Annotated in this window: 44 protein-coding genes and 1 pseudogene; 17 read left to right on the forward strand and 28 right to left on the reverse strand. The window is 44.7% G+C overall.

Translation table 11 applies throughout. From position 1 onward, the window contains the following. Positions 1 to 1644, forward strand: a pseudogene (locus QUB13_RS05985) (TIGR04372 family glycosyltransferase); the annotation flags it as partial. Positions 1645 to 1697: 53 nt separating this feature from the next. On the opposite strand, the gene QUB13_RS05990 reads toward QUB13_RS05985, so the two are convergent. The 6 genes from QUB13_RS05990 to QUB13_RS06015 form a co-directional block, all read right to left on the reverse strand. Then, on the reverse strand, positions 1698 to 2729 hold the full coding sequence (locus QUB13_RS05990) for a GDP-mannose 4,6-dehydratase (protein WP_333379680.1): 1032 nt from the start codon (positions 2727 to 2729) through the stop codon (positions 1698 to 1700). 18 nt (positions 2730 to 2747) lie between these two features. Then, positions 2748 to 3659 (reverse strand): NAD-dependent epimerase/dehydratase family protein, encoded by a 912-nt coding sequence (locus QUB13_RS05995; protein ID WP_333379681.1) that lies wholly within the window; start codon positions 3657 to 3659, stop codon positions 2748 to 2750. Then, on the reverse strand, positions 3652 to 5007 hold the full coding sequence (rfbH, locus tag QUB13_RS06000) for a lipopolysaccharide biosynthesis protein RfbH (RefSeq protein ID WP_333379682.1): 1356 nt from the start codon (positions 5005 to 5007) through the stop codon (positions 3652 to 3654). The genes QUB13_RS05995 and rfbH overlap by 8 nt, the downstream gene beginning before the upstream one ends. 75 nt (positions 5008 to 5082) lie before the next feature. Then, positions 5083 to 6081, reverse strand: coding sequence for a GDP-mannose 4,6-dehydratase (locus tag QUB13_RS06005; protein ID WP_333379683.1), 999 nt, complete (start codon positions 6079 to 6081; stop codon positions 5083 to 5085). Next, a complete protein-coding gene (rfbF, locus tag QUB13_RS06010) occupies positions 6078 to 6854 on the reverse strand; it encodes a glucose-1-phosphate cytidylyltransferase (RefSeq protein ID WP_333379684.1) in 777 nt (258 codons plus the stop codon). Before rfbF ends, QUB13_RS06005 begins: the two co-directional genes overlap by 4 nt. A gap of 87 nt (positions 6855 to 6941) precedes the next feature. After that, positions 6942 to 7157 (reverse strand): hypothetical protein, encoded by a 216-nt coding sequence (locus tag QUB13_RS06015; protein ID WP_333379685.1) that lies wholly within the window; start codon positions 7155 to 7157, stop codon positions 6942 to 6944. A 148-nt stretch (positions 7158 to 7305) separates the two neighbouring features. Between QUB13_RS06015 and QUB13_RS06020 the strand changes: the two genes are divergently transcribed. Continuing rightward, a complete protein-coding gene (locus QUB13_RS06020) occupies positions 7306 to 8301 on the forward strand; it encodes a methyltransferase domain-containing protein (protein ID WP_333379686.1) in 996 nt (331 codons plus the stop codon). Positions 8302 to 8315: 14 nt separating this feature from the next. Here the strand turns inward: QUB13_RS06020 and QUB13_RS06025 are convergent, their stop codons facing one another. From QUB13_RS06025 to nadD, 6 genes are all read right to left on the reverse strand, one after another. Beyond that, positions 8316 to 15245 (reverse strand): FkbM family methyltransferase, encoded by a 6930-nt coding sequence (locus QUB13_RS06025; RefSeq protein WP_333379687.1) that lies wholly within the window; start codon positions 15243 to 15245, stop codon positions 8316 to 8318. Positions 15246 to 15247: 2 nt separating this feature from the next. After that, the gene (locus tag QUB13_RS06030) at positions 15248 to 15868 is read right to left on the reverse strand and encodes a class I SAM-dependent methyltransferase (protein ID WP_333379688.1); all 621 of its coding nucleotides are present in this window, start codon (positions 15866 to 15868) and stop codon (positions 15248 to 15250) included. A gap of 22 nt (positions 15869 to 15890) precedes the next feature. After that, positions 15891 to 16115 carry a hypothetical protein gene (locus tag QUB13_RS06035; RefSeq protein WP_333379689.1) on the reverse strand — a complete coding sequence of 75 codons (225 nt, stop codon included), beginning with the start codon at positions 16113 to 16115 and terminating at the stop codon, positions 15891 to 15893. Positions 16116 to 16554: 439 nt separating this feature from the next. Further along, positions 16555 to 17508 carry a GDP-mannose 4,6-dehydratase gene (locus QUB13_RS06040; protein ID WP_333379690.1) on the reverse strand — a complete coding sequence of 318 codons (954 nt, stop codon included), beginning with the start codon at positions 17506 to 17508 and terminating at the stop codon, positions 16555 to 16557. Positions 17509 to 18024: 516 nt separating this feature from the next. Then, positions 18025 to 19044 (reverse strand): type I glyceraldehyde-3-phosphate dehydrogenase, encoded by a 1020-nt coding sequence (locus QUB13_RS06045; RefSeq protein ID WP_333379691.1) that lies wholly within the window; start codon positions 19042 to 19044, stop codon positions 18025 to 18027. 175 nt (positions 19045 to 19219) lie between these two features. Beyond that, the gene (gene nadD / locus QUB13_RS06050; RefSeq protein ID WP_333379692.1) at positions 19220 to 19942 is read right to left on the reverse strand and encodes a nicotinate (nicotinamide) nucleotide adenylyltransferase; all 723 of its coding nucleotides are present in this window, start codon (positions 19940 to 19942) and stop codon (positions 19220 to 19222) included. A gap of 1226 nt (positions 19943 to 21168) precedes the next feature. On the opposite strand from nadD, the gene murC reads away from it, so the two are divergent. From murC to QUB13_RS06070, 4 genes are all read left to right on the forward strand, one after another. Further along, on the forward strand, positions 21169 to 22722 hold the full coding sequence (gene murC / locus QUB13_RS06055) for a UDP-N-acetylmuramate--L-alanine ligase (RefSeq protein WP_333379693.1): 1554 nt from the start codon (positions 21169 to 21171) through the stop codon (positions 22720 to 22722). Positions 22723 to 22872: 150 nt separating this feature from the next. Further along, positions 22873 to 23829, forward strand: a complete 957-nt coding sequence (gene murB, locus QUB13_RS06060) for a UDP-N-acetylmuramate dehydrogenase (RefSeq protein WP_194070034.1) — start codon at positions 22873 to 22875, stop codon at positions 23827 to 23829. A gap of 62 nt (positions 23830 to 23891) precedes the next feature. After that, entirely contained in the window at positions 23892 to 24239 is a 348-nt protein-coding gene (locus tag QUB13_RS06065; protein ID WP_194009747.1) for a YbaB/EbfC family nucleoid-associated protein, read from the forward strand. 376 nt (positions 24240 to 24615) lie between these two features. Continuing rightward, the gene (locus tag QUB13_RS06070; protein ID WP_333091627.1) at positions 24616 to 25110 is read left to right on the forward strand and encodes a low molecular weight protein-tyrosine-phosphatase; all 495 of its coding nucleotides are present in this window, start codon (positions 24616 to 24618) and stop codon (positions 25108 to 25110) included. 163 nt (positions 25111 to 25273) lie between these two features. On the opposite strand, the gene QUB13_RS06075 is transcribed toward QUB13_RS06070, so the two are convergent. Together QUB13_RS06075 and QUB13_RS06080 are read right to left on the reverse strand one after the other, a co-directional pair. Next, a complete protein-coding gene (locus QUB13_RS06075; protein ID WP_333379694.1) occupies positions 25274 to 25987 on the reverse strand; it encodes a response regulator transcription factor in 714 nt (237 codons plus the stop codon). A gap of 72 nt (positions 25988 to 26059) precedes the next feature. Continuing rightward, on the reverse strand, positions 26060 to 27652 hold the full coding sequence (locus tag QUB13_RS06080) for a glucose-6-phosphate isomerase (RefSeq protein ID WP_333379695.1): 1593 nt from the start codon (positions 27650 to 27652) through the stop codon (positions 26060 to 26062). A 721-nt stretch (positions 27653 to 28373) separates the two neighbouring features. Between QUB13_RS06080 and dusB the strand changes: the two genes are divergently transcribed. Further along, positions 28374 to 29384, forward strand: a complete 1011-nt coding sequence (gene dusB / locus QUB13_RS06085) for a tRNA dihydrouridine synthase DusB (RefSeq protein ID WP_333379696.1) — start codon at positions 28374 to 28376, stop codon at positions 29382 to 29384. Positions 29385 to 29603: 219 nt separating this feature from the next. Beyond that, positions 29604 to 30524 carry an ornithine carbamoyltransferase gene (gene argF / locus QUB13_RS06090; RefSeq protein WP_333091619.1) on the forward strand — a complete coding sequence of 307 codons (921 nt, stop codon included), beginning with the start codon at positions 29604 to 29606 and terminating at the stop codon, positions 30522 to 30524. Positions 30525 to 30700: 176 nt separating this feature from the next. On the opposite strand, the gene QUB13_RS06095 is transcribed toward argF, so the two are convergent. The 4 genes from QUB13_RS06095 to QUB13_RS06110 all read right to left on the reverse strand — a co-directional run bounded on the left by QUB13_RS06095 (position 30701) and on the right by QUB13_RS06110 (position 33717). Continuing rightward, positions 30701 to 31285, reverse strand: coding sequence for a Uma2 family endonuclease (locus QUB13_RS06095; RefSeq protein ID WP_333379697.1), 585 nt, complete (start codon positions 31283 to 31285; stop codon positions 30701 to 30703). Positions 31286 to 31466: 181 nt separating this feature from the next. After that, positions 31467 to 33053 (reverse strand): family 10 glycosylhydrolase, encoded by a 1587-nt coding sequence (locus tag QUB13_RS06100; protein WP_333379698.1) that lies wholly within the window; start codon positions 33051 to 33053, stop codon positions 31467 to 31469. Between the two features lie 150 nt (positions 33054 to 33203). Continuing rightward, positions 33204 to 33485 (reverse strand): type II toxin-antitoxin system RelE/ParE family toxin, encoded by a 282-nt coding sequence (locus QUB13_RS06105; protein WP_333091614.1) that lies wholly within the window; start codon positions 33483 to 33485, stop codon positions 33204 to 33206. Beyond that, positions 33475 to 33717, reverse strand: a complete 243-nt coding sequence (locus tag QUB13_RS06110; RefSeq protein WP_333091612.1) for a CopG family ribbon-helix-helix protein — start codon at positions 33715 to 33717, stop codon at positions 33475 to 33477. Before QUB13_RS06110 ends, QUB13_RS06105 begins: the two co-directional genes overlap by 11 nt. 151 nt (positions 33718 to 33868) lie before the next feature. Here QUB13_RS06110 and QUB13_RS06115 point away from each other — a divergent pair, with 151 nt between their 5' ends. Both QUB13_RS06115 and QUB13_RS06120 read left to right on the forward strand, forming a co-directional pair. Further along, positions 33869 to 35455, forward strand: coding sequence for an Eco57I restriction-modification methylase domain-containing protein (locus QUB13_RS06115; protein ID WP_333379699.1), 1587 nt, complete (start codon positions 33869 to 33871; stop codon positions 35453 to 35455). Positions 35456 to 35740: 285 nt separating this feature from the next. Further along, positions 35741 to 37537 carry a sodium:solute symporter family protein gene (locus tag QUB13_RS06120; protein ID WP_333379700.1) on the forward strand — a complete coding sequence of 599 codons (1797 nt, stop codon included), beginning with the start codon at positions 35741 to 35743 and terminating at the stop codon, positions 37535 to 37537. 110 nt (positions 37538 to 37647) lie between these two features. On the opposite strand, the gene QUB13_RS06125 is transcribed toward QUB13_RS06120, so the two are convergent. After that, positions 37648 to 39006 carry a calcium-binding protein gene (locus tag QUB13_RS06125; protein WP_333379701.1) on the reverse strand — a complete coding sequence of 453 codons (1359 nt, stop codon included), beginning with the start codon at positions 39004 to 39006 and terminating at the stop codon, positions 37648 to 37650. Positions 39007 to 39226: 220 nt separating this feature from the next. Next, positions 39227 to 40597, reverse strand: coding sequence for an Mbeg1-like protein (locus QUB13_RS06130; protein WP_333379702.1), 1371 nt, complete (start codon positions 40595 to 40597; stop codon positions 39227 to 39229). 344 nt (positions 40598 to 40941) lie between these two features. Between QUB13_RS06130 and QUB13_RS06140 the strand changes: the two genes are divergently transcribed. From QUB13_RS06140 to QUB13_RS06150, 3 genes are all read left to right on the forward strand, one after another. After that, entirely contained in the window at positions 40942 to 41478 is a 537-nt protein-coding gene (locus QUB13_RS06140; protein WP_333379703.1) for a GNAT family N-acetyltransferase, read from the forward strand. 194 nt (positions 41479 to 41672) lie between these two features. Beyond that, positions 41673 to 42419, forward strand: a complete 747-nt coding sequence (locus tag QUB13_RS06145; RefSeq protein WP_333379704.1) for a HEAT repeat domain-containing protein — start codon at positions 41673 to 41675, stop codon at positions 42417 to 42419. 53 nt (positions 42420 to 42472) lie between these two features. Beyond that, the gene (locus QUB13_RS06150) at positions 42473 to 43372 is read left to right on the forward strand and encodes an Rpn family recombination-promoting nuclease/putative transposase (protein ID WP_333379705.1); all 900 of its coding nucleotides are present in this window, start codon (positions 42473 to 42475) and stop codon (positions 43370 to 43372) included. Positions 43373 to 43650: 278 nt separating this feature from the next. Here the strand turns inward: QUB13_RS06150 and QUB13_RS06155 are convergent, their stop codons facing one another. The 6 genes from QUB13_RS06155 to QUB13_RS06180 form a co-directional block, all read right to left on the reverse strand. Further along, positions 43651 to 44928 carry an NAD(P)/FAD-dependent oxidoreductase gene (locus tag QUB13_RS06155; protein WP_333379840.1) on the reverse strand — a complete coding sequence of 426 codons (1278 nt, stop codon included), beginning with the start codon at positions 44926 to 44928 and terminating at the stop codon, positions 43651 to 43653. 24 nt (positions 44929 to 44952) lie between these two features. Then, a complete protein-coding gene (gene rd, locus QUB13_RS06160) occupies positions 44953 to 45114 on the reverse strand; it encodes a rubredoxin (RefSeq protein ID WP_333379706.1) in 162 nt (53 codons plus the stop codon). A 445-nt stretch (positions 45115 to 45559) separates the two neighbouring features. Beyond that, positions 45560 to 46327 (reverse strand): ChaB family protein, encoded by a 768-nt coding sequence (locus QUB13_RS06165; protein WP_333379707.1) that lies wholly within the window; start codon positions 46325 to 46327, stop codon positions 45560 to 45562. After that, positions 46324 to 46509 (reverse strand): hypothetical protein, encoded by a 186-nt coding sequence (locus QUB13_RS06170; protein ID WP_333379708.1) that lies wholly within the window; start codon positions 46507 to 46509, stop codon positions 46324 to 46326. The genes QUB13_RS06165 and QUB13_RS06170 overlap by 4 nt, the downstream gene beginning before the upstream one ends. Further along, positions 46502 to 46873 carry a DUF5615 family PIN-like protein gene (locus tag QUB13_RS06175; RefSeq protein ID WP_333116825.1) on the reverse strand — a complete coding sequence of 124 codons (372 nt, stop codon included), beginning with the start codon at positions 46871 to 46873 and terminating at the stop codon, positions 46502 to 46504. Before QUB13_RS06175 ends, QUB13_RS06170 begins: the two co-directional genes overlap by 8 nt. Continuing rightward, positions 46870 to 47163 (reverse strand): DUF433 domain-containing protein, encoded by a 294-nt coding sequence (locus QUB13_RS06180; protein ID WP_333379709.1) that lies wholly within the window; start codon positions 47161 to 47163, stop codon positions 46870 to 46872. Before QUB13_RS06180 ends, QUB13_RS06175 begins: the two co-directional genes overlap by 4 nt. An 80-nt stretch (positions 47164 to 47243) precedes the next feature. Between QUB13_RS06180 and QUB13_RS06185 the strand changes: the two genes are divergently transcribed. The 4 genes from QUB13_RS06185 to QUB13_RS06200 all read left to right on the forward strand — a co-directional run bounded on the left by QUB13_RS06185 (position 47244) and on the right by QUB13_RS06200 (position 51592). After that, positions 47244 to 47933 carry a polysaccharide deacetylase family protein gene (locus QUB13_RS06185; RefSeq protein WP_333379710.1) on the forward strand — a complete coding sequence of 230 codons (690 nt, stop codon included), beginning with the start codon at positions 47244 to 47246 and terminating at the stop codon, positions 47931 to 47933. Positions 47934 to 47937: 4 nt separating this feature from the next. After that, entirely contained in the window at positions 47938 to 48924 is a 987-nt protein-coding gene (locus QUB13_RS06190) for a hypothetical protein (protein ID WP_333379711.1), read from the forward strand. Positions 48925 to 49103: 179 nt separating this feature from the next. Then, complete coding sequence (locus QUB13_RS06195; protein ID WP_333379712.1) at positions 49104 to 50585, forward strand: S-layer homology domain-containing protein; 1482 nt, start codon at positions 49104 to 49106, stop codon at positions 50583 to 50585. A 332-nt stretch (positions 50586 to 50917) separates the two neighbouring features. Next, positions 50918 to 51592, forward strand: a complete 675-nt coding sequence (locus tag QUB13_RS06200; protein ID WP_333379713.1) for an acetoacetate decarboxylase family protein — start codon at positions 50918 to 50920, stop codon at positions 51590 to 51592. On the opposite strand, the gene QUB13_RS06205 is transcribed toward QUB13_RS06200, so the two are convergent. Further along, a complete protein-coding gene (locus tag QUB13_RS06205) occupies positions 51593 to 51766 on the reverse strand; it encodes a hypothetical protein (RefSeq protein ID WP_333379714.1) in 174 nt (57 codons plus the stop codon). Between the two features lie 99 nt (positions 51767 to 51865). After that, positions 51866 to 52345: an orange carotenoid protein N-terminal domain-containing protein gene (locus tag QUB13_RS06210; protein WP_333379715.1), complete on the reverse strand. Its 480-nt coding sequence runs from the start codon at positions 52343 to 52345 to the stop codon at positions 51866 to 51868. Positions 52346 to 52775 lie beyond the last annotated feature (430 nt).

Raw genomic sequence — 52775 nt, forward strand, 5'->3', positions numbered from 1 at the left:
AAAAAAGCATCTCAGAAACAATTGAGTCATTTCGAGATTTATCAAAGAATATGGTTAGGTCTAAATCAGCTAGGTATTTTCAACCCGGATAGTTTTGATTTACCTACTGAAATTAGTCCAGAAGTGACCTATCAATACTTTAGTGAAAATAGTAATTATAAAATTATTAACTTATGGTCTTTAATTGATGAAGACCGCGATTTTTTGGAAAAAAGTGGTTTATCCCTGGCTCACTTAGAGCTTATGGGTCAAGATAACCCAGACTTAGAAGAAATATATATTAATAGCTTTAATTCTGGTAATAATGACTTATATTTTCATAAAGGTAAAAACTTCAGGAACGAGATAGGGATACGGATGAACCGTAAAGCCGGGACGTATTTTCAGGATAGTATTATAGAAACAGGTTATATGTATCTACCTTGCCCAACAACTGGTCAAGTATTAAGAAGCAACCAGTCATTTGCTTGTCACTACCCTCACCCGGAAATACCTTTAGGTAATTACCCAATATTTATTTATCGTTTTTGTTGTTTAGAAGTATTCTATTTAGTATGTGCCGTTACTCCAACTGGAGATAAAAGCTTTCTTTATTTCCCCAGTAGAGAACTAGCTATTACCTTTGTTCCAGACTCCACTTGTCCTGTTAATCAGCAGAAAATAATTAATATATTAAAGGCAAATCTGGTCAGTCGTTGGTCTCTAGTCAAATCTTACATCTCTAGTCCGAAAGAAAAAGATGTATTGGCAGTTCTTGGCTATATGGCTAATATAGGTCACTACGTCTTAAATGATATGTCGGGACTTCAACATTTATTAGATAATCAAACTTTGTCCCAAATAGCTAGTTTTTTTATCGGAGATTTTGAATTTTTCAACATAGATGATACCTATCCAGAAATACAGAGCCAGATAATACGATCACAATCTGCTACTCTTTTTGAAACTATTTTGGAAAATAATTATTTAGCTGTATGGCCTACTAACTGGTTTATTTCGGAAGACTTATCTCGTCGTATATATGAAGGATCAGTGAAAAGATGTAGCCTCAATATTTTGCAAGCAATAGAGGACTCTAAACAACATTTTCCTTTAATCTGGATAGCAATTCGCAGTCACTATCGAGTTTGGTTATCGCAAGTTGAAGGAATAGCTAACATTATCAATAAATTATATGAAGACTATCCTAATTTAGCTGTTGTTTTTGATGGCTGGGGGAGGCATGAAATGTATGATCCTCGTGCTGAATCTGAGATTAAACGGGAAACAACAATTGTAGAGGAAATACTAGCTTTAGTCCATACAGATATCAAAGCCTATAATTTAATTGGAAACATGAGTTATGAACGGGTCGCTTGGGTTCAAGCAATAGATTTTTATATTTCTCCATTTGGTTCCGGTTTGACTTTTCCAATTTTGATTGCTAATAAGCCAGGAGTTATTCATGCGCATGGGGTATATGCACAGATGTTTCAAACAGGTGAATGGTCTCCATTTATTCGAGAAAACCTGACAGAATCTATTTTTCTACCCGCCGACTATACTGAGGATAAGCACTTTGGATTTGCGAATTATGATATTAGTTGGCAAAAAGTTTATGATGCAACTATTAAATTATTAAATTCTAAAGCTAAATTGAGCTAAGGGTTTACAAAAGTGATCGCCGTCTCAAAAAAATCATGTTATCGCCCTTAATTCTATTTCGCCAATGAACGTCTTTGTAACCAATCCAACATATTGCTTACACCCTCTTTAGAAGAAACCTTGGGTTCCCATCCCATCAGTTGTTTAGCTTTGGACACATCAGCCACAAAAATCTTCTGATCGCTGATCCGAGGTGCTAACTTCTCATAGTGTAATTTGACATCCAACAACTGTTCTAATAAATTAAACAACTCTAACAAAGACAAACTATTCTCCATACTTCCGCCAATATTAAACGCTTGTCCCCTTACATTTTCAATTTGAGCAACAGCATTTGCATAACAGCTTACAATATCACTAGCATAAAGAACATCTCGCACTTGCTTCCCATTCCCAGCTATGGTAAAATCTTGAGAATGTGGGTCTTTTTTCTGTTCTAAAGCCTTTTGACAAAACCAACCAATCCACCCTTGATCAAAGGTAGAAAACTGACGCCCTCCATAAATCGAGGAGTGACGAAATACAACTGTATTTAAGCCAAACATCCGAGCATAATCTAACATATATTGATCCGCAGCCCCCTTAGAACATCCATAAGGGGAATGAAAATCGATCGAAATCGATTCATCTAAGCCGTTGGGATATTGAGAACAAAAATAACGCTTCTCTCCTTCTTTATAGTGCAAATATTCCAAATCTCCATAGACTTTATTGGTCGAGGAATAAATAATCGTACTATTAGGAGAATATTGGCGTACCGATTCTAAAACATTAAAACTGCCAACAACATTCACTTCAAAATCAAAACGGGGATTCGCCAGGGAAGTTGCCATCGCCACCTGACCGACTAAATGAAAGATCACATCCGGCTTTGCTTCTTTAATCGTCCTCTCGACATCATTAATATTCCGAATATCAGCATGAATAAATCGAAAGTCCCCTTGACTGCGTAACCAGTCCAAATTATGACTCGCTCCAAAGCGATATAAACTATCAAAAACGACTAATTCATCGCCTTGTTTTAATACCTGTGCAGCTAAGTTACTGCCTAAAAAACCACAACCACCCGTTACTAAATATTTCATCAATAACTCCTACAATGTTCATCTATTATTTTCAGAATACCAAGGGATTGTTTGCCGCAATCCTTCTTCTAGTGGAATTTTAGAACTCCATCCCAATCCTTCTAAAGCCACTAAATTGGCTTCAGAATACATAACTTCCCCTTCTCGATAAGGAACCGCCCCAAAATTCAATTGAATAGACGAACCTGTTAACTGCTTTACGAGTTCCACAAAATTGCAGATAGATATAGCTTTTCCACTCCCTAATTCATACTCTTGATAAGCAGCGTTTAACAGATGTACTTTCTGCAAAAGCAGCCCATAAGCCGAAATTACATCATCAATGTGAATAAAATCCCGCTTTTGCTCACCCAGAGTTAAGTCTAATTCCGGCGAAGACAAACATTTTCTAATTACAAAAGCAGGGAACTTAGAATCATCATCCCCTGGGCCAAACATTTGCTCTAACTTGATATTGATAAAACGAATTTTCCCCAGTTTAGCCAAACGTTCCCCCCATTCTTGAAATTGAGCTTTTGACAGAGCGTAAAAATTTAACTGCTTGTCCAGGGGAGTATCTGTATTAAAATAAGTGGATACATTGAACTTAATGGCAGCATTAAGTAAGTGCATCGGAAAAACAGTATTGGCTTCAAATAAATCTGTAAATTCTTCATTTTTACGGCCATAAACTGTTGCTGTGTGAATCACTGCATCAATCCTGTCAAAATCTCTAAACGGTGTCTCTAAATCAGTCTTATCTAAATCATAGGAAACAATTTCAGACCAAATATCCTGAAGCCGATGAATATTAGAAAAGCTGCGTTTGAGAATAATCAGTTCATGACCATCTTCCAATAGTTTCTTGACAATATAGCTGCCCAAAAAACCCGTTGCACCTGTCAGTAGAACTCGCTTTTTGTCGGGCTGAGATTCTGAAGTTTCAACCATGTTGATAATTCCTACAAAAATCTCTAATTTTCGATATTGTATAAGTCAACATTTCCTCCGTCAATCCTGGAAATACACCCAGCCAAAAAGCACTGTGCATGACCTTATCTGTATTTACAAGTTCACCTACGACTCGATAATTTAATCCTTGATACAGGGGTTGACGTACCAAATTACCACCAAACAATAAACGAGTCCCGATGCGATTTTCCTCTAGATCCTGCACCAGGGCATTACGAGAAAAAGGTGCATTTTCCCTAACTGATAGCAGAAATCCAAACCAACTTGGCTCAGAATTTTCGGCTGCTTCCGGTAATACCAAAATATCTTGTAAATCTTGCAATTGCCGATACAGAAAATCAAAATTATGCCGACGTTTTGCCACAAACTCCGGTAACTTATCCAACTGAGCGCAACCGACGGCAGCCTGCATATCTGTCATTTTCAAGTTGTAGCCAACATGAGAATAAGTGTACTTGTGGTCATATCCAAACGGCAAATCCCCCAACTGCCAGCCAAATCGCTTCCCGCAGGTATTATCTATTCCAGGTGGACACCAACAATCGCGGCCCCAGTCGCGGAAAGACTCAACAATCTTCTTCAGACGAGTATCACTCGTTAACACTGCGCCTCCCTCACCCATAGTCATGTGATGGGCTGGGTAAAAACTCGCCGTTGATAGATGCCCAAATGTGCCGGTTTTCTTCCCTTGATAAAGGCTTCCCACCGCATCGCAATTATCCTCAATCACCCAGAGGTCATGCTTCTGTGCAAAAGTCATTACCGCCTCAATATTAAACGGATTACCCAATGTATGAGCAACCATAATGGCGCGAGTACGGGATGAAAAAGCAGCCTCTAACTGATCGGTATCGATATCGTAGGTGGGTAATTTTACATCTAAAAATACAGGCACTAACTGATTCTGAAAAATGGGATTCACAGTAGTAGGAAATCCAGCGGCAACTGTAATTACTTCATCCCCTGGTTGCAGCCGTTTATCTCCCAACTTCCGCGAAGTTAGTGCCGATAAAGCCAATAAGTTTGCAGAAGAACCAGAATTCACCAGCAGACAGTGCTTGACTCCCATCCACTCAGCAAACCGCTGTTCAAACTCAGCGGCATAGCGCCCAGTAGTCAGCCAAAAATCCAACGACGCATCGACTAGCTGCACTAACTCGCGATCGTCAAATACTTTACCTGACACTGGGACATAAGTTTGACCAGGAACAAACTGTTTGTGGGCAAACTTAAACTGATGGTATGCTTCAACGGCAGCAAAAACTTGCTCTCTAAGCCCTTGCTCTTGCTCTGAACTACTCACTGGGCGCGGTATGGATTGGGTCATGGCGATCGCAAATCAATAAGATAGTACAGGTATAAGTTCGGGAATCAATAAGTCACTATACCATTGAATCATCAATCACACGTTGATAAAACAGGGACTTTCATTCATCAAAAATTGCTCATACCACTCAATTGTTTCTTTCAACCCTTCTTCTAGAGGATATTTAGATTCCCAACCGAGCATTTTTCGCGCCTTATCTGCCGAAAGATACTGATGTTTAATTTCATTCTTAGCCCGATCCAATATGACTGGCTCTAAATGACTTTTACCCATCAATTTCAAAACATGATCTACCATGCCCCGCACAGAAATTTGCAGCTCGTTGCTGAAATTAAACGCCTCTCCCAAAACTTCTTTCCTATCCATTTGCTCAGCCAAATGCAGATAAGCTAAAACCCCATCTTTCGCATAGAAATAGTCCCGAATAAAAGTACCATCACTGCGGATGACTACTGGCTTGTCGCGTAATGCAGATCGAATTGTAGACGGAACAATGCGATTAAAATTCAAATCTCCGCCACCATAAAAGTTGCCACAGCGAGTAATGCAAACAGGCAAACCATAACTGACGTAGTAAGCACGACTGATTAAATCAGCACAGCTTTTAGAAACATCATAAGGGTGTTCTCCTTGCAGCGAAGTTGTTTCGCTGTAAGGCAGCACTACCTGATCTCCATAGGCTTTATCGCTAGATGCTATGACAATTCTACTCACACCACCGACGCGGCGACAAGCTTCTAGAATATTCCAAGTACCTTTAATGTTCGTTTCAAAAGTTGCGACTGGCTCTCTATTTGCAACTCCCACAATTGTCTGAGCTGCTAAGTGAAACACCGTGTCTACTTCATACTCATTAATCGCTCGTTCTACCGTTGGCAAATCTTCGACACAACCGCGAACGATATTAATCTGCCGATACCACTCTCCAGCATAAAGTCGGGATTGGGGCACTAAGTCACGGACTAATCCCGTTACCAAGGCTCCTCTTTCCAGCAACTCAGCCACTAACCAGTTACCCAAAAGACCTGTGCAACCTGTCACCAATACCGATCGATCGCGCCAAAATTCACTCATTCCCACACCCTCCAAGGAGCTTGTCCATTATCCCACAGTTCATTCAAATACTTATATTCACGGTAAGTATCCATCGCAAAAAAGAAACCTTCGTGGCGGTAAGCCATCAATTGTCCCTCGGCCGCTAACCGCTCTAGTGGCTCTCGCTCAAAAAAACAATCATCTCCGCTCAAAGCCTCAAATATGCTGCGGTGAAGTATCAAAAATCCTGCATTTGCCCAGCCATCTATTTGAGGTTTTTCCGTGAATTCCAGAACTTTGCCTTGGTTGTCCACATCTAAAATACCATATCGGGATATCGGACGCACTGTACTAACAGTTGCCAGCTTACCATGAGCCTTATGAAAATCCACCAGCGCCCCAATATCAATATCAGCAACTCCATCACCGTATGTCACCATAAAGGTATCATCCTTAATGTATTTTTCCACACGTTTTACCCGCCCTCCAGTCATGGTGTCGGGCCCTGTTTCCGCCAGCGTCACCTTAAAATCTTGCTCTTGGTGTTCCTCGTGATAGGTAATCTGGTTTTGGCGACCCAGACAAATAGTAAAATCATTATTCATCGCTTCATAATTGAGGAAATACTCCTTAATCATGTTGCCGCGATAGCCCAAACACACAATAAAGTCCAGAAAGCCGTAGTGGGCATAGGTCTTCATAATGTGCCAGAGAATCGGATACCCGCCCACATCAACTAAGGGCTTAGGACGAAATTCTGTTTCTTCTCGGAGACGTGTCCCCAAACCGCCGGCTAGTATAACTACTTTCATTGTTTTACTTTTTTAAAATGGTACATAATTTTTAGTTTCGAGTTGTCATGAGACAAGCGACTACCACAAATCTTTTTAACGAGTGTATTAGAATTTTGGGGGAATTTTTGCCCGATCGCCCATACCAATATCCAACCGTTGCCTTGTCAAGCATAACAGACCCCAACCCCTCTGAGAAAGTTCCCGCCAAAACCCCTGGGTATTATAGATGACCGATCGCCCCCCAGCCCCCAAGCCATCAAATATACCATAAATATTATCCCAAAAATAAATGAAGACGATCGCCCTCAAGCGATCGACCAATACGCGCGATCGGGTAAACTAGAAAGGTCGATCGCAGCCTACCCTTGTACTGAGGAGTCAAATCCCAACAGATGTATGAGAGTAGAGAACTATAATTGGCAGACAAAAAAATTAACTTAAAGTCAATCAAATAGCAAAAGGATAGTCAATGGCAGTAGTAGACCAAGACGAGAACTTGATACTGGCGATCGACCATTCGTGGTCTGATGACTGCGGACTCGGAATCCAAGGATGGATTGTGGGCAAAAAAGAAGGTGTTCTCGATGAAGTAGTAGTGGGCGCGGGCGATACCTTCGTCCCCATCTCCGCTTGGTATCCCCGTCCAGACGTAGCCGCAGCCTACCCGCAATACAATAACAACCCCAACTGTGGCTTCATTGTCTACCTACCTCGGACTGCAAAGCATCAACTTACTTTCCAGGCAAAAGCTCAAGGTGTAACCTACAGCAAAAATGTAACCTTTGCCGGGTCGCAGCCGTCAGTATACGATTTCGCAGCCTTCACCAATGACGACGACGGTATTTTCCTTGATTTTATCAACCTGGTTAATAACAATAATCTCCGGGTTCTAGAAATTGGTTCCCGAATCGTAAGTCCCGGAACCAGCAGCAAAAGATCTTTATTTTCAGGTGCAGCATCCTACACGGGGTTTGACTACTACGCAGACGCTAACACAGATGTAGTTGGGGATGCTCACAAACTCTCTCAATACTTCAGCACCCAGAAGTTTGATGCTATCTTTTCCACATCTGTATTTGAACACTTAGCAATGCCTTGGGTAGTAGCAATGGAAATTAATAAGTTGCTAGCAGTAGGTGGAATAACATTCCACAGTACCCACTTTGCCTGGCCCCTTCACGAGAGACCTTGGGACTTCTGGCGCTTCTCTGACGAGGGTCTCAAAGTTTTATTTTCTCAGGCTCTAGGATTTGAAGTGATAAGAGCTGAACTTTACGTTCCTTTACGAATGCACTTAGACACCATGATACAAGGTCAAGAAACACTAACAACTCAGCCGGCCTTTGGAGGAGTTGCCATCCTTGCGAAAAAGGTAGCTGAAATTAATTCAGACAAATTTAGATGGGATGTAACGCTAACAGATATTTTGACATCAGAAAGCCATTACCCCAAGCCAAAAGCTTAACTTTTGGGATTGTCCTACTCTTCAACAACAGCCATAATTTCCCCTAATTTGTCCTGAGCCTCAGAAAAATTGGGGTTTAAATATATGGCACGACGATAACACACAATCGCCCGCTCCTGCTTCCCTTGCTCTAGCAGGGTGTGGCCAAGGTTAAAGTATTCCTCTGCCGTTGTTTTGGGTTCCGAAATCGCGGCCGCATAACAACACTCGACAGCTTCATCTGGCTTGCCAATTTGCGAAAAAACCTTAGCCAAGTTGCGGTAAACACCAGCAAAATTCGGTTGAATCGCGATCGCCTTTTGGTAACAGGCGATCGCCACTTGCCACTGTTGCTGCTGTGCGTGAATAGTTCCCAGGTTGGCTAAAGCTTGAGCAAAATCAGGTTGAATTTCCAGAGCGCGAAGGTACCAACTCTTTGCCTCATCCAGTTTACCCTGAGCTTGCAAGACATTCCCCAAAGTCTTGTACGCCGGACCAAATTTGGGGCTAATCTTTAATGCTTGCTCGCAAACTGCGATCGCATCTTCTAACTTTCCTTGAGCTAAATACAACTCTGCCAGTTGATTTAACGGAGCCGCAGCACTCTCCATTTGTTGCAGTTGAGCCTGAACTTCGATGAGCTGAGACTTAGTTTGTGCGAGTTCTTCCTGAGTTTTTTGGTATTGAACGTGCCGGAGTTCAAGCTCTTCTTTAATTGGTTGCAGTTCTTCTTTAACTTCTTGCAGTTTAGTTGTAAATTGCTCAAATCCCCCAGCATTTTGGTGGAGTTTTGTCTGAGATTGCGCTAATCCTTCGCGAGTCTCCTCTACTTGAGGATCGAACTGTTCGCATTCTGCAGTTTTGACCAAAATTCCTGCATCTAGCTCTTCAATCTTTTTGTAAATGAATTGCCAGATTTCCGTGTTTAGCCAATAAAAACCATTAGCAAACAGCAGAGAACTCGCAGGTGCTGTTTTACTCCTGATCTCTTCTGCTTGAGTGGGTTTTGGCCCGTGAAAATGGATAATTTTTGCTTCAGGACTAAAATCCCAGTAGGATTTCCAATTTAGCTGGATATCCAACCTATCCCACTTGTCTTTGAAAAATAAGTTATAGGCTCCTTGGTCATAAGCTAGCTGTAATATTTGCTCCAAGTTTCCGTCAATAAAATCGTCAAATTCTTTCTGGATTTTTTGAAGATTTTTGACATTCATGTACAGCACACCACTATTCAAATATTCCCAGTTGTTGGGTTCGTGCTCGGGGGCTGCCGCCAAATATTCACAGGTTATACCCTGCAAGTAATCCACCACATCGCCAAAAAACATGACATCGCAGTCAGTATAAAAAACATACTCATCCGGTATTTCATAAATTTCTACAATTTTGGGAATTTCAATTCTCAAAAATGCACCGAAAGCTACGGTTGAACACCCAGGATATTGAGTGTGGAGTTTCTCATAATGAGGTGTTCTGTGGTAAATAATCTTAACACCATTCTTTTGCAGCCAATCTGTCAATTCATTCTCTTGGCCGTCATAAATGCAATATGGTTCTAGCGAAGTATTTTGTTTAGCAGTATAAACTGCTACTTTAATCATTTGCGAATAAATTTCAAAACCAGGACTAGCTTCATTAATTGCAAAAAACCATTTCATCCGGTACTTTTGTTTCTGATTGCCGAGGGGGAAATGATATACCACTTCCTGCAATCGAACCAGTCCTAACTTGACGCGAGTTTCGTCGGCTAAAACTGCTTGGATTAGCACCTCAGATTCCGGCTGCTTTCCTGCAAGAAGGTCCAGCTTAGCTTTGTAAGCGCTACGTGCTGCTAGCGGTACTCCGGGAAAAGCACTGGCTACATCCGATCGATACCCGCCAACGGGGGTTGTACAGAGAGTTTCGCCATTATAAATAAACTCAACTGCCACAGCTCGATCGCTCTTGCCCAACACCCAACCAGACATCAAAATTTTACTGTTATCTACTTTACCGATCGCAGGCGAATCTATATTAAATCCCCGCAGCCATTCCAGAGCTTCAGGATAAGCCGGTGCAACATCCAGAACAGCCACAATTTTCAGTTGCAGGGGATTTGATTCGTTTTCTAAATATTGATTAGCTGTCACTAAACCGTACCCGCTTTCATCTTCTTCCCAAGTTCCAGACCCGTGCCAGTATAGCGGTTCGCTATCCCAAGGATCGAAAGGAATTAATGTTTTCGACGGCAAGTGAGGGCGGAAGAAAAACTTGCACCGTTCATTTAGCATTGATGCTGCAACAGAAAAGGTACTGTTTGAAATAGCCAAAACATCGCACTGGCTCAATATATAAAAGTCTGGATAGAAAGGAGCCTCTGGCATTTCTACACCCAAATCTTTGACAGTTACCGGATAATAATCGGCAAAATCATCTACAACCTCTTCAAGTTCATCGCTGGCAATAAACAGTACCGGCTCTTCCAAAGTTTCCCACAACCCCTGCAACCATTTTTTGTAGCAACTATTGGGAGCAATAAACATAAATTCGGCATAAGGCCCCCAGTAATCGCCGCGCCGCAAATGCAAGCCAACAATCGTTTTTCCGCGTTGTCGGAGGCTGCTGACTGCTGCTGCTACCTTCGCTTCTACTTCTGGCATGGGTTGGAAAAGCGATCGAAATAACTCTTTGTGTGGCGCGTAATACTTAGTGGGTATCTGATAGGTTGGCCCGCCAAATTCTACATTGCCCAAAGGTGCTTCTGCATTAATTATCCCCAATCCCGAATCATGAACCACAGGCAAGCTTTTAGAAATAGGTGGCTCACTGTGTCCGAACAAATATTGTCCGATCCACGGTGACGTCTCCACGCGAATATTTTGCTGTTGTTCATGAATTTTCAGCATCGCATACAAAAATATTTGATTGCCAAACCGCGCCCTACTAAGGATAGACATAGTAACGAGCGGTTTTTTCACATAAAAACCATCGCCCCAAGATGGGTGGGGAGTGGTGGTAGCTACCCGCTCGAAACCGTGCCTGTCTAAAAACTCATCTAAATCATGAACGAGCGCGCAACCTTCATAGAGTTCTTGGTAATTAACTTCCGTATTAATCGCATCTACATATTGCAGCCAATTGGTTGCTCCTTGCAAAGCCAAAAGTTCTGCACCTTGAATATCGATGTTTAAGATATTAAAGTCAGCCGGGTTTAAGTCCAATTCTTGCAGCAGCGTATCCAGAGTTTTTGAAGGCACTGTTACTTGATGTGTTTCCACGATATCGGGATAGATATCCTGATGATGCTTCAGCGGCAAAATTGAACTGCTTTGATCGTAAGAAGTAACGTGCAAATTAATAATACCGTTGCGATCGCTAATCGCGCAATTCACAGCTTGCGCGTTCGGGTACCCAGCTAAATTAGCTTGCAAGCGTTCAAAAACAGCGGGATTAGCTTCTACAAACAGTATCTTTTGCGCTCCCATTGCTTGGTAATATCCCACTTCCGTACCTTCATGAGCACCTACATGAATAATGCCTTTAGGAGTAATTGAATGCTGGGTGCAAAGTTGCGGTACATCCAAAAGTCGAGGAGGTTCTCCCAACACATTAGCTCGGAAGCGATCGTTGACTGCTAAGAAGTTGCTCCATTCAAAAACTTCATATTCTGGCTGAAAATTAGGTCTGTATTCTAAGCCCTGTGGCAAAATCTTAAAAATAGAGTACCGATACTTTTGCAGATACTCACACACTTCTCTTAAAGTGATATTTGCCTCGCGATAAGTTGTACCGTATTCAAATTGAATGTAATCGATTTTGCCATATTTCAGTAAATCCCTTGCACCGTACAATACATCTAATTCTGCGCCTTCAACATCAATTTTTAGAAAATTTATCCGCTTGATACCCAAACGCTGACAGTAACGATCAACAGTTGTAGTGAAAACAGTACACTTTTGGGGAGGCTGAATCCAACCTTGACTCTCCATCCAACAACTACGATAAAACGTACTCAAGGTGGAATGATCGTCGTACTGATAAAAAGTCTTAATTTCTTCTCGACTGCCCGCAGCCATATTTTGGGCTAGGATTTTTACATTATTTTCTCTCCTTAAGCTGTCTACCAAATTTTTGTGGACTTGAGCCAAAGGTTCAAAAATGTGCATTTCTGCTACATCTTGGTGTCTTGTCAAAACCTCTTTTGCCCATTCACCGATATTAGCACCCACATCGAAAACGATATCCCCTGGTTTAATGTATTGGGCAACTACTTGGCTTTCTCCCGGCAACAGATGAGAACTCGTTGAACTAATATGGTCTTGAATCCAGTACGGTATAATCATCTGTTGTGGCTCTACTATTTCTGGCTGTGCTTCTACTGCGGGCTTACTCTCTATTCCCGTCCTTAAAGAAATAGGACGTTGATTAATATTTCCGTACCAATTATCTTTACCTTCACCGCACATATATTGCCAATCTGCATCAGCAATCAGATGAGAAAAGGGAGCGATGATGTCTGTCAAGATTAACGACCAGTTATTACTTTTTGAAAATCTGACCAAATAAGATTCAATGCCTTGCCGATGGCAATAATAAGTATTCGGGAGCGTCAACATTTTAGAACCAGTCGCTAACTGCCGGAAACCAAAGGTGTGAGTGTCTAGCGCCCCGGAAGATTCAGAATAACCTCCCCCTCTCACCCAGCTTTCTTTGGTAAACAGATAGTTGCCGCTCGCTCCCGGCACGTCGTGTCGCGAGAAAAAGTCCGCTAAAGTAATTTGGTCTTGATAAATCCATTTATTAATAATATTTTCCTGGCATCCTTCAAAGAAATGAATTTCTTGGAATGCAGCTACATCTGCACCGGAATTCACTAAAAACTCTTTTAATTTTGGGATACTTCCTGGAACTAAAATATTATCTGAATCCAAGCAGAAAAGCAAAGGATGCCTGGCATTTTGGACGGCAGTATTTCTCGCTGCTCCGCCCCCTTTGTTAGTTTCGTGACGGAAAATATTGATAAATGGATACTTAATTTTGAGTCGTTCCAGTATGCCTTCCGTATTATCCGTAGAGCAGTCATTAACAATAATTAACTCATCCCCCTGTTCAAAATTTCCCTTTAATATCGAATCAACGGACTCTTCGATAGTTTCTTCGCAGTTGTAAGCAGGGATAAAAAAGCTAATATTAGTGAGTGGCTTTTCTACCCACCAGACACTTTCTCCTGGGGTATGAACTTGACTGTGAAATCTTCTAAAAAACTCATCAACAGCATGCTTGACGCCCGGAAAATCTGCGCGGTCGTAGCCACATCCGCCAATAACAGCACCGCTTTTAACTTTGCCGTACCAGTTGCATAGCTGATCCCACAAACCTTTATAGGAAAGTTCGTCAATGTAGGCGACATCGAAAGCTTGTCCTGTAGGTGCTCCTGTATTTAACTTTTTGTTCTCAACGATTGTGCAAAACAGATTGTAGGCGTTTTCCTGCCAACCGGGAATTTCTTGACTGATATTCACAGGTTGCTTTTCTACCCACCAAACGCCTTCCCCTTCAGCGTGAATTTGGAAGTTTAACGGTGTGAAAAACTCATCAATAGCTTGTTTTACCCCCGGAAAAGCAGGATGCTCGTAATCGTGTCCGCCAATAATACCGCCTATTTTAACTTTAGGATACCAAATGCAAAGATCGTCCCAAACACCTTTGTATGAATGATCGGCATCGATGTAAACAAAATCGACCTCTCCAACTATTTCATTAATAGCTATTCTCGATAGTTGGCGGATGTGCTGATATCTTTCGCCGAAAACGCTAAATCTTTGCTGAATGTAATTGTACAGGGCATCAAATTCTTCTTGAGGAAGATTCATTGGGTCTTCGTAACCTTCCATGTGGAGGTAGGGGTCTACTCCATATAATTTTTCTACAGATGTATGTTGCAGAATAGATTCTGAATGACCTCCAAAAGCCACTCCTATTTCTACCCCGATTTTTAGGTTTTTATTGGCTATAGCTTTGCCAAATAATGGGTAAGCTAGTCCCCACACGGCTTCCGCCTCTTTTGCGTGTCGGTCGATTTTATCTAACAATGAAACTGAGACCATATTAGTGCTTCCCGCATAGGTTCTGAGTGATGCCAAATATTCTAAAATATATTTGCACCATTTCTGATAACATAATTTTTCTTGATAAATTTTTTCTGCTCTTTGACCCATTTCTAATAGTTCAGATGTATTTAAAGAATCTAGCAGACTATTTAAATTGGTGGCCGAGCTAGTAAATAAACTAATTTCGTGCCAATCGATAAACTCCTTAAACGGTCTTGTGTCGATATCACTAAGCATTAAGGGTGCTACCCCCAGTTGCATTGCTTCAAAAAACCGAAAAGAGCTACCGCCATATCCTCTAGGGCAGAGTGCAACATAAGACTCTAGAGTTTTCTCAACAAATAATTCTGTGCTGCCATTAGCCATACACAAATCGTTCCGATATTTGATGGTATCAAACATCTCTTGTCGGATACTATGATTTGGAAGAAGACCAATAAAGGCACTTAGGTACTTTTTCGATGGTTTAACTTGAGGAATTCTATGCAATGAGCAAAGTAAAGGAATATCTACACCCGTTTCAGTTCTGCGAGAGGAGAGAAAATTTATTGTTGCTCCTAGATTTACCAAAGGCCCATCATCATATTGACAGATGGTAAATGTTTTGTTGTCAGACAATATCGAAAGATTAACTGATTGTTGAAGTTCCGACAAATCCGTTTTTTCAAAATAATGATTGATGTAATATCTTGTCCAATAAACTGGTAAATAATGCCAGTCGGCTTCATTGGGATTGTCTGTGAGAAGGTTAGGATTACTGTGAAGATATTGAAAAAAATCTTGCTCTACACCATAGTCGCTGTTATGAGCAGGATGGAGTATCCGTGCAGATCCAGGCTGAAATCGACTGTCAATAGGTAAAATGTATATCTTCATAACTATTTCACTAGGTCGGCAAAAATATTTCCGTTTTCAGGTCTGTCATTGGGATCGGGACGGTATTCAAGAGGAACTAAAGGAGATAGACTTTGATTTCGACCATTGAATAGCACTTTTGAATAACCAACCATTAAAGCCAGCTCTTGTAGCAAACACGGAGTTAAAACATTTAAGTGCTGGTGAGTTTCCCATTCACCAATGTATACCCCTTTGATTCCTTTTGTAAAGTCTGAATAATCGCGCATTGATGAAATAAGATTGGGAGTATTGACTCGGTGTACTCCTTCTTTTTTCAAGACTCGCCAAGCTTCTGCTAAAAGAATGACCTGAGATTTCTGATCGATATGTTCAAGGAAATCTTCGTGGAAAATTACATCAACGGAATTATCAGCAAAGGGGAGACCGGTTCTTAAATCCATAGCCAAGAAATCTGAGCTATCACCCCGCATCTCTTCTGGATAATACTTGTCTGTGTAGTGCTTCAAGTGGTGGTGATAATGTTGGTAATTTAAATCCATATTTCTCCAACCTTTCAGAACTCGGGGCCCGCATCCCAAATGTAGCTTTAAGACTTGACCTGCTGTGTCTGGCTGGGTAGACTGTAGTTGTTCTAATTGCACTTTAACCTCTATCTAATTTCTCTTATTTGGCAACTTGATGTAGCAAACCGCAAAAATAGACCGATCGCCCCTTCTTACTACCTCCCTCATTCCCACATCTTTCAAGGATCTGTCCATTATTCCACAGCTCGTTCAAATACTTATATTCCCGGTAAGTATCCATCGCGACAAAGAAACCGCCGTGGCGGTAAGCCATCAATTGCCCCTCTGCAGCCAAACGAACTGTCCCCAAACCCCCAGCTAACATAACTACTTGCATTGTTTCATATAATTTATCCTATCGCTTTAGCACAGCCTAAATCCCTCCATAATTTCTTTGTGATCAAACTGAGTTCAGCACCAGAATCAACAAGCATTTTCACTGTTACTGCGTTCAGAGACTCCAGTTTTAATTCATACTTAGGTTGCCAATCGCGAGCTTTTAATCTCCTCTTTCTCACAGGATAAAAGCGGATAGGTTCTACAAACTAGCTTTCAAATATACGCTCAATTACATAATCTAAGCTTGACAAGCTGGGATCGACACCATCTTTCATTTTGTCATAATCCCGATCGCCACTAATCACACCTTCGTTAGTATAAGCTATCCACTGACCCGATATTTTTTCAACTCTCGGCGATTAGCCTTATACCACTCCTTAGCTGTCGCATATTCTGCTCCCATATTTTCACCCCATAAATTTCCCTCAAATCTGCCTCGCCTCTACCATCATCCGCACCACATCGGGCATTTTATATTTTGCCTCCCAGCCCAATTTTTCTTTCGCCTTACCCGGATTTCCCCTCCCAACTGCAATCTCCGTCGGTCTGTAGAGACTCGCATCAGTTACCAAATGTTCCTGCCAATCCAAACCCGCAGCCACAAACGCTGTCTGCACGAACTCCTCCAAAGGATAACTCGCACCAGTAGAAATTACATAATCGTCCGGTTCATCCTGCTGCAACATCAAATACATCGCCTCCACATATTCCGGGGCCCAGCCCCAGTCCCGCTGCACTGAAATATTTCCCAAATGCAGTTTTTCGGAACTACCAGCAGCAATCCGGCACACGACTGATACAATCTTTTGGGTGACGAACCTCTCCGGCCGCAGCGGGGACTCGTGATTGAACAAAATACCAGAACACGCAAACAAATTGTAAGCTTCCCGATAATTTGCTACTTCCCAAAATGCTGTTGCTTTCGCTACCGCGTAAGGACTTCTGGGGCGAAAGGGCGTATTTTCATTCGCTGGATTGCCTCCGGTATCCCCAAAACATTCGCTGGAACTGGCATTGTAAAGTTTAATTTTACCGCCTGTAAACCGAATTGCTTCTAACAGATTTAACGTGCCTGTAGCAATGCTTTCGAGAGTTTCTACGGGTTGCTCAAAAGACAGACCGACGGAACTTTGACCTGCTAGATTGTACACTTCGTCGGGCCCAATTTTTGCTAGGACTTGCAAGACACTGCGAAAATCGTTGAGAGACATCGATTCTAGTTTTACTCTGTCTCGGATTCCTAAACTTGCAAGGTTTCGGAAACTCGACATTTGGGCATCCCTAGAGGTGCCACAAACTTCATAACCTCGATCGAGCAACAGTTGAGCTAAATAAGCTCCATCTTGACCGGATATACCACAAATTAACGCTTTTTTCATATAAATTATTTATGTTGATGATTCGGCGGTTGAAACCGATCCTACACAAACAAAGTCTGCCTTCGCAGACTAAGAACTCAAAATCATTGAGACAGGGCTCATATCAAATCCGGTAGCATCGGAATTAATATTACCCGAAATTAGGAGACGGCAGTGCCCATAGGTGTCAACTTAAGCCTGAAATCCTTGATAAATATCGCTTTTACCCCAGTCCAGATCCCCCTAAATCCCCCTTAAGAAGGGGAGTAGGGGTTGACTTTGAGAAGACTCCTGTCCCCCCCTTCTTAAGGGGGAGTAGGGGGCAAGCTAAGGGGGGATCTAGATTTAATAGTCAAACAGCAGTCTCTGACTACGTTTGACGTTAAGTTGACACTCCTTGGGCAGTGCCGTCTCCCTACAATTAATCAAGGTAGGGACACGGCACTGCCGTCTCCTCTATATCATAAGGAATTTAGCCTTGAGGCAGGGGTTTCAACCCCTGCCTCAAGGCTGGACTGCCAGAAAAAAGTCATGGATCTAGCCTTCCCAGCGTTCGGCGACCAATTCAGCCAAGTCAACAACCCGCTGACTGTAGCCCCACTCATTGTCGTACCAAGACAACACCTTCACCATGTCGCCGTCCATCACCAGAGTCAAACTGGCATCCAAGATTGAAGAAGCATCATTTCCGCGATAGTCGCAAGAAACCAAAGGCAAATCGTTGTATTCCAAAATCCCCTTCATCGAGCCTTCGGCTGCTTCTTTGAAAACTTGATTTACCTGCTCGGTAAAAGTCTTTTTCTCTACCTGAGCCACAAAATCAACTACCGACACGTTGGGAGTCGGCACCCGCATGGCGATGCCATTTAACTTACCCTTCAACTCTGGAATCACCAAAGCCACAGCTTGAGCAGCTCCAGTAGAAGTCGGCACAATATTCATCGCCGCAGCCCGCGCCCGCCGCAAGTCGCGGTGGCTGGCATCCAACAAGCGCTGGTCGCCAGTATAGCTGTGGGTAGTCGTCATCATGCCTTTGATGATGCCAAAATTGTCGTTAAGCACTTTCAGTACGGGAGCTAGACAGTTAGTGGTACAGCTAGCATTGCTGATGACTGTGTAGTCATTGTGCTTGTAGTTGTGGTGGTTGACTCCCATCACATAAGTCCCTACTTCTGGCCCTTTACCCGGAGCAGTAATCAGCACTTTTTTCGCGCCGGCCGTGATATGCTTCGATGCACCAGCTTGGTCAACGAAGACACCGGTTGCTTCAATAATCAGATCAATACCCCAATCTTTCCAAGGCAGGTTGAGCGGATTACGATCGCTCACGCATTTAACTGTCTTGCCATTGAGAATAATCGAATTTTCATCCGTACTGATGTCCACACCCTTCAACGTTCCCATCATGGAATCGTATCTCAGCAAGTGGGCATTAGTTTTGGGATCGGAAGTGTCATTAATTGCTACGAGTTCGAGCTGGCTATCTTCTCGGCCCAACCAGCAGCGCGTAAAACTGCGCCCAATACGTCCAAAACCATTGATCGCGACTCTAATCACCTTATTACCTCCTAACGATTGCAGCCCTTAGCTCAGGCTTAAATTTTGGAAAAATTTAAGAATTGACTTATGAGACAAGATCATATCGCAAAGGCTGATCCTTTCTAACTTTTCGTCTGTATCAAAAAAGCCTAAACTTTTTTGAACTCGCCAGAAATCCCCAGGCCAAAGGCATTCAGATTTCGGCTGCTGGTTGCTGGTAAAGGTTGTGAGTCGCAATATAAGTCCGTACAGCTTCCGGGACTAAGTAACTGAGATCGCGATTTTCGGCACAGCAGCGGCGGATGTGGCTCGACGAAATCTCGATCGCACGCATGGAAAGCACCTCCCAGCGAATTTCCACATTCACCAGAGCCATCTTTTGAGCAACTTTACAGCAAACAGCTTTTGTCTGATCCTGCATTTTGTCATCCCCATCAATGGCTGCATCCCACAAACTATCCCCCCACTCAAAGGAGCAAATTTCCCCGCTTTTTTCTCGATCCCGATTTTTCTGACTCGGACGCGGGGCCACCAACCAGTCGCACAACCCGCCAATTTCGCTGCACCGGTGCCATTTGGGGAGAGTTTGGAGCGCGTCGCTACCAATAATCCAGTACCACCGATCGCCCGGATAGATTTTTTGCAAATATAACAAAGTGTCAATAGCAGAAGTTCCAGAGGGATTGGTATCCACTGGCAAAAGTCCAAAATCCGACCGCCCAGCCGTTGCCAGAGCCACCATTTCCCGCCTTTGGTAAAAACTTGCCAAAACACTGTGCGACTTGTGACGAGGGGTGCGATCGATCGCCCAAATGACTCGATCGATCCCAAATTGACTCACCGCCGTCTCGGCCATCAACAAATGCCCGAAATGAACCGGGTCAAAAGTCCCCCCCAAAATCGCTACTTTTTCCATATTTCCCAAAAATTAGGATTAATACAGACTTTACCGAAATTTTATTTTTGTAGGCTTTGACCAGTTATTAGTCCGATCGCGGATTAGTTCGTAGTGCCGACTTAAGTCCGCTCCCAGACACCAGCATTACTTTTGTCTGTAAACAAAGTGAGAAACCTACTATAGCTCAGTCTGGGCAACATCATGTCAGATTGAGTTTTGCCAAAAGGGTATAGCGGTTATCAAAAAAGTGAGGATAGCCCGATACCCTATGCCCTATGCCCTATGCCCTATGCCCTATGCCCTATGCCACATAGTACCTCATCTTTATAAATTATACTTAGCATACTTAATAGAAAAAATGGGTTTAAAGCCTGTTCCTTGTAAAGAGAACGGAAAAATTAATTTCCCTCGCAGAAAATCTCAAAAGCGCGATCGGTCAACAGTCAACAGTTGAACGTACCAACAGATCAAACACTAAAAAATGAGCGAAGTTGTGCCATACGTGGTAGTGTTTGTAAATCCTGATGGGTTTGACCCTCAATCTTCGTAAAAAGATTGTGGGACTTTTGCTGTCGTATCCCAGCACAGCAGGCGGATAGAAATAGAAAGAATGCAGGACTGTGCAACCGCCCAAAATTAGTCAGCCGATCCTGGCCCCAAACCCCATTCTCTCTGACCTGCAATTTTCTCTTTTGTGACTGTTCCGGAAAACTACTCGGTACTAAGTCAAATAGGATACAAGACAAACCTCTCTACAAATCCCGAAATTTAGGGAAGCGCAGAGAATTGTGTACAAAAATGTCTAGCGAACTGTATCCTGAAAAAAACAATTCTTGATGTCAGGAACCTCAGCCCTGACGGCATGAGGCTTGTAATATTCTTACGATCCGTCCTGACGGGCCGTATACTTCCCTTGGTCTAGGTTTTTTGAGTCACGATACCCTGGAGAGTGCGAAATCCCCTGAGAGTGTCATTTGCAGTTAAACAGTTTCCAGGTAACAGAAACAGTGCTGCAAGTCTAAAAAGCTCAGAAAACATATGCCGACAAGCTAACTTTACCCCGCAAGGGAGTTTTGGAGACAACCATATCTCCACAGAGGAGCAACCATACTCCTCCTTCCCGAAAGGGAATATAAAGCCGTCCTATAAAGCTTGCCCTAAGCTTGCCGAAGGGACGGGGTTTCTAACCATTTTTTTGATGATATCGCGTGTTATTGGCGTGGCGTGGTGTGTGAGGAGCGAAGATGCCGAGTTCTGTTGATTTCAGCGGTAGACCATTTCATTTCATCGGCATTGGTGGAATTGGGATGTCAGCCATTGCCTACATTCTAGCTAAACGCAAGTTGCCCGTGTACGGCTCCGATATTAAATCGAGTCACATCACCGAGCGCTTGCAAGAAATGGGAGCTCACATTTTTTGGCGTCAAGACGCCAGCAATTTTGAAGTTTTTCAAACGGCCATCAACGGTAGCAGTCCCGATCGCGGGACACCCGAAAATATAGTATCCTCGGTCGCTGGTGCGGTAGGGACTTCCGTCGCGACAGCCAAAGCTCTCAAATTGAACGGCAACGGTTTAGACGCCCCAGCAAATGGGGGATTGCCTCAAGTAGTATGTTCGACGGCAATTCACCCTGCAAATGCCGAATATCGAGCTGCTCTAGATTTGGGCTGTCCGATTTTTCATCGATCGGATGTGTTGGCCGCCTTAATTAAAGATTACCAAAGCATAGCCGTAGCTGGGACTCACGGCAAAACTACTACTAGCAGCTTAATCGGCTTCATGCTGATGGCTGCGGGTCTAGACCCGACGATCGTAGTAGGAGGCGAGGTAAATGCTTGGGAAGGCAATGCCCGTGTCGGCCAAGGCCCCTACTTAGTTGCCGAGGCTGATGAATCCGACGGTTCTCTCGTCAAGCTGGTAGCAAAAATTGGCATAGTGACCAATGTGGAACTGGATCATCCAGACCATTACGACACTCTCGACCAGGTGATAGACATATTTAAGGTGTTTGCCCAAAACTGTCAAACCTTGGTGGGCTGCATTGACGACAAAATCGTCAAAGACTGCCTCGCGCCCAATGTCAGCTACAGCTTGCGGCCGGATAGCGGTGCTGACTACACGGTTTCGGGAGTGGAGTACGGGCCCGAAAGCACCAAGGCTGGTATTTGGGAGCGAGGAGCTTTCCTGGGGGAAATGGAGTTGAAGTTGCTGGGGACACACAATCTCAGCAATGCACTAGCGGCGGTAGCAGTGGGTCGATTGTTGGGGTTGGAGTTTTCGGCGATCGCCAAAGCGATTTCCGGCTTTGAAGGCGCTCGCCGCCGTTTTGAGGTACGGGGTTTTTACAATGACATCTTGTTTGTGGACGACTACGCCCACCACCCGAGCGAAATTCTCGTCACCTTGGCGGCGGCTCGCTTGCGTATCGAAGGTAGCGAAAAAAATCAGAAATCCCGAAGAGTGGTTGCCATTTTTCAACCGCACCGTTACAGCCGAACTCTGACATTTTTGCCAGAATTTGCTCAATCTTTTGGGGATGCAGATTTGGTTGTGGCTTGCGATATTTATAGTGCTGGGGAACCGAATTTAGGAAAAATTAGCGGGCAGCAGGTTGCTGATTTGATTGCTAAAGCAGGCCCAGAGGTTGTTTTTGCGCCTTCCTTGGAGTCGGTAAGTAAGTTTTTAACCGAAAATCTGCAACCGGGGGATTTGGCTCTGTTTTTGGGTGCTGGTAATCTGAATCAGATTATTCCAGAGGTGATGGCTTTTTATCAAGAAGCTTCGCGCCCAAATTAGCCCGCGCCTGCGAGTCGATCGACATCCAAGGCGGTGCAGGTTTTACCGACACTGCTCGATGAGGGCGACTCGCTCAAAATGGCTGCCCGGCACCGATAAATGAATTTTCAACCACGTCTTCGAGCGAAGGTATTTTTAAGGATTTTCAAGATGGTGACAATCTCGAATGACTCCTCTGTTAAGGACTATCGGCGAGTGTATTCTCCTATTTCTTTGCGGGGAACTGACTGTCAGATTAACTCCCAAGTTTCGCTGGCTGGCCAGACTTCTTTTCGAGTCGGCGGCCCTGCCCAGTGGTACGTCGCTCCCCGCAGCATGGAGGCTTTGCAAGCAAGTTTTGCCTGGGCACAGGATGAAGGGGTGCCGGTGACTCTGTTGGGTGCGGGTTCTAATCTGTTGGTGAGCGATCGGGGTTTGTCGGGTTTGGTCGTCGCCACTCGCTACCTCAAGCAAGTGCATTTCAATGCAGAAGCAGGTCAAGTTACTGCCGGGGCGGGGGAGTCAATTCCCCGCCTCGCTTGGTTGGCGGCTAAACGGGGCTGGAAAGGTCTAGAATGGGCTGTCGGTATACCGGGCACCGTGGGAGGGGCTGTGGTGATGAATGCAGGCGCTCACAGGGGCTGTACTGCTGATATTCTGGTCAATGCTCGCCTGCTATCCCCCTCCGGTAAGGTGGAAATTTTGACTCCCCAAGAGTTGGAGTACCGCTACCGGACTTCGGTGCTGCAAGGGGGCGATCGCCTGGTAACAGAAGCGACTTTTCAGTTGCAGCCGGGATTTGACCGATCGCAAGTAATGGCCGTCACTAATGAAAATTTCAGCCAGCGGCGGACAACTCAACCTTACCACTTACCGAGCTGTGGCTCAGTCTTCCGTAACCCCGGCCCCAAGACGGCAGGTTGGTTCATCGAACAAGCGGGACTGAAGGGATATCAGATCGGTGGCGCACAAGTAGCTCAGCGCCATGCTAATTTTATTCTTAACTGCGGGTCAGCAACGGCAAATGATATTTTTCAAGTGATCCGCCACGTTCAACAGCAAGTCGAGCAGCGGTGGTCGCTGTTGTTGGAGCCAGAAGTTAGAATACTGGGAGAGTTCCCTTTCTAAGGCATCATTGAAGTAATACGAAAGCGGCAAACTGCCAGCCCACACACCATCACAAAGTAATTATGACAAAATCAGGACAAGGATTTGGCTTCGGCCTGGGCAAAATGAAAGAACTGACTGAAGCTTTCAAAAAAGCTCAGCAAGTTCAAGAAGGAGCTAAAAAGCTTCAAGAAGAGTTGGATGTAATGGAAATTGAGGGAACTGCCGGCGGCGGCTTGGTCAAAGTTTTTCTCAGCGGCAACCAAGAACCCCGCCGAGTCGAAATTGCACCGGATGCCCTCGGTGAAGGTGCTGATGTGGTTTCTGAACTCGTCACCGTGGCGATGCAGGATGCTTACACTAAGTCTACGGCTACGATGCGGGAGAAAATGGAAGAACTGACCGGCGGACTGAATCTCCCCGGTTTCTAAGCCCTTGGTCAGTTGGCAGTTGACTGTTGACTGTTGGCAGTTGGCAGTTGACAGTTAACTGTTGGCAGTTGGCAGTTGACAGTTGGCAGTTGGCAGTTGACAGTTGACAGTTGGCAGTTGGCTGTGAAGATTAATGTTATTAGTTATTAGTAGCCCCAAGCGAGAACTAATAACTAATGACTAATGACTAATGACTAATGACTAATGACTAATAATATCGTTTCCGGTTGCATCGGAATAATAAAATCGAGTCAACAGTTAACACTCAACAATTCAGTTTTTTGACCCGCCCGTCAACAATCAACAGTCAACAGTCAACAGTCAACAGTCAACAGTCAACAATCATGTATGAGTGCAACCGGAATTTATATAACTAATGACTAAATTACTATTTGTCTGCCTGGGAAACATCTGCCGATCGCCCTCAGCAGAAAATATCATGGATCACTTAATCGAAAAAGCAGGTTTGGGCGATCGTATCACCTGCGATTCCGCCGGAACAGGTGGCTATCACATTGGTAGCGCCCCTGACAGCCGCATGACATTGGCTGCGAGGAAGCAAGGAATTGAATTGTTAGGCGCAGCCCGTCAATTTCAAAGGAAAGATTTTGAAAATTTTGATTTGATTCTGGCGATGGATCGGGACAATTATCAGAATATTCTTGCTCTCGACAACGCGGGAAAATATCAAGATAAAGTGCGGTTGATGTGCGATTTTTGCCAGAAATACGACCTGAAAGAAGTGCCAGATCCTTACTACGGCGGCCCGGATGGATTCGATCGGGTAATTGATTTGCTGATGGACGCTTCGCAGGGTTTGTTGGAGTATGTTATCAGTCAGGAACAATTAACAATTAACAATTACAATTAACAATTACAATTAACAATTCCCAATTCCCAATTCCCAATTCCCAATTACCAATTCCCAATTCCCAATTCCCAATTCCTAATTCCCAATTACCAATTACCAATTACCAATTCCCAATTCCCAATTCCCAATTCCCAATTCCCAATTCCCAATTCCCAATTCCCAATTACCAATTACTGACTAAATGGTGTTCCATCGCAAAGCGAACGAGTTCTGTTCGGTTGCTGCTTTCAGTTTTTCTGAACAAGCTGCTGACGTGCTTTTCGATGGTGCGGGGACTGAGGTGCAGCCGAAGGCCAATTTGAATATTAGAAAGACCTTCTGTCAGCAAATCTAGCACTTGTTGCTCTCGCTGCGTTAAATTCGGAGCATTTTGGCGGGGAGAATAGCCATCGCCAGTTTCTGACTTTTGAGTTAAAAAATTGGCTTCAGGGTGGTTGGTGGCTCTGTGGCGTGCCTCTGTTGACGTAGATTCTGATTCCGAACGAGAAGATGCCTGAGCAATGAGAGCGTAGCGATCGAGCAAAGAGCGAATCACCACCCCCAACACCTGTAGTTCAAAAGGCTTAGCCAGAAAATTGTCGCACCCCATCTGATAGCCCCGAATCCGTTCCTCAGTGCTCGTGCGTTCCGTCAAAAAAATCACCGGTAGCAAACGAAAAGCGGGACGAGTCCGAACTCGCCGCACAAATTCGTAGCCATCCATTTCGGGCATTGTAATGTCGGTGACAATCAAGTGGGGCTGAAATTCCTGTACCAACCCTAAAGCTTCTTTGCCGTTCTCAGCAGGAATTACAGAGTATCCGGTAATTTCCAGATAATCGGTAATCGACAGGCGAGTCGCGAAATCGTCGTCAGCAACCAGAATCGTCAGGGGCATGGGGAGACATTAAAAATTAAACATGAAAAATTAAAAGTGAAATTACTCACTTTTAATTCTTAATTCTACTGTTTAATTCTCTTTGTGACTTGCGGTTAAAGTAGCAGGTTGCGCTAATTTCCCCTCCAAAGCTACGCCGCGCCCGTTGGCTGCCAAATGTCGCAGAATTTTGTAAATTGTCTCGATTTGCTCTGGTTTTCCGGCTTGTTTGGCTATTTCTGCTACAGACAGAGGTGCATGAGCATCTGTGAGCACTTGCAGTACCTGTTTTTGCAAATCCAATACAGCAGCGGCAGCTTTTTTGCCTGCTTCCACGCCCGGTTGGTGATAGGCGTTGACATTCACCAAGGAACCGTAAAAACCTACTGCTCTTTCGTAGAGGGCGATTAATGCTCCTACTGTCCGAGGGGTGACTTGGGGAATTGTGACAGTAATTGAATCTCGGTGATTTTCGTGCAAAGCTTGTCGAGTTCCCTGCAACAAACCAGACAAATAATCTCCAGAAGTAACACCTGTTTCTACTTCTGGGGAAATGCCTTGCCTGTCTTCCAATACTTCGATAAATGTGAGGAAGAAATTCGGTACGCCTTCGCGCAGTTGCTGGACGTAGGCGTGTTGGTCGGTGCTGCCTTTGTTCCCGTAGACTGCGATTCCTTGATGAACTGTGTTGCCTTCTAAATCTTTTTCTTTGCCTATAGATTCCATGACTAATTGCTGCAAATAGCGGCTGAATAATAGCAGGGAATCTTTGTATGGCAAAACTACCATATCTTTTTCGCCGCGTCCGTTGCAGGCAAAATACCAACTCATCGCTAAAAGGGCGGCGGGATTGTTTTTAATTTCGGGAATTCTGGTAGCTTCGTCCATGACTTTAGCGCCGTCTAGCATGGCCCGAATGTCGATGTTTTGCAAAGCTGCGGGCAAAAGTCCTACTGTTGAGAGTTCTGAGGTGCGTCCTCCCACCCAGTCTGACATGGGGAAGGTGGCAATCCAGCCTTGGGATTTTGCTAATTTGTCTAGTTTGCTGTCTGTGCCGGTGATGGCAATTGCTTGTTTGGCGAAGTCTAGTTTTTGGGCGGCGAAGGCTTTTTGAACTTCGATGGTGCCGTTGCGGGGTTCGGGGGTGCCGCCGGATTTGGATATGGTAATTACTAGGGTGCTACTGAGTTTGTCTTTGATTTTGTTGAGGATGCGATCGATCCCTGCAGGATCTGTGTTGTCGATAAAATGAATTGCTAGGGGCGGGATGTCTGGGGATAGAGCTTCGGCGACAAATTGGGGGCCGAGGGCGGAACCGCCGATGCCGATCGAGATTATGTCGGTAAATTGCGGAGCAAAGGGCGGTTTGATTTCGCGGTTTTGAACTTTCTTGACAAATTCTTCGACTTGTGCAATTTCTTCAATTATTTGTTGTTTTAATTCTGGAGTGGGAGCCAAATCGGGGTTTCGGAGCCAGTAGTGACCCACCATGCGGTGTTCGTCGGGATTGGCGATAGCGCCTGATTCCAAAGCTGCCATGTCTTTGAAAGCTTTGTCAAATTTGGGTTTGAGTGCTGTTACGAAAGCGTCGTCAAATCCCATGCGGCTGATATCGAGATAAAGTCCCAATCCAGAGTGATAGTAAAGCCAGTCTTGGTAGCGTTGCCAGAGTGCTTTGGCGTCCATAGAATTCTCTAAAATTTTTATAATGTTCGATCGTCGTCGGGAATCAACCAATTGTAGTTTAAAACGATGTTATGTATAGTTTTTGCAGAATCCCAATAAAATTTAAGTATTTGTCCTAGGAAGGCAAAAGGCTGGGTTCGGCAGAATTCAACAATAAAAATATGACTTGGGCGGCATTTTTGGTAGGTCGATCGCCCATTGATGGCTAAGCCCCATAGATAGATATAAACTCAAGCGATAGCCGCAAATAGATTTAAGTGTTGTCTGGGTTCGGCTTTGGGTTCTGGTTTGACAATACTCGAATTCGGGCGATCGCCCGCAGTAAAATAGACATTGCAGTCTGGTTAAGTATTCTTTTCGCTGTCCTAATGTCCGCCTCCATACCCGCGATTGCAAAACTGTGCGGCTGCTGAGAAAACTAATCTCAAGCAAGAGCGATTGCTTGAGATTAGTTTTGTAATGACAGTAGCACAAGTGATTTGCTGCCAATGATATCATGTCATGTCTGGTCGATTACCATTACAAAAACTGTTAGCGCGCCTACCAGAGTACGCAACTTAAGAGCGGACTTAAGTCCGCACTACGAACCTTCCTTGGTTATTTGGGATAATCTACTGAAAATGAGAACGCTCAATCTTCGGCTCAAGATTTGGCTAATAACTGAAAAAATATCTTAGTTGTAGTAGAATATACAGATATTAGAATTAAAGTGCGATCGACTATGCTTACTTTATCTCCAGAATTAAAAGAAAGATTAGCAACTCCGCTCAAAATAGGCGATTTGGAAGTAAAAAGCCGCGTCCTGCAATCGCCCTTATCAGGTGTTACTGATTTAGTATTTCGCCGTTTGGTGCGCCGCTACGCCCCGGATTCGATGATGTACACCGAAATGGTCAACGCTACGGGTTTGCACTACGTGAAGCAATTGCCAAAAATTATGGAAATCGATCCAAACGAACGCCCGATTAGCATTCAATTATTTGACTGCCGGCCGAATTTCTTGGCAGAAGCGGCGCAGAAAGCCGTAGCAGAAGGAGCGGATACTGTTGATATTAACATGGGCTGTCCGGTGAACAAAATTACTAAAAACGGTGGCGGTTCTTCGCTGCTGCGAGACCCGGAAACGGCCGAGGCAATTGTGCGGGCGGTGGTGGAAGCTGTAAATGTTCCTGTGACTGTTAAAACTCGCATCGGTTGGACTGACCAAGAAATTAATATTTTGGAATTTGCTCAGAGGATGCAAGATGCGGGAGCAAAAATGATTACTGTGCACGGTCGCACTCGATCGCAAGGTTACACCGGCCCGGCAAAATGGGAATGGATTCGCCGCGTTAAGGAAGTTTTATCGATTCCTGTAATTGGTAACGGGGATATTTTTTCAGTGGAAGCTGCGGTGCGGTGTCTTCAAGAAACCGGTGCTGACGGAGTGATGTGTTCGCGGGGGACTTTGGGCTATCCTTTTTTGGTGGGAGAAGTCGATCATTTCTTGAAAACTGGTGTGGAAAAGATACCTCCGACACCAATTGAACGACTCGAATGTGCTAAAGAACACCTGCGGGCTTTGTGGGAATATAAAGGTCAAAGCGGTGTGTCTCAAGCGCGCAAGCACTTAACCTGGTATGCTAAAGGTTTCCCAGGCGCTGGGGAATTGCGGGGCGTGTTGGCGGTGGTAGAAACGGTGGAGCAAGGTTGCGATTGGATCGATCGCGCGATCGAACAATTACCCGCATAAACCAGATCCACAGTCGATTTTAGATTTTAGATTTTAGATTTACTCCACAGATGGATCTAATATCTGGAACAAAAGTCTAAAATTTCGATCTATCCACGACGCTTGTACGTGGATAGATCTCCGTTTTTGGGCGGAGTAAAACAGCGGTAACAGAAACAAAACCCGACGCAAGCGGGCTTAGATTTAAGACACAGCTAGAAATTTGTGTATGGGGAAAGTATGGATTCATTAAAAGGGCGAGATTTATTAAGTCTGGCAGATTTAAGTATTGACGAATTAAATTATGTGCTGGATCTAGCAGCCAGTTTAAAATCGGGAATGGTCAAGCTGAAACGCACTAAAGTTCTCGGCTTGTTATTTTCTAAAGCTTCAACCCGAACGCGGGTGAGTTTCACGGTGGCAATGTACAAGTTGGGAGGGCAAGTTGTTGACCTCAATCCGAACGTTACGCAAGTCAGCCGTGGCGAACCTTTAGTCGATACAGCCAGAGTTTTAGACCGATATTTAGACATTTTGGCGATTCGGACTTTCGATCAAAAGGATTTAGTAACTTTTGCAAATTATGCCAAAATTCCTGTAATTAATGCGCTGACAGATGATGAACACCCCTGTCAAGTGTTGGCGGATTTAATGACAGTTAAAGAGTGTTTTGGCAGGCTGGAAGGAGTGACATTAACTTATTTTGGCGACGGCAACAACATGGCTAATTCCCTGATGTTGGGCTGTGCTATGACGGGAATGAATGTCAGAATTGCTTGTCCTGAAGATTTTCGTCCTAATCCTGAAATTGTGGCAAAGGCTAAGGCAATTGCTAATGGAAAAACAGAAGTTACAGTAACTTCTGATGCGGAAGCGGCGGCTAAGAATGCTCAAGTAATTTATACTGATGTTTGGGCGAGTATGGGACAGGAAGAAGAAGCTAAGATCAGGATTCCCTTGTTTGAGCCTTATCAGGTAAATGAGCGATTGCTGGAGTTTGCCGATCGCAATGCAATTGTACTGCACTGTTTGCCGGCACACCGGGATGAAGAGATTACGGATGCGGTGATTGAAGGTTCGCGATCGCGCGTTTGGGAGCAAGCAGAAAATCGGATGCACGCTCAGCAAGCTTTGCTGGCGGGAATTCTAGAAAGCGATTAAGTTTGTAGTAAGGACTTCATTCCTTAAATATCTCCCCAGTAAATATGTCGCCAGTTCGGCAGTCCGCCAGGGGTTTAAACCCCTGGTTCAAAGCTACAGATTAAATACTTGTCTCCCTCTTCTCTCTCTGCGCCCTCTGCGCCCTCTGCGGTTAATAAAAAAAACCAGTAAGCTTTTTAATTGAGTATAATTGGCGGCAACATTTGCTGAATTGCGATATTAAAAGCAGGAAATTGCAGCGGTGAAATACTCGCGCTTTCCCCCAGAATTATTTCGCTTTGATACCCGTCTTCAGTCGGTTCTCGAAAAACGTGCAGTTGTCTGTCATTTACATTTAATATCCAATAATCGGTAATTCCCGATCGCGCGTAGATTTTGGCCTTAATTTCGCGATCGTAAGCCAAGCTGCTGTCTGCCACTTCGATAATTAGATATACTTCAGAGGGAGTCGGATGGTGAGTGGCGTAGTCCAAGGGATCGATTCTGACTACGGCGATATCAGGTTCTGGTTCGGAATTGTCATCGAGGGCGATCGGATCTTGAGTATAGACAGCAGCCAGGTTTTCGAGAATATCGCGCAGAAGCGTCGCAGTGCGTCTAGTGGCAGAAGTGTGGGCAGTTCCTTTGGCACTCATTTTGAGAATATTTCCTGAAATTAATTCAACTCGTTCCTCTGGGTGAAAAAACCCGATTTCTCCGAGTTTTTGATATTCTTTAACCGTCCATTTGCGGAGCGTGAAAGGGGCTTCTGTTGTTAGCATATCTCGATTGATAAATTTATAATTTGATTGTAACGTAAAACCCACAGTAAACTGGTTTCCAGGCAGAGCCTGGAAACCGATATCTAGAGGCTCTGCCTCGGAAGCTTTTATGGAAATTGGAGGCAGAGCCTCCGGATCTGCGTTACCAGGCAGAGCCTGGTAACGAGTAGAAGTTGAAAGTTTACAAGCTGGCGAAATTCACTTTTGTTACTTCACCGGCGACAACATCAACTGTTTGTTGAACCTGACTTCCATCAACTTTCAACTGATATGAACCGGGCGAAAGCTCGATCGCCCCAAACCATCCTTTACCATCGGCACGCAGTTGCCGCACCTGGCTGCTAGCATCGATCGCCTGCAAAGTCAAACTCGCACCGTCGCAAGTTCGTTCGCACTGCTGCAAATTTCCGGCGATCGCCCCAGCAGTAGGCCGCGACTTCCAAGGCATATCGGGAACCGCTGCCGGCATGGCCCACACCGGCTGAGTTTCAACCGTTCTGCCCGTAGCGCCGTCAACGTATTGACTCGGCTGTGAGAGGGCGGTATAAAACCAATCATTGCTTTGGGAGATGTATTTCCAAGGCTGGCGGGGCAAATCTCGGCTGCTGCGGCCCGATCGCAGTTCGACGTTTGTGTAAACGTTGCTGCTAGCGTAGGAATACAGGACAGTACCCGCAAGGTGATTTCCAAGCGCTGAGGGGGCTTCGGCGCGGCGGACTTGCGAGAGAGTGTCTTCGATGTAGTTGAGGTAATTGCCGGGGCCGATCGCAATTTGGCGGTTGTACTGGTGGTCTTTGGCGTACTCGATCCAGTTGTCATAAGCGAGTTTTTGCGATCGTTTGTACTCGCGCTGGTAAGTCATGGGCATCGCCATGTCGAGAATACCTTCTTCCAGCCAAGCGCGCCAATCCTGCAAAACTTCTTTGTAAGGTTGCGTTTGCATCCAGTCGCGATCGCTTTTCGGGCCGTCTCCCCAGGCGATGGTGGCGGCGGTAATTTTCACGCGCGGTTTAATCGCCATCGCTTCTACATAAAGCTTCCGCACTAAATTTGTCACTTGTTCGCGCCGCCACTGCATCCACAGGGGATCTGTGGGTGCGGGTTTGCCGGTGCGCCCGTTTTGCTGGTTGAAACGGGCGATCGAAGTAGGATTGTAGCCCCAATTCGGGCCGCCGTAGCGGATGTAATCCAACTGTACGCCGTCCACATCATAGCGCTTCAGCAAGTCCAAATACACGGAAACAGTATAATCTAAAGCGTCTGGATGGCCGGGATCGAGGAAACCGGGCGATTCCCCCCTGGAAGTCAGCATCGCCCAATTATCTCTGCCCGCGGCTGAAGATCCGTGTTGTTGCCAAACATGACCGGCGGGAAGTTTGCTGCCAGAAACCACCGGCAGCGTCACCATCCAAGCGTGGACTTCAATGCCTGCGGCGTGGGCTTTGTCAATCAAATCTTGGAGGGGATCGAAACCGGCTGGAACGTTGGGATCGGTGGTGCGGGGTTCGATCGAACTCGTATAAAAAGCATCGCCTCGGCGGCGGACTTGGGCGACGATCGCGTTAGCATTGGCCCGCTGTGCGTCTGCAATCAACTTGGTGACTTCTTGAGGCGTTTTGAAGCCTGGGTTGAATGCGTCCACCCAGAAAGCCCGAAATTCGGCGGTTTGCGGCGGAAGTGTGGCGATCGCCCGGTTTGGGAGGTTTGAGAACCAGCCGGGAATCAGCAGAAAACTAATTGTTAAGCCGATCGCGAACAGGCTTGACAAAAAGAATGTTTTGTGTTTACGCATGAACAATGTGTGAGAGAGCGTTGAACTGTCTTTTACGGACTTTTGGTCTGAGAGTCCGGTTGACATTTTCGCACATCGGTGCAAGTTGGGACGAAAATAAGCTCAATTGGCGATCGAAAACATCACCTAATTTTCTGGATACTTTCTTGATGTGTGAAGGACTCGGAGAATTTCTACGCTTTCTTCTTTTACTCGATAGACGATAAGATAAGATGTATTGGAAATGACAAGTTCTCTAGTAGATTCTACGCGACCAATTCTGCCCGTAAAAGGAAACTCTGCGAGTTGACCTGCAGCACTCTGAATCCTTAAAATTAATTGCCTTGCTGCCTCTGGATTGTCTTTGACAATATATGCGTGAGCCTGTTCTAGATTTCGCAAAGCTTGTCGCAGCCACTTAATTTTCATTAGTCAATTTGGCAAAAACTGCTTGGACTTCATCATCGCCGGCAAAGTCTCCAGCTTCGGCCTCGGCAACACCTTTGTTAATCTCATCTAGCAGCCATTGATAAATCTCCAGATAAGAAGCGATCGCTTCATTCAAAACATAACTGAGATCCCGATCCATAACAGTAGCGATCGCCCTCAGCGCCTCTTTTTTTTCGCTATCAATTGGAAACGTCACATTTTCTTGATTCATGGCTGCCTCTTGCTGTTAGGGGAAGAGATTAGAATGCTACCATGATAGCCTATAGATCCCAATTTGGGACGAAAATAAACTAAACTGGCGATCCTCTTCGTTGGCGCAGCCCCCGCAGGGGCGGGCTTCACTAACGCACTTTTCTTAACAAATGATAGCACCACAATTTCCAACCCTAGCCATTCCGGGCGACAGCAACACAACAGCCAGCAATTTACTCGATCGAGTAGACCTCCTGCGGTTAGAAGCAACCCAAAAATTGCAGCAAAACCAGAGAGGAGAAAAAGGACAATTCTTGACACCTTGCTCCGCAGCAAGTTTGATGGCGGGAATGTTTGAATTCAAGTTTCCCGATATATCATTATTAGATGCAGGTGCAGGTATTGGTTCCCTTATAGCAGCCGTTGTTTGCGAGCTTTGTCAGCGCCCCAAAAAACCGCAAACCATGCAGGTAACAGCTTATGAAATTGATATTATTTTGATTGACTACCTCAAACAAACCTTAGAATTGTGTAGAATTGAATGTCAGAACTTTGGCATAATCTTTACCAGTCAAATTTGCAGAGTAGACTTCATTCAAGAAACTGCTGAAATGTTGAATCCCAATCTATTTATCAACTCAAAAAAACTGGAATTTACCCATGCAATCATCAATCCTCCCTATGCTAAAATTAACGCTAAATCTCAAGCCAGAACTTTACTGCGTTCTATAGGAGTAGAAACCGGCAATCTCTACACTGGTTTTATGATTGCCGCTGCTAGCTTGCTCAAACCAAACGGTGAATTAGTATCGATTACTCCCCGCAGTTGTTGCAACGGTTTATACTTTCGAGATTTTCGTAAAGTCTTCCTACAAATGATGGCTTTACGTCAAATACATATCTTTGAATCGCGACAGGAAGTATTTCGCGATGATGCTGTTTTGCAAGAAACAATTATTATTCGCGCTACCAAACAAATAGAAAAGCCAGATACTGTAACGATTACCTCAAGTAACGGTGCTGATGACGATCTAATTTTGTGTCATAATATACGATATACTGATGTAGTTAACCCCAAAGATTCCGATCAATTTATTCGGATTTTGCCAGATGCCATCAGCCAGCAATTAGTTGAGCAAATGGCTCAATTTACTTGCACGCTAAAAGAATTAGGTTTAACAGTTTCCACCGGAAAAGTTGTAGATTTTCGCGTTGGTTCTGACTTGCGGCTAGAACTAGAAAAAGATGCAGTTCCACTGATTTATCCAGGACATTTATCGGCTGGGTTTGTTGAATATCCCACCGCCACAAAAAAGCATCAAGCTTTAGCAGTCACCGAAAAAACTGCTGCACTCCTCGTACCCAACGAACATTATGTTTTGACCAAGCGCTTCTCGTCAAAGGAAGAACAAAAGCGAATTGTTGCAGTTGTTTGGGATTCCCACAAAATTAATAGTTCTAGCGTTGGTTTTGAAAATCATTTAAATTACTTTCACCAACAAGGACGCGGATTAGACCTCACTCTGGCGCGGGGATTGACTGTTTATCTAAATTCGAGTTTGGTAGATGGGTTTTTCCGGCTGTTCAACGGACACACTCAAGTTAATGCTACTGATTTACGCAATTTGCAGTATCCTAATTTAGAGCAATTACTTTTATTGGGCGCTCAAATAGGAGAAATATTTCCTACACAGCGGGAGATTGATGAACTTGTTGACAGACAACTGCAGAAAGCGGCAAATTCTGGATTTATATAAAGTCTGGCGATCGCCCTTCATGTTAAACTTTTTGCCAGCTCATTTTCTGGAAAATATACGGTAATTAAGACTCAAGACTGTAAACTGTTTTAGGCGTCAACTGCAATATAGCTAATTCAAGACTTGCGCGCGGGTGGTCAGAAACCGGGTTTTTTGCAAAAATCTTTCGCACTCGTCCACAGATTCGGTTAAAAACCCGGTTTCTTTGGCTTTAGCGCATCCGAAAGATAGAGTGTGCGCGTAAGTCCTATAATTGCAATTCTCAATTCATTTCAACGTGAATCTATGCAACCTATCGACTGGTTAATTGTCCTACTTTACCTGATCTTCTCCCTATCGGTGGGCTTATATCTCTCCCGCAAAGGGTCGAAGAGTATGGTAGATTTTTTTGTATCGGGTCGATCGCTTCCTTGGTGGCTGGCTGGTAGCAGCATGGCGGCTACCACTTTTTCCATCGACACTCCCCTCTACGTTGCTGGAATAGTCGGCAATCGGGGAATTGCTGGCAATTGGGAGTGGTGGAGTTTTGGCATTTCTCACATTATTATGGTGTACGTTTTTGCCAAAATGTGGCGGCGTTCTGAAGTCATTACCGATGCGGAACTGACAGAGGTTCGCTACGGTGGCAAAACGGCGGCTGTTTTGCGGGCTACAAAAGCATTTTTGTTTGCTGTTCCTATCAACTGCATCGGTATCGGCTACGCGATGTTGGCCACGGTGAAAGTTGTAGATGCTTTGCAAATCTGGCAGGGTTTTGGGATTGAACCGGGACAAAATCTCAAGTTTTTGAGCGTTCTCGGTATCAGTGTTTTAGTGTTAATTTACGCTGGTTTTGCTGGTTTGTGGGGCGTGGTTGCTACTGATTTTTTTCAGTTAGTTTTGGCACTTGTGGGGGCTGTTTTAGTAGCATTTTTTGCTCTCAGCAGCGATCGCATTCACGGAATTCACGCCCTGATTCCGGCAGTACAGCAGGCTACAAAACAGGATATTTTATCATTTTTTCCCTTTAGTATTGGGTCTGGTGGCTTTCGGTGGAGTGAGGCGGCTGGCATTACTTCAAGCACATTTTTAGCTTATCTTGGCGTTCAGTGGTGGTCGTGGCGGCGCAGCGACGGCGGCGGTGAATTCATTCAGCGTTTGATCGCTGCGAAAGATGAAGCGGAGGCGGAAAAGTCGGCTTGGCTGTTTAATATTTTGAATTACGTGGTGCGGCCTTGGCCTTGGATTATTGTAGCTTTGGTGGCGATCGCAGTTTATCCTGATTTACAAGACCGGGAATTGGGCTATCCCAAATTGATGTTAGATTTTTTGCCGCCTGCAGTTTTGGGGTTAGTAGTCGCATCGCTGCTGGCTGCTTTTATGAGTACGGTTTCTACTTCAATTAACTGGGGCGCTTCCTTTGTAACTAATGATTTGTATCTCCGCTTTGTCAAGCCCGATGCTACTCAAGACGAACTCGTGTGGGTTGGTCGGCTTTCTTCGATTTTTGTGACTGCTTTGGGTGCGGTGGCGGCTTATTTTGCACAGGATGTGGCGACGGTTTTTCGGTTGGTAATTGCGATCGGTACTGGTTCGGGATTGGTGTTAATTTTGCGCTGGTTTTGGTGGCGAATTAATGCAGCGGCGGAACTGACAGCAATTCTCGGCGGTTTTGTGGTGGGTTTGACTACCAGTTCGGTGCCGGCTTTGCAAATTCAAGACTTTGGTTTGCGTTTGATGTTTATTACGGTGACAGTTGGCATTCTGTGGATCGCGGCGATGCTGCTGACTCCCGCAGAATCTGACGAGACTCTTGATGAATTTTACCGCCGCGTGCGGCCGGGCGGGCCTGGTTGGAAAAGACAGCGCGATCGCACTGGTTTAGAACCGATTCAAGATTTAGGAACTGACCTCAAACGGGTAGTAGCGGCGATTGTATTAATGTTTGGGTCGATGTTGGCGATCGGCGGATTTTTACTGCTTCAGCCGCTAACTGGATGGGTATCTTTAACCGCTGCTGTTGTCGGCGGGATGTGTTTGCGACAGCTAAATAAGATCAAGGTTTTACCGATGCCGAGGCCCGGACTGGATGATGTAGATTAGGGAATAACGAAGCGCGATCGGCAAGGTTTGTAGTGCGGAATGCGAGTCCGCACTACAAACGAAATCAATCGGTGCTGGCGGCGCACCCTGCATGATTAGCCAGCAGCCAATTAAATCGAAATAAAATCGCTAGCTGTTAGCGGACTCCTGGAAATGCCGGGAATACTGGCAATAACTTCGCCGCTGCTGGCAATTTCGATCGTTGTTGAAACATCGCCTTGAGTAACTCTCAATTGGTTGAAACTCAAACCTTTGGTCAAACCTATTAAATCTTCGCCGCTTTGAAAGTCTATAAGTAAGTCTGTACCCGCGCCTGCTCCTAACACCAATACGTCGCGTCCGCTGCCACTAATTAAGAGATCGGCACCCAATCCACCAACGAGTGTATCGTCCCCATCTCCACCATCCAAATTATCATCTCCTTTGCCGCCAAATAGCTGATCGTTGCCGGTGCCACCGCTGATAATATCATTGTTGCGACTGCCGATGAGAGTGTCATTTCCCCCGTTACCAATAATAATATCGTCGCCGCCAAAACCTATGGCTGTATTATTGGCATCGTCGCCTAATAAATAATTAGCTTGAGATTGGTTGAGAGCATTTTTGATGGTAAGAATGTTTCCGAAAAATGTGGCTCCCGGAGCGTTTCTCGATTGCTCGAAGGTGCTGCGCGATTGCAGTGATGCTCCCAATTCTGGCAGCACAAAGTCTATGCCAGCTAGCAGTTCTAAATAATCTGAATCTGTAAAAGTAAAGTCTGGGCTACTCAATTGGTTTGCAGAAATTTCTGTTTGAGTAAAACCGAGAGGAGGAGTTGTTAATAAACCTGTTTGCGTGTGCTTTTCTAGAACTAATAGCGGGTTAATAATCGGGTTGGTAAATGTTTGTAAAAAAACTTTTCCTGGCAGAAAAGCTTCTCCTCCCAAACTCACAAAGTCGCCGCTAACAATGTAGTGAGTTACATTTTTGCTGGTACCGGCTTTCTGTGTAAAAGTATTGACTGTGCTCCGATCGACTCCGGGAGAATTGAATGTCACCACATCTCCGATCGCAGATGTGAATTCGCTGGCGGCTAGCTGGGTTAAGGCACCGCCCAAGCTGTGTCCGAGAACGTCTGGCGGCAAGCGGTTGGGGTTTTTTGCTGTATTTTGACCGATTTCTGTCAGCCAATTTCCTAGGGCTTGTTTGTTGGCTTCAAATTGGTTGAAACCGATGCCTCGCGGGTCTGTGTTGGCAACTTCGTCGAGCGGTTGGTCAACGCCACGAAATACGAGAACTGGCGGTTTGTCTGGGGTGGTGGATATTAAGCCGATCGCGTGAAACCCAGTTGTAGGATCGTCAAAGGTGCGATCGATTTGGTAGCCGGCAGCGCTCAAACCAGTTTGAACTACAGTTTGAAACTGGGGGTTGTTATCTATGTAAGCAACTTGTTTCGCTAAAGTTTCGTAAACGGCGGGGGAAGAAGGCATATTTTTTATTTCCTGTGTTTGAATCGGGAATTAGTTTTTAACCTGGTTAATTCATTTTACTGTAAACTGGATTAATTAACAATATTAATTTATTCAATTTTGCAATTATAAAATTATCAAAATAACAAAGCAAGCCAACCGAATTTAGTAAAAATTATTACTTGTTTTTTACTAAATTTGGCTCGCTTTTACGATATCCAAACTACAAATTTTTATCGCACTAAAGCTGCACAAAATCAGACTGAGTAATCTCGCTAGCCGACACGCCTGTGAGAGTAGCCAGAATTTCGCCAGTAATTGGGATAGAAATTACAGCTCCCTCACCACCTTGGCGGACTATAATTAGAGGAAAAGTTAGCCCCCGCGATAGTGCAATTAAATCTTCACCCTTTTTAAAATCGACAATTACATCGCCTCCGCCGCCGGATTCCAATACAAAGCGATCGCGCCCCGCACCGCCGATCAAAATATCGTTGCCAAACTCGCCGGACATCAAATCGTTTCCGTCGCCACCCTCCAAATAATCGTTATCTCTGCCGCCGTACAAGAAGTCGTCACCCTCATCACCGGTGATGCTGTCATTACCTCGATTTCCTCTGAGAGTATCGTTACCTCTGCTGCCGATCATGGTATCCTCGCCCTTGCCACCGGTAGCAGTATTGTTGCGAATGTCGCCCAATAAATAATTTGATTGCAGAGGAGCTAAACCGTATTGTATTTCTCTGATTAACTGCACAAAAGAAAATTCTGGTGCTGTTCTCAAACTCTCTACACCCGATCTCTTTCTCATTGCTATTGACACACTGGGCAGGGCAAAATTTAGCGCTGCGATAAATTCGTTAAAATCGGAGTCGTTGTCGTTATAAGCAAAGTCGGGTTTGTTTAAGTCTTCGACGGAAATTTGCCTCTGGAAAAAATCTGCGGGCGGAGCGCTTAATAAATTTTCTGTTCGATGTTTTGCCAAAACAGTTAAGGGATTAATGCTCGGATCGGTAAAATTTTGGATAAATACTTTTCCCGGTATAAATGCTTCGCCAAACAAGCTGACAATATCTCCGCTGACAATGTAGTGATTGACATTTTTGTTGCCAACTCTGCTGAGATTTTTCCGAAAAGCGTTGAATGTAGTGGTTGAGACTCCGGGAGAGTTGAAAGTAAATATGTCGCCGGTGATAGATGTGTATTCGGTGGCTGTGATTTGAGCGATCGCTCCGCCCCAACTGTGACCGACGATATCGGGCAATAATTTGCTGGGGTTTTTAGTAGTATCTTGACCGATTTCTGTGAGCCAGCTTTTGATGCTATCTTTGTTTTTTTCAAATTCTGGTAAGCCGATGTCGCGGGAGTCGGAAAACATAGCATCGCCGTCGATGAAATCTGTACCTCTAAATACGAGGACTGGCGGATTTCGGGAGTCGGAGGAACCGAAGCCGATCGCATAAAATCCAGTTTCTCGGTCGTCGAATATGCGATCGATATAGTAGCCGTTAGTATCCAGGAAACGCACCACGTCATTCTGCGCGTTGGGCTTTTCATTCAAAAAAACAATTGACTTAGCTAGAGTTTCATAAACTGCTGGCGAGGCACTCATAATCTTATATTTTGTGTTTGTTGGTACTGGCGATCGCTCTTTTTGAGAGCTAATTGTCTAATGGCAGCATTATAGCTGACAAGATTTGTATGGTACAATTGATAAAATCAACTCAAGAATTAAGTTTTTGCGGTTATGGCTATCATTCGTCAATACATTGCTCCCTTTATAGCGATATTAATATTTTTCGTAGCTCTGGTATCAGTCAGCGCTCGCATCTTTTTGCCGGCTGACATGGCTGCCCCGGCACCGATTGAGGAAGAGATCCCCCAAAAGCAAGCGGCAGTAGTGAATCCAATTTTCTTGGGCCTAAATGATGTCGCTCTCGGTGTCCGAGTCCGTTGATGTCTGCTCAACTAATACCGGGCTACGCGCTGCGATCGGGATCGGGACTCGATCGGGCAAAACTTGTAAAGTTCCTGCACCGGACTTACGGAGAACTTTACCCCGATCGGGAATTGGGACATTTGTCTCAAACTGTCGAACAGTATTTTTCTAACCAGACGCCGCTTTGGTGGATAGAGTGCCTGAAAAACACCCCCCAAGAGCAAGAAAATTTGCCCGTGCTGCCTTCGCAGTATCTCAATCCCAAATCTCCAGCGCTAAATCCCCAATCGGTTGTCGGATGTTTGTGGCTGGGAAATGCGATCGACCAAACCACTGGATTGCGCCACGGTCACATTTTTTTGCTATACATCGCGCCGGAACACCGCCGTCAGGGACTCGGTGCAGCTTTAGTGATTCATGCTGAAAATTGGGCGCGTTCTAGGGGCGATCGGCAAATTGGTTTACAAGTTTTTCTGAGCAATCAGCCTGCTATGAATCTCTATCAAAAGTTAGGCTATCAAAGCCATTCTGTCTGGATGAACAAATCACTTTGACCGAAAGCATCCAGGATACAAGCCCCCGGATTCATCCGTGGAGAAATAAAAAACCTGTATCCGATGAAACTTGCCCCCCGAATTTATCCGTGGGGTCAATGCTTCAATTCTAAAATCTAAAATCTAAAATCTAAAATCGATTGACGGCTGACTCAGTTGCACCCGTAGCATCCTCAGTGCGGTAAAGTTTTTTTATGAACAATAACGAGTACCCCAACGCCCTTGATACTGAGACGGAACTGGAAAGCCCTTTGGATCAATTTGACGAATCCGAACCCCCGCTGCCAGATCCAGAGGAAATGCTGCCTTTGCTGGAATCCCCGGAACCTCAGCACCGGATGATTGCGGCGCGGGCTTTTTGCGAACTGCAGGACGATCGCGCGATTTCGCATTTAATTAATTTGTTGAGAGACGGTTGCCCCTTGGTGCGGGTAAGCGCGTCCTATGCTTTGGGGCGAAATCCGAGTCCCGATGCTGTGGAACCGCTAATCGAGCAGCTTAACTGCGACTGGAACGGTTACGTTCGCAAAGGGGTAGTTTGGGCCCTGGGAAATTGCAGCGATCCCCGCGCTTTGCCATCTTTAATTGATGCTTTGAGAACTGATATTTCGGCGGTGCGTTTGTGGGCGGCGAGTTCGCTGGGTCAAATGGCAAAAGTTGGTTACTATGTGGTGATTGCAGCGATTCCGCCGTTGATTGAATCGCTGCGGGGAGATGCTGTATCTGCTGTGCGGAGCAACTCTGCTTGGGCGATCGGACAACTGGCGCGGGAATTGCCGAATAATGTAGTGTACGCTGGGGCGATCGACGCTTTAATTGAATCTTTAGAAGAAGATGCAGATATGGGCGTGCGAGAAGATGCAAAATCTTCCCTGTTGCGAGTCGGCGACCCGCGCGGATTGCAGATAATTGAAGATTTAGAAATGGAAGGAATTTTGTGATCTAATTATCGCAATAAAATACCGATTACTAATTCCCTTACCCGCGAGCGATTATGACATTCATCAATCCTAAAACAGATTTTGGCTTCAAAAAGATTTTTGCTTCGCCTCAGAGCAAAGAAGTTTTGATTAGCTTCCTGAATGCGATGCTCTACAACGCACAGCCGACAATTCAAGATTTAGAAATCATCGACCCCTACGCCGCACCGACAATTAGTGGTTTAAAAGACACTTACCTCGATGTCAAAGCCAAAATTACGGGCAACAAAACTGTCATTATCGAAATGCAGGTAATTAATGTAGAAGCTTTTACTAAGCGCGTCATATACAATGCAGCCAAAACCTACGCGACTCAGCTCAAACCGAGAGAAGGCTACTCAAAATTAAATCCTGTGATTGCTTTAACAATTACAGATTTTGTGCTGTTTGAAAATACCGAAAAATTCCTCACCCATTTTGTTTTTAAAGAAGTCGAAGAAAACATCGAATATTACAGAGAAATAGAATTATTTTTTGTAGAACTGCCGAAATTTAATAAAGAACTGGAGCAAGTCGAAAACCTGATTCAAAGCTGGGTTTATTTTATCAAAAACGCTACTAAACTTGATGAAATTCCCGAAAAATTTGCATCAATACCAGAAATTAATACAGCTTTTTCCATCGCCAGCAAAACTAATTTAAGCGTTGATGAATTAGCCGAATTAGAAAAGCGAGAAATGTTTTTTGAAGACCAGCGCGGTGCTATTACTAAAAGCCGCAAAGAAGGCATAATTGAAGGACAGATAGCATTAATTCTGCGTCAAATAGCGCGGCGCACAGGTGAGGTTTCGCCGGAAATTCAAACTCGCATCCAGCAGCTATCTCTCGAACAATTGGATGATTTAGGTGAAAATTTGTTGGATTTTAGCAGTCAAGAGGATTTGATTGCTTGGCTTGAATCGGTTTCGGGATGAATCTCTACACTCATTTAGTTCGATCGAGAGGACTTGAATCTTCTTTTTGTCTTTGAGTCCATCAGGACTAAAGTCCTTACTGCAAACCGATTTTATTGTTTGTATAGTAGCGGTTGAAAGCGCGATCGTCCGATCTAATCTCACAAGTCAGGTTCCCGATCGCCACTCCCCGCCTTTACCTGAGAGAAACCGGGTTTTTTACCAAATCTGCGGGTATAAACCTATATTTTCCCAAAAAACCCGGTTTCTGACTGTATCGCAAATCCCAAATCCCCAATCTACAATCCCAAATCGTCCGATTTGCCGATCGCGATTCCAGCCAACCACGCCGTAGTCCAAGCACTTTGGAAGTTGAAACCGCCCGTCACGCCGTCGATATCCAAGATTTCGCCAGCAAAGAAAAGTCCGGGACAGCGGCGGCTTTCCATTGTCTTAAAATCGACTTCTTTGAGGTTGACACCGCCGCAGGTGACGAATTCTTCCTTAAATGCGCCTTTTCCAGCAATCTGATATTCGCCTTGAATGAGTTCTAGCAGGAGGCGATCGAGGATTTTGTTGGATAAGTCGGCCCAGCGTTTTTGTTCGTCAATGCCGATCGAACTTGTCAAACGTTCCCAGAGGCGGCGCGGTATTGGAAACGGACAGCTAGAGGCGATCGATCGGTGCGACAACTGCGACTTAACCGCTAGCAGTTGCTGCCGCAAAACCTCCGCATTGTACTGGGGCAGCCAATTAATCAGCACAGATGTTTTATAATGGCGATCGTGCAAAAATCTCGCACCCCAAGCCGAAAGTTTGAGTACAGCAGGCCCGCTTAAACCCCAGTGAGTAATTAGCAAAGGCCCGCTTTGTTCTAATTTAGCTCCCGGCAATTTGACCTTAGCATTAGGAACCGAAATTCCGGCTAAATCTTTGATTCTGCTGTCAGAAATATTAAAAGTAAATAGAGAAGGAACGGGCAGTTCTACAGTATTACCTAACTCTTTTGCCCACTTATAACCCGATGGATTGCTGCCTGTAGCGAGCAGAATGCGATCGCACTTAAATCTCTCCCCCGATTTCAACTCAATTTCAAATCGAGTTTCATCCGTAGGGGCGATATCCCCTTGTTCGCACTCTGCGTTATTGCCAGTTAATTTCGTTACAGAAACTACTGCATCGCCCGTGCGAATTTTTACCCCCGCATCCTCAGCAGCCCGGATCAAACAGTTAACAATTGTCCCCGAATCATCTGTAATCGGAAACATTCGCCCGTCTTCTTCGGTTTTCAATTTCACACCGTGACTGGCAAACCAATCAACAGTATCGCGGGGTTGAAATCGAGTAAAAGCACCGCGCAGAGCTTTCCCTCCTCTGGGGTAATTCTGCACTAAAACACCGGGGTCAAAACAAGCATGAGTGACGTTGCAGCGCCCGCCGCCAGAGATGCGAACTTTTGCCAGGAGTTGCCGGCCAGCTTCTAGTAAAGTGACGCGGGCATGAGGGTAGGTTTTGGCGCAGGTAATGGCACTAAAAAAACCCGCTGCACCGCCACCTATGACTGTAATTTTGAGGATTCGATCGGACAAATTTTTTCTCGCTTATTCTTCTGGTTCAAAATCGGATTTTGCCGCCCCGCAAGTGGGACAAACCCAATCGTCGGGGATATCTTCAAAGGCAGTACCGGCAGCTATGCCTCCGTCGGGGTCGCCTTCTGCTGGATCGTAGACGTAAGCGCAAACTGTACAAACGTATTTTTGCATTTGCTTAACTCAATTTTAGATTGTCAGCCTATAGATTGTACTTGACAACGCAACCTAGTGCAATACCACTTTCTAAAAGTAATGAGACTTTGGGTGATTCCCAAATTATTATTAAAAATTAAGTTGTTTACAATTATAAATTATAAGATATAATTAAGGGTCGAAAAATTAATAACTTAAGCACATCCTACAGTTTTCTTTCCTATAAGTTGCGAGATAATAAGGAGGCAGAGCCTCCGGATCTGCATTACCAGGCACAGCCTGGTAACGAGAAATACCACTTTCAAAAAATCATGAGATTTTCAGCTATTCTCAAATGATTAAAAAATAAGTTTTTCATAATTATAAAATCTAAAATCTAAAATCTAAAATCGTCAAAGCCTCCAGAACCGCAGTTCTAGAGGCTTGATGGTATTTTTTATTAGTTTACTGCGAGATTGCAAGACTAGACTTTCGCTAAAGGCTTAGTCCAAACGCCGGTTTCATCTTCTTCGTACTCCTGATGAATAGCGTTCCAAGCGGTGTGTTCCGCTTGTATCGAGTCGTTGCTTTCGTCAAATGCGGTGTTGTAGGATTCCATGAAGGTTTTTTGTGCTGCTTCCGACAGGTGCGATCGCACTTCTGGAGATAAATCTGCCGGACTGTTGCAGCGACCTTTGACGGCACGCGGCAGCGTCATCTCGCTAACTGAAACTTCTTCGCCACCTGCACTTTCTAGCAATAGTTGAAATTCGCCCGATTTATCTGCGGCGACTTCTGCCATCACGAGAAATTCGCCTGCTTCGACGCGGGTTTGATAGATAGTTGCTTTCTCTTCGGGCATTCCCAAAGCGACTAAAGCGGAAACTAGACCAGCACCGGCCGAACCTGCGATCGCGCCGCTAGCTGCACCCAACAGTACAGCACCCAGCGGGCCTGCGGATACTACTGCACCGACAAAGGGAATAAACAGCACGCCGACGCCAGTTAGCAAACCCAAAAAAGAACCGAATAAGGAACCAAAAATCGCTCCACTTCGCAAGCCTCCTAAAATCACATCTTTTTTGGTAAGAAAGCCGGCAATTTTAGTTTTAGATTGAAAGTTTTTGCCCATTACTGAGATGTGGTCGCGGGATACTCCGCGATCGAGCAACCGCCGAATTACGCCGTCTAATTGTTCTTCTTCCTTAAATACGGCTGAAACTGTGCGTTCTGCTAGATATTCCTCTGTCATTGTTTCTCCTTGATGGTTTTTCGATTAGTTGTGCTGGTATTTAGTATAGGAGGAGACTGTAGGGCGATCGCATCGATCTTGAGAGAGAGGTGAATGCGATCGGAGATAGTTTGAGGCTCTATCAAAAGAGTTAAGGAATTTTGTAATTGGCGATCGCTCAACTCTGACAGAGACTTATTCATCTCTGATATAAGCCCCCAAATATTCCAAGTTATTTATCATTTCCTCTGCTGATTTAGTAGCCATCAGATTCACAATTCCTCGCATTTGTTCACCCACTGAGTAACGCTGTTGTTGTGCAAGAATGATTCCTGCATGATTTCTATATTCCGCTAAAAATTGACTGTGCAAACTGCTGAAATCTCTCCTATTAAAGCTGTAAAGGACTCGCCCTTGCTCAGTTGCCCAAATTAGCTGTTCTTCATCTAAATAGCTGACTCTGTTAGCTTCGGAGGTAGTCAATACGTCTATTCCAGAATTTCGCAGAGCCAATATCAGAGCTTGTTTCTGAATATCTTCATCGAGATACAAACGAATTTGAGTCACGATAAATTACCTACCATAGATTCTGCTTCCAAGCGCTCCCACTCAGCATTTTCTGCTGCTATATCCGCGTCGATTTGGTCTTTGTTCGCATAATAGTAGGCTAATGCACCATAAATTTGTGCTAAAGTCAAGTGCGGTTTTTCATCAAGGATTTGTTCTGGAGTCAGCCCAGCATTGAAATCAATAGCAATATTTTCTACGGTAATTCGAGTTTCGGCGATGCGGGGACGGCCGCCGCAAGTTCCAGGCGTGCTGACAATTAGCGTTCCAATATCAACGGCAGTTGTCATATTTACCTCGATTGAGTTAACTTTATTTTATTGTAACGCAGCTTCATTTCTACCCGATCGCACTTTCTCAACATTAACCAATGCCACTAGCACCTTTTTTTCCTGTCGTTCACCCGATTCTCAAAACAGCTTTTCCCGGATGTCTGTGGACGGGAGATATCAACAGCCGAGAAATAGCCCTAACATTTGACGACGGGCCGCACCGTCAGCACACACCTCAACTGCTAAAAGTTTTAGATAAATACGACATCAAAGCAAGTTTTTTCTGGCTGGGATTTTGCGTGGACAGGCATCCAGAAATTGCCAAAGAAGTGTACGATAGCGGACAATGGATAGGTCTCCACGGCTACCAGCACGTATCGTTTGCCAAACTCAAAACCCACGAACTCAAACACAGTTTAGAAGACACGCAAAAAGCAATTAGCAAAGCTTGCGATTTAGACCCACAATTAATCCGCGACGTGCGGCCGCCAAACGGCATTTTTACGCCGCGAACATTAGAGTTATTGCAACAGTGGGAATATCGTCCCGTAATGTGGAGTGTCGTCCCGGAAGATTGGGTGCGGCCGGGGGTGATGAAAGTTACTAGCCGCGTCGTGCAGCAAACAGAAAACGGTTCAATTATTGTGCTCCACGACGGCTATTCCGGCGGCGAAGATGTTGCCGCTGCTGCTGACAAGATAATTCCCTTTCTTTTGTATAAAGGTTACAAATTCGTGACAATCGATCGACTGTGGCAACAGGCAAATATTCAAATAACCGGAAATTAAGTCAATGAAAAAAACACTGTTTATTACATCTCTTTGTTTGGCAAGTGCCGGATGGGCGATCGAGCTTTCTCCTGCGTCCCTCAGTGCTGAGATTCCACTTGTCGTTCAGCAGCCAGCCGGTGACGTATCCGAGCCTAGGAGCGACGCGAAACCCGTTCAAGTCGAACTGCTAAATCCCGGAGTGGAACCCCGACAACAGTTGCGTTTAAAACCAAGTTTAGGTGTTAAACAAACGACTACTATGGCTGTAAAAATGGAGATGGAAGTGTCTACAGCCGGCAGAAGTACGAAGGTGAATAAAGTTCCGACAATGGTCTTAAATATAGACACAAAAGCCACAAAAATTGATACCAATGGAGATATTCACTACGATTTTTTATACGCTAGTGCAGATATTGCTGCTGATACTCCAAATTTGCCAACTGCGGCCCTGGATAGTATGCGATCGGCAGTTAAAAAGTTAGTTGGATTGAAAGGTTCTTTCATCATGGATAGTCGGGGCGCGAGTAAAGGAGGTAGCTTTACTTTGCCGGAAGAAGCGGACAACAACACCAAAAAAATGGTTCAAAATATGTCTAAATCTTTACAACAGCTTGCCTCGCCTCTGCCGGCAGAAGCAGTTGGCAAAGGTGCTAAATGGCGTATCTCTTTTCCATCTAATGTCAGTGGCATGAATCTGAATCAAATTGCTACCTATGAATTGATTGGCTTGCAAGATGGAGTTGCAACTCTCAAAACTAGCGTAGAACAACAAGCAAATCCCCAAAATTTGACTTTACCCCAATTACCTGCTGGCTCTACTATGGCCATAAAATCTTTTGCGTCTCAGGGTCAGGGAGAAGTTATAATGCGACTGGATCAATTAATGCCTGTTCGTTCTGTCGTCTCTATCAATTCTAATTCTGAAATGATTATTAAAGTTGCAGGAAATCCCGAAGAATTAACAATGAAAACAAAAATGTTGATGGAGATGACTTTGGATTCTAAATAAGCGCTCGATCGGGTTGGAATACCTGATATAGCAACCGCCAAGGTTGTTAAAGCATTTATGGTTATTGAACCTTTTGACTACGCTCAGGGAGCAATGACCAAAGGGCCTTGGCGACTGGTATACTATGTAAACCTTGCGTGAGTTTTGATCGCAAATTTGGTGACAAAGGAGGCTGTTCTATGGTTCGATCGCACAAACGTCAAGCTGTCATCGCTTTAGTCGCAGCTTTGGGCACAATCATCGGAAATTTAGTGTTTCCAGGCCTGAATGTAGCCCCGGCATTGGCCGAGGCCAAATTTCAGGATGTTAAAAACCATTGGGCCCAAGGTTGCATAGAAGAATTAGCAGACAAAAAAATCATCAGTGGCTACTACGAAGACGGCAGTTTTCGCCCGAACCGCCCAGTCAGTCGCGCTGAGTTTGCGGCAATGCTGCGTAGGGCTTTTCCAGATGCAAAAACAGTCCGCAATCCGATCGACTTTGCAGATATTCCCACAAACTACTGGGGTTATAAACCAATTCGAGAAGCTTATCAGACGGGTTTTCTATCCGGTTATAGCGGCAGTATTTTTAACCCGACTCTTAACATTCCCCGCTGGCAGGTTTTGGTAGCATTAAGCAGCGGCTTGAAATATACGCCTACAGGGCCAGCGGCTGAGATTTTGGATGCGACTTTTGAAGATGCGCCGGAAATTCCAGAATTGGCAAGAAATGCGATCGCCGCCGCAGCAGAAAAACAACTTGTGGTCAATTATCCCGCCGTCAAACAGCTAGAACCTACGCGCAATGCTACCCGCGCCGAAGTAGCAACTTTCTTGTGTCAGGCGATCGCCAAACCCGGACAAACAGCCTTAGTTCCCTCGCAATACATCGCCCAAGTCCCAACGAATGTCGGCCCGGCGAGAACCACAGAAACCTCGGAATCTGGGAATATTCGGGCAGAAGTTTCTTTCATCAAAGAAGGAGAAAATGCCAAAAATATCCGCATCAAAATCATCCGCAGCGGTCAAATATTATTAGACGAACCAGTGCTAATTCCGACTCGTTCTCTAGTAGACAATCCCGATAAAAAAGCCAACGAAGAAGTATCAGAAGGGCGTTTGTTATCGGTGCGAATCCGCGATTTTGACGGCGACAAAGAACCGGAAGTGATGGCAGATTTAGTCTCAATCAATAGCGGTGTCCGCTGCTGCAATTATTCGTTTATTTACCGCTACGACTCAGCAGCCAAAAAATACACTCACATCAAGCATTTTTGGGGCAATGTCAGCTACGAAATTGTCGATTTTGGCAAAAATGATATCCCGGAGTTCAAGAGTCTAGACGGGCGATTTGCAGAGGCTTTTACAAATTATGCGGATTCTCGGTTGCCGCTGCAAATTTGGCAGTACCGCCAAGGTAAAATGGAAGATGTTACCAAACAGTATCCGGTGGAAGTATACACGAATTCCGCTGAACTGTGGCTGGAATCTAGGAAGCGATCGAGCGAAGATGCAGAGGTGAAAGGGGTGTTGGCGGCATTCATGGCCAGCAAGTATGTTGCGGGCCAGGAGGCGGAAGGTTGGCGGTTGTTGGAGGGGGTTTATCAAGGGCGCGATCGCACTCAATTCTTTGGGAAATTGCGCGAGTTTTTGGTAAGTACGGGATATGCGAGTAAGTAGATAAAGAACCCCCTAAATCCCCTTTTAAAAGGGGAGTAGGGGTTGAGGTTGAACGACTCATGTTTTCGCCTTAAGGAAGGGAACTTTCAAGACTTTCCCCCCCAGGAAGGCAACACTCGAAAGTTCCGCCAACATCACGACGGCGATATTCTACGCTAATGCTATCTGAGGGGTGATTTTCGGCAAAGGTTTTTACCTGGTACTTTTTGAGAATACAAACATTAAGAATTAAATAATTTTACAAAAACTTTATGAATAAATACCAAAACCAGTTGCTGTTTTAGAAGTTAAGCTAAAATAAGTATAAAATATCCCACATAAAATCCCTGAAAATGGTATATCCACCTGCACCTTGGAATTTGCAAGGTTATGCTGTTCAGACTTTACAATTAATAGATGTGGCACGGGTGCGTCCCTTGGTTCCATCTGAGTTAGAAATAGTCTCTGTATTGCCAGGAAAAACCCTAGGTGGAGTTTATATATCCTCCTACGGATTGGGTTCCGTGATGGAGTACAATGAGTTAATTGTCGTAAGCGCGATCGCCAATTATGCAGGAAAATGGGGCGCTTGGATTTCCCACATCTACGTAGACAATCCTAACTCGGTAGCCGGCGGGCGGGAAATTTGGGGACTTCCTAAAGAATTAGCTCAATTTAGTTGGGAAGGTAACGATTCAGTAAAAGCAACACCGCTAGGCTACCGAGTCACAGTTAGCCAAGCAAACAGTCAACTGTGCAGTCTCAATTACAGCCAGCAAAGTTTAGCGCTACCTGTACCTTTTAGCGGAAATATTTTCAGCACAAATCGCAGAAATTTGCTACTATTCAAAGGAGAATTTCAGTCTCGAATCGGTTTGATTAAAGGTAAATTAGAAGTAACTGAAGAAAGTCATTTTGCTAGTTTAAACTTAGGTCAGCCCTTGCTTACAGTGGCCTGCGAAGATATGCGTTTAATAGCAGGTGCGCCGGAAGTTGTAGGGAACAGAGCCGCTGAATTCAGTTATTAGTTAAAATTGGTATTGACCTGCAATTCCTGCGTAAAGCGGGAATTGCAGGTCAATATTAAAGAAACCGGGTTTTGCACCATTAAAAGCGTTGATGCAGTATGTTTGCAAAAAACCCCGGTTTTTGATTGTTCGTGCTGATTTTACTGAAATTAAATCAATTCCAGTTGTACTCATACATGATGTTAACTGTTAACTGTTAACTGTTAACGGTTAACAGTCAACAGTCAACAGTCAACAGTGAATTTACTATTCCGATGAAGAGAGGATTTGATATTAAATGCCAGCCCCCGGAGCGGCTTCAGCACCCATTTCTAAAACCGTACCGCGCAGGAAATCAATTTGCTGCTGAAAGTCCATGCCCTGAACCTTTCCTAATAAAGCTTTTCCGGCTTCGGGAAGTTCATAGTCTGGAGGCACGGGAATAATTGTTCCTTCGTCCATTCCTACTGCTAGAAAATACCAAAAAGCCAGCTTGGTTTCCGGGCTCATCGAGCCGTACATCCGGCTGATTTCAGTATTGGCTTTTGAGGCAATGTCGCGCATTACTTGCAGTTGTTCTTCGTGGGGCAGCGGCTTGACTTGCTCGAACAAACCTTGAGCGATTTCGGAACCGGAAGCACCCGGAGCCGCTGGGGTTATTGACTTGCCCATTTTGGTGTAAACAAACCACAGCAAACCTAATTGGTCGTCTACATTCAAGCTCTGCATATCTGCTTTTCCTTGGTCGTAGGCGCTGGTAGTAGAAAATGTCATTTCAGTCTCCAAAATAATATGTATTGCTCTGTTTGCCGATCGCAAAAACTTGTTTTGCTACTTAATAAAAGTTAGCGAATAAATAGGGAGGCTAGAATCTTGCTGAAGGTAGAGATGAACCCCGACAGTAATTGGTGGTGGCGGCTCCGAAGGTGGTAGGAAGTTTACAACTAAAGGATGATGCGGTGTGTCTCAGGTCAATTAGATTGAGAGCGCACTGGTTCGCAGCATCGGACTTCAGTCCTTCTTAATTTTTGCGGACTACACTCAGGTTTGTAGTGAGGACTTCAGTCCTTCTTAATTTTTTTCTAGTGAGAACTTCAGTCCTTCTTAATTTTGGCAGACTACAGTAAGGTTCGCAGCATCGGACTTCAGTCCTTCTTAATTTTTGCGGACTACACTCAGGTTTGTAGTGAGGACTTCAGTCCTT

It is taken from the genome of Microcoleus sp. B4-D4 (assembly GCF_036705185.1).
In the GTDB taxonomy this organism is placed as follows: domain Bacteria; phylum Cyanobacteriota; class Cyanobacteriia; order Cyanobacteriales; family Microcoleaceae; genus Microcoleus.

Excerpts from the sequence above, each read along its gene's own strand:
- QUB13_RS05990 (WP_333379680.1), bottom strand. The coding sequence starts at position 2,729 with ATGAAATATTTAGTAACGGGTGGTTGTGGTTTTTTAGGCAGTAACTTA.
- QUB13_RS05995 (WP_333379681.1), bottom strand. The coding sequence starts at position 3,659 with ATGGTTGAAACTTCAGAATCTCAGCCCGACAAAAAGCGAGTTCTACTG.
- rfbH (WP_333379682.1), bottom strand. The coding sequence starts at position 5,007 with ATGACCCAATCCATACCGCGCCCAGTGAGTAGTTCAGAGCAAGAGCAA.
- QUB13_RS06005 (WP_333379683.1), bottom strand. The coding sequence starts at position 6,081 with ATGAGTGAATTTTGGCGCGATCGATCGGTATTGGTGACAGGTTGCACA.
- rfbF (WP_333379684.1), bottom strand. The coding sequence starts at position 6,854 with ATGAAAGTAGTTATACTAGCCGGCGGTTTGGGGACACGTCTCCGAGAA.
- QUB13_RS06020 (WP_333379686.1), top strand. The coding sequence starts at position 7,306 with ATGGCAGTAGTAGACCAAGACGAGAACTTGATACTGGCGATCGACCAT.
- QUB13_RS06025 (WP_333379687.1), bottom strand. The coding sequence starts at position 15,245 with ATGAAGATATACATTTTACCTATTGACAGTCGATTTCAGCCTGGATCT.
- QUB13_RS06035 (WP_333379689.1), bottom strand. The coding sequence starts at position 16,115 with ATGTTAGCTGGGGGTTTGGGGACAGTTCGTTTGGCTGCAGAGGGGCAA.
- QUB13_RS06040 (WP_333379690.1), bottom strand. The coding sequence starts at position 17,508 with ATGAAAAAAGCGTTAATTTGTGGTATATCCGGTCAAGATGGAGCTTAT.
- nadD (WP_333379692.1), bottom strand. The coding sequence starts at position 19,942 with ATGGAAAAAGTAGCGATTTTGGGGGGGACTTTTGACCCGGTTCATTTC.
- murC (WP_333379693.1), top strand. The coding sequence starts at position 21,169 with ATGCCGAGTTCTGTTGATTTCAGCGGTAGACCATTTCATTTCATCGGC.
- murB (WP_194070034.1), top strand. The coding sequence starts at position 22,873 with ATGGTGACAATCTCGAATGACTCCTCTGTTAAGGACTATCGGCGAGTG.
- QUB13_RS06065 (WP_194009747.1), top strand. The coding sequence starts at position 23,892 with ATGACAAAATCAGGACAAGGATTTGGCTTCGGCCTGGGCAAAATGAAA.
- QUB13_RS06070 (WP_333091627.1), top strand. The coding sequence starts at position 24,616 with ATGACTAAATTACTATTTGTCTGCCTGGGAAACATCTGCCGATCGCCC.
- QUB13_RS06075 (WP_333379694.1), bottom strand. The coding sequence starts at position 25,987 with ATGCCCCTGACGATTCTGGTTGCTGACGACGATTTCGCGACTCGCCTG.
- QUB13_RS06080 (WP_333379695.1), bottom strand. The coding sequence starts at position 27,652 with ATGGACGCCAAAGCACTCTGGCAACGCTACCAAGACTGGCTTTACTAT.
- dusB (WP_333379696.1), top strand. The coding sequence starts at position 28,374 with ATGCTTACTTTATCTCCAGAATTAAAAGAAAGATTAGCAACTCCGCTC.
- argF (WP_333091619.1), top strand. The coding sequence starts at position 29,604 with ATGGATTCATTAAAAGGGCGAGATTTATTAAGTCTGGCAGATTTAAGT.
- QUB13_RS06095 (WP_333379697.1), bottom strand. The coding sequence starts at position 31,285 with ATGCTAACAACAGAAGCCCCTTTCACGCTCCGCAAATGGACGGTTAAA.
- QUB13_RS06105 (WP_333091614.1), bottom strand. The coding sequence starts at position 33,485 with ATGAAAATTAAGTGGCTGCGACAAGCTTTGCGAAATCTAGAACAGGCT.
- QUB13_RS06110 (WP_333091612.1), bottom strand. The coding sequence starts at position 33,717 with ATGAATCAAGAAAATGTGACGTTTCCAATTGATAGCGAAAAAAAAGAG.
- QUB13_RS06115 (WP_333379699.1), top strand. The coding sequence starts at position 33,869 with ATGATAGCACCACAATTTCCAACCCTAGCCATTCCGGGCGACAGCAAC.
- QUB13_RS06120 (WP_333379700.1), top strand. The coding sequence starts at position 35,741 with ATGCAACCTATCGACTGGTTAATTGTCCTACTTTACCTGATCTTCTCC.
- QUB13_RS06125 (WP_333379701.1), bottom strand. The coding sequence starts at position 39,006 with ATGCCTTCTTCCCCCGCCGTTTACGAAACTTTAGCGAAACAAGTTGCT.
- QUB13_RS06130 (WP_333379702.1), bottom strand. The coding sequence starts at position 40,597 with ATGAGTGCCTCGCCAGCAGTTTATGAAACTCTAGCTAAGTCAATTGTT.
- QUB13_RS06140 (WP_333379703.1), top strand. The coding sequence starts at position 40,942 with ATGTCTGCTCAACTAATACCGGGCTACGCGCTGCGATCGGGATCGGGA.
- QUB13_RS06145 (WP_333379704.1), top strand. The coding sequence starts at position 41,673 with ATGAACAATAACGAGTACCCCAACGCCCTTGATACTGAGACGGAACTG.
- QUB13_RS06150 (WP_333379705.1), top strand. The coding sequence starts at position 42,473 with ATGACATTCATCAATCCTAAAACAGATTTTGGCTTCAAAAAGATTTTT.
- rd (WP_333379706.1), bottom strand. The coding sequence starts at position 45,114 with ATGCAAAAATACGTTTGTACAGTTTGCGCTTACGTCTACGATCCAGCA.
- QUB13_RS06165 (WP_333379707.1), bottom strand. The coding sequence starts at position 46,327 with ATGACAGAGGAATATCTAGCAGAACGCACAGTTTCAGCCGTATTTAAG.
- QUB13_RS06170 (WP_333379708.1), bottom strand. The coding sequence starts at position 46,509 with ATGAATAAGTCTCTGTCAGAGTTGAGCGATCGCCAATTACAAAATTCC.
- QUB13_RS06180 (WP_333379709.1), bottom strand. The coding sequence starts at position 47,163 with ATGACAACTGCCGTTGATATTGGAACGCTAATTGTCAGCACGCCTGGA.
- QUB13_RS06185 (WP_333379710.1), top strand. The coding sequence starts at position 47,244 with ATGCCACTAGCACCTTTTTTTCCTGTCGTTCACCCGATTCTCAAAACA.
- QUB13_RS06190 (WP_333379711.1), top strand. The coding sequence starts at position 47,938 with ATGAAAAAAACACTGTTTATTACATCTCTTTGTTTGGCAAGTGCCGGA.
- QUB13_RS06195 (WP_333379712.1), top strand. The coding sequence starts at position 49,104 with ATGGTTCGATCGCACAAACGTCAAGCTGTCATCGCTTTAGTCGCAGCT.
- QUB13_RS06200 (WP_333379713.1), top strand. The coding sequence starts at position 50,918 with ATGGTATATCCACCTGCACCTTGGAATTTGCAAGGTTATGCTGTTCAG.
- QUB13_RS06205 (WP_333379714.1), bottom strand. The coding sequence starts at position 51,766 with ATGAGTACAACTGGAATTGATTTAATTTCAGTAAAATCAGCACGAACA.
- QUB13_RS06210 (WP_333379715.1), bottom strand. The coding sequence starts at position 52,345 with ATGACATTTTCTACTACCAGCGCCTACGACCAAGGAAAAGCAGATATG.